This is a genomic window from Nonomuraea sp. NPDC050691 (assembly GCF_040654455.1).
GTDB lineage: Bacteria > Actinomycetota > Actinomycetes > Streptosporangiales > Streptosporangiaceae > Nonomuraea.
Window position 1 is genome coordinate 1 of record NZ_JBFAIA010000065.1, and the last position, 40573, is coordinate 40573.

Sequence of the window (40573 nt, forward strand, 5' to 3'; positions counted from 1 at the left end):
GGGCGCCCGCCGCCCTGGCCACCTCCTCCGCCTTCTCCTCGGCGCCCAGCGCGTCCACCACGCCCGCCAGCACCGAGGCCAGCACGCCGTACTCGCGCGGCGGCAGGCTCACCGACCGCTCACCCGAGGCGCGCCGGTACACCTTCGCCGGGCGGCCGCTGCCCGGCCCGCGCCGCTCCTGCTGCCGGAAGCCGCTCTCCAGCAGCCCCGCCTCGACCAGCCTGTCGAGATGGTGGCCGGCGAGGGTCCTCGACACCCCGGCCGCCTCGGCGGCCTCGGCCCGGCCCACGTCGCCGCCGCTGCCCGCCACGGCCTCGTACAGGCTGCGCCGCACGGGGTCGTGCAGCAGGGAGAGGGCCTCCAGATGGTCTTCGCGCACAGCCGGAGTCTAGGCGTGCCGGCGCCCTCCCCGGACGCCGGCACGACCGGCCCGGGAAGGGCGCGAGGACGAGATCAGGGCCTCAGTAGGCGGACAGGACGTCCACGACGAACACGAGGGTGCTGTTGGCCGGGATGTTCTGCTGCTCCTGCGCGCCGTAGCCGAGGTCCGGCGGGATGCTCATCACCACGCGGCTGCCGACCGGCACGCCCACGAGCCCCTTCTGCCAGCCCTGGATCACGCCCGACAGCGGGAACGACGCCGGCTGGCCCTTGGTCCAGCTGGAGTCGAACTCCTTGTCGGTGCCCCAGATCTTGCCGGTGTAGTGGACGGTCAGCGTGTTGGCCGCCTGCACCTTCTGCCCGGTGCCCTGGATCAGGGTCTTGACGACGAGCTCCTTCGGCGCCTTCTCCCCCGTCTTCGTGGTCAGCGTCGGGGCCTTGTCACCGCCGGGGCTGACGACCTTGACACCCTTGATGCTCTCGCCGGTCTCCTTGCCGGAGGCGGCCTTGAGCGGCTCCGGCGGGGCGCCGACCACGTCGATGACGAACACCTTGGTCGGCTGGGCGGCCTGCGTCGCCTGAGCCTGCTGCTGGGTGGAGTCGGAGGCCATCACGGCCAGCAGCCGGCCGCCGTGCTTGACCTTCGAGAAGCCGTCGCGCAGCACCTGCGGGAGCTGCTCGTTGACCGGGATGGTCTCCGGCTGCTTGGTGTCGTAGGAGGAGCCCTGGAAGGCGTTCTGCTTGCCGTCCCAGTTGTAGACGGTGAGGTTGACGATCACCTGGCCGCCGCTCTTGACCGCCGGGCCGCTGCCCGGCGAGATCACCTGGTACGACGACTTGGTGGCGGGCGCCCCCGTGATCGTCACGGTGGGCTTGGCGCCCACGTTCCCGGTGACCTTCACACCCGCCGCTCCGCCTCCGGCCCCTGGGGAGCCGGAGGCGGAGGTGGTGGCGGTGTCGGAGCCGCACGCGGCGGCGAAGAAGATCAGTGGCACGGCGGCCAGGACGGCCAAGGCGCGGCGCATGGACTTCCCTCGGTGGGAGACTGCAGGTTCGCGTCACCCTATCCGACCGCCGGGTAGGGCCGAGGTAAACCGACGGGTAAAGCGCCGGCTACATCCCCGCGATCAGCTTGTCCACGCGCTCGTCCACGCTGCGGAACGGGTCCTTGCACAGCACCGTGCGCTGCGCCTGGTCGTTCAGCTTGAGGTGGACCCAGTCGACGGTGAAGTCGCGCCGCTTCTCCTGCGCCTTGCGGATGAACTCACCGCGCAGCCGCGCCCTGGTCGTCTGCGGCGGGACCGACTTGGCCTCGAAGATCTTGAGGTCGGACGCCACCCGCTCCACCGAGCCGCGCTTCTGCAGCAGGTAGTACAGGCCGCGCTTGCGGTGCACGTCGTGGTAGGCCAGGTCGAGCTGCGCCACCCTCGGCGAGGACAGCGGCAGGTCGTACTTCTTGCGGTAGCGCTCGATGAGCTGGTACTTCGTCACCCAGTCGATCTCGCGGGCCACCAGGTCGAGGTTGCCGGTCTCGACCGCGGTCAGCGTGCGCTCCCACAGCTCCAGCACCCGCTGGGCGATCGCGTCGCCGCCGCGCCGGTCGACGAAGTCCTTGGCCTTCGACAGGTACTCCTGCTGGATCTCCAGGCTCGAAGCCTCGCGGCCGTTGGCCAGGCGCACCCTGCGCCGGCCGGTCATGTCGTGCGAGACCTCGCGGATGGCCCGGATCGGGTTCTCCAGCGACAGGTCGCGCATCACGGTGCCGGCCTCGATCATGCGCAGCACCAGGTCGGTGGCGCCGACCTTGAGCAGCATGGTCGTCTCGCTCATGTTCGAGTCGCCGACGATCACGTGCAGGCGCCGGAACCGCTCGGCGTCGGCGTGCGGCTCGTCGCGCGTGTTGATGATCGGCCGGCTGCGGGTGGTGGCGCTCGAGACGCCCTCCCAGATGTGCTCGGCCCGCTGCGAGACGCAGTAGACCGCGCCGCGCGGCGTCTGCAGCACCTTGCCGGCCCCGCAGATGATCTGCCGGGTCACGAGGAACGGGATGAGCACGTCGGCCAGCCGGCCGAACTCGCCGTGCCTGCCGACCAGGTAGTTCTCATGGCAGCCGTACGAGTTGCCGGCCGAGTCGGTGTTGTTCTTGAACAGGTAGATGTCGCCCGCGATGCCCTCTTCGCGCAGCCGCTTCTCGGCGTCGACGAGGAGGCCCTCGAGGATCCGCTCGCCGGCCTTGTCGTGGGTGACGAGTTCGATGACGTTGTCACACTCGGGTGTTGCGTACTCAGGATGGCTGCCCACGTCGAGGTACAGGCGTGCGCCGTTGCGGAGGAAGACGTTGCTCGATCGGCCCCAGGACACGACCCGCCGGAACAGGTAGCGCGCGACCTCGTCGGGCGACAGCCTGCGCTGTCCCCGGAACGTGCAGGTCACGCCGTACTCGTTCTCCAGCCCGAAGATGCGACGATCCATCACCTCACACTATGCCCACGGATCGGCCAGCGGGAGGGATCTTCGGCGTGTTTTGCCGCCCCGCGCCCTCCGGGCGTCGCGCCCGTCCGGTTCGTCCCCCTGATCCGGTACCGGACGTGGCTCCCCATGAGGGCGCGGCGCCCTTCCCGGCCCCGCGGGCACGGCACCCGGCCCGGACACGCCACGCGGGCGCCCCCGCGCCCCACCTGGGTCTGTCCGTGCCGGTCGCCGCTCCGCCGCCCTCCCCCGACGGCTTCGGAGCAGCGATCTCAGGGGGTGTAGATCTCCTGAACCTTGACGATCTCACCCTTGTAGACGGTGATCAGGGACGGCTGGCCCTGCTTCTTGTGCCGCTTGAGCAGCACCGAACGGTCGCAGCGCTTGGCGCCGAGCCCGGTGGAGCGGCTGACCGTCATCTGCGACATGGTGGCCTTGCAGCCGAAGGCCGACAGGAACACGACGTCCTTGGCGACGGGCGAGGCGTAGGCCATCACGTCGCCCTCGGGCGGGCCGACGAAGTAGCCCTCGGTATGGGTGTCCTTCTTCCACTTGATCGGCTCGTACTCGGCGACGGCGCCGCGGATCAGGGTGATCTGACCGCGCAGGATGCCGTCGTGCCGGGAGTGGATCCCCTTGGTGAAGTCGTGCTTCGGGTCCGGCTGGAAGGAGGTTCCGAAGATCTTCGGCGCCTTGAAGGCAGGGATGGGCCGCGCCGGGGCCGCGGCACCGCCGGAGGCGCCCGTGGAGGCCGCCGTGGACGCCCAGGAGGCCGCGCCGGAGGTCAGGACCAGGGCGGCGGAGGCGCCTACCGCGAGCAGTGCTCGTAAAGAAGTCTTCACGGACAGGTGAGACCCCTCGCCCCAGGCTGGAGTTCACTCCAGCAAAAGTGACATAGGTCACATCTGTGACGAGGGGTCTCGGAGAGCGCGTCAGACCAGCTCGTACACCACGTTGACGATCACGGAGATCGACGACTGACCGGGACTGACGAACGCCGCGTCAGCCCCCGCCAGAGAGAAGCGCGGCGTCGAGTCGGACTGCTCGTCGATCTTCACCACCCGGCCCACGTGCCGGCCGGCCAGGGCGGCGAGCTGGCGGGCCTTGCTCAGCGCGTCGCGGTACGCCGCCGCCCGCGCCCGCGCGAGCAGCGCCTCGGCCTTGGAGACCTCGAACGAGATGCCGTTGATCTGCACCTCGTCCCCCACGGCCGCGACGGCGTCGATGACCGCGTCGGCCCGCGACATGTCGCGCAGGATCACCTCCACGCCCTGCGCCGCCCGGTAGCCGACGACCTGAGGGCCGTCCTTGTACTCGGCGCCGAGGGTGAGGTTCTCGGTCCGCATGTCGTTCACGGAGATCCCGGCGCCCTGGACCGCGGCGGCGAGCCTGGCCCGGGCGGCCTTCGCGGCACTGAACGCGGAGGAGGCCCGGTCGCGGCGCACCTCCACACCCACGCTGAGGCGCATCACGTCGGGCGGCGCCTGGACGGAGCCGTGCCCGACGACCGAGAGCTGCGCCGGCTCGCCCGGCCACGCCGTGGACGGCGTGGACGGCGTGGCCGACGCCCCGCCGGCAGCCGAGGGACGGACGGACACGCGAAGCGTCGGATGAGCGGACGACCGGAAGGTGCCCCGACCGGACGAACGCGGCCACGGGCGGTCGGTGGATCGCGAGGCCGGCCGGACGGCCGAGGAATGCGCCGGACGGATGAACGTCGAGTGCCCGGGGCGGGTGGACGTCGAGTGTGCCGGATGGGTGGAGGCACGAAGCGTGGAGCGCTCGGCGCCGCGCGCGTCCCCCCGGCGGACGACGCGCCACGACACGGCGTCGGACAGATGCCCGGCCCCGCGATGGCCCGCCGCGCCCGCGGTCTCGGAGTGGCTGAGCGAGGGAGACTCGGGCCGGGGCCCGGCGGAGGCGAGCGCGGGACCACCCTGCGCTCCCAGGAGGACGAGGGTGGCCGAGGCCACGACGACACTCAGTTTGATCATGAGCTCATGGCAGCACCCGGCACCCGGGCCGCCGCCCCGCCGACACCCGGCCCGCCCGACATTTGACCGAACCCGAAGATCGCGGCGACGGCATGGGCGCCCCCCTTTACCAACACCCCGCCCGCTCCGGCCAAGCGGCACGCGCCGCCCGCTCTACCCACATGCCCGCGCCGGCGCCGCGCCCGCTGCCCTCAGAGCCACCCCAGCACGTGCCCACTCCGCCACCGCACGCCGCGCTCACCCCGGAACGCCGCGGCGGCCGTGGTCTCGCCCGGTCACGCCGGTAGGACCACGGCCGCCACACGGACCGACGCCGCGGCCCCGCGGAGACGAGCGGCCCACCGTGCGGCGTCAGGACGACGCGCGGCGGGCCGCCGAGAGGACGGCCCCGCTACAGGGGCGAGGAGCCGTCGTCGATGTCGCCGTCCGGCCCGGTGGGTGGCGGCGTAGCAGCCGGCGGGGTCGCCTGACCTGAGGCACCCGAGGTTCCCGAAGCGGCCGAGCCGCCCGAAGCACCCGAGGTGCCCGAGTCACCCGAGGCGTCGTCGCCAGGAGCGGCGCCCGGCTCCTCAGCCGTCTCCTGAGGTGTCGCCCCGCCCGCGGACGCCTGCGACAGCAGCCGCTCCAGGCGCGCACCCGTCAACCGGAGGAACTTGCGGTGCTCCCGCTTACGGTCCAGCACCGCCACCTCCAGCTGGGCCACCGGCGTGCGCTCGCCGCCCGGCTCGGTCAGCGCCGTCAGCGCCACCTCCAGCGCGTCGGCCAGCGGCATGGCCTCGCGGTAACGCTCCTTCAGCCGCGTGGCCACCGCCTCCGCCTGCCCGCCCATCGCGGCGAAGCCGTGCTCGTCGAACACCGACCCGTCGAAGGTCAGCCGGTAGATGGCGTCGCCGTCGGGGGTGTCGCCCACCTCGGCGACCACGACCTCCACCTCGAGCGACTTGATCGACTCGGTGAAGATGCGGCCCAGGTTGGAGGCGTACAGGTTGGCCAGGCCGCGGCCGGTCACGTCGGAGCGGTCGTAGGTGTAGCCGTTGATGTCGGCGTAGCGGATGCCGCCGAGCCGCAGCTCCTCGAACTCGTTGTAACGACCCACCGCGGCGAACCCGATGCGGTCGTAGATCTCGCTGATCTTGTGCAGCGCCCGCGACGGGTTGGGCGCCACGAACAGGATGCCGTCCTCGTACTGGAGCACGACGACGCTGCGGCCCCGCGCGATGCCCTTGCGCGCGTAATCCGCCTTGTCCCGCATGATCTGCTCAGGGGACGCATATCCGAAAGGCATGGACACCGTGATGGTCCTTTCTAGCGCAGCGGGGCGATGGGGCCGTCAGGCGAGATCAGGCGAGCCTCGAGCATCTGCTCGACGTAGCCCGACACCTGCTCATCCGTCAGCCGGCGGAAGCCGTCGGCGTCGATCACCGACACGATCGGCCAGATCTTGCGCGTCACGTCCGGCCCGCCGGTCGCCGAGTCGTCGTCGGCCGCGTCGTACAGCGCCTGGATCAACGTCATCACCATGTCGTCGGCCGAGGCCCCGTCACGGTAGAGCTTCTTCAGCGAACCGCGCGCGAAGATGGAACCGGACCCGATCGCGTCGAACCGCTCACGCTCGTACGGGCCGCCCGCCACGTCATAGCTGAAGATCCGCCCCTCGTCGCGGTCGGGATCGTAGGCCGCGAACAGCGGCACCACCACGAGACCCTGCATCGCCATGCCGAGGTTGCCGCGGATCATCGTGGCCAGACGGTTGGCCTTGCCCGCCACGGAGAGCGTGCGGCCCTCCATCTTCTCGTAGTGCTCCAGCTCCACCCGGTAGAGCCGGGCCATCTCGATGCCGGTGCTGGCCGTGCCGGCGATCCCCATGCAGGAGTAGTCGTCGGCCCGGAACACCTTTTCCACGTCACGCTGCGAAATGATGTTGCCGGACGTCGCCCGCCGGTCGCCCGCCATCACCACACCGCCGGCGAAGGTCGCCGCGACGATCGTGGTCGCGTGGGGAACCTGGTCACCGATCGGGGTGGCGAGGACCTTGTCACGCTGCGGCAGCAACTCGGGTGCGTACCCCGCGACGAACTCCGTGAACGAGGAACTCCCGGTGTTGTGGAAAAGCTGGTTCACCAAGCCGGCGGGCAGATCCCTGTGCGATGCCACGCGACTCCCTCCCAAAGGTCAGTGTTCCTAGAGCGACACTACTCATGTTGTGTTGCTGTCTGCACTTCCCACGATCAGCTCACGGCGAACCGGGCACCAGATCGTTTCTTTACGCTCACGAGGTCCCGCCACCATCCACTGGCGCCCCCGGCGTCCCGTCACCCCGCCCGCGCCCCGACGCGGAGGATCCCCCGGCCGTCCCGGCCACGCCGAGCAGGCGATACTGGCACCATGACGGGGTCGCAGGAGTCCGGGCGGGACTGGGTCCTGCACGTCGACCTCGACCAGTTCATCGCGGCCGTCGAGCTCCTGCGCCATCCCGAGCTGCGCGGCAGGCCCCTCGTCGTGGGCGGCTCGGGCGACCCCACCCGGCCGCGCACCGTGGCCGCCACCGCCACCTACGAGGCCCGCGCGTACGGGATCCGTTCCGGCATGCCGCTGCGCACCGCCCTGAGGCTCTGCCCGGACGCGGTCTTCCTGCCCAGCGACAAACCCGCCTACGAGGCGGCCTCCGAGCGGGTCATGGCGACGCTGCGCGGCTTCCCCGTCCGGGTCGAGGTCTGGGGCTGGGACGAGGCGTTCGTCGGGGCCCGCACCGACGACCCGGAAGCGCTCGCCGCCGACCTGCAGCGGGCCGTCCGGGCCGCCACCGGCCTGTCCTGCTCCGTCGGCATCGGCGACAACAAGCACCAGGCCAAGCTGGCCTCCGCCTTCGCCAAGCCCGCCGGCGTCCACCGCCTCACCACCGGCACCTGGGCCCAGGTGATGCACGAACGACCCACGGACGCCCTATGGGGCATCGGGGCCAAGACAGCCCGCAAGCTCGCCGGCCTGGGCCTGCGCACGGTCGCCGATCTCGCCGCCGCCGACCCCGCCGAACTGGCCCGCCACTTCGGCCCGGTCAACGGCCCCTGGTTGCACTACCTCGCCCTCGGCAGAGGCGAGTCCGAGGTGGTCACCACCCCGTGGGTGCCGCGCGGCCACAGCCGCGAGACCACCTTCCCCCGCGACCTCACCGACACCTCCGACATCGCCGATCATGTCGCCGCCCTGGCCCGGCAGGTCGCCTCCGACGCCGCCGAGGCCGGCCGCGCCGTCGTCCGTGTCTCCGTCAAGGTGAGGTTCGCCCCGTTCCTCACCCGCACACGCCAGTCAAGGCTCGCGGCGCCCACCACGGACCCCGCCGAACTGATCCGCGTCGCCCTCGCGGTCCTCGGCCGCTTCGACCTCGCCCGCCCCGTACGCCTGCTCGGCGTCGCCGTCGAGTACGCCCCACCAGGCGACGAAGCGACCGCCTACACCCTGACCGCCATCGAATAGAACGCCGAGCGCGCCTGCTCATCAGCCCGCTCCAGCCGCGCGAACTCCTCCGCCGCCAACGCCTCCTCGACATACTCCTCAGCCGAGGCGGCCGCCTCCACATACGCCAGCGCCCGCAGAACCACCCCAGCGTCGTCGCGGAACTGCCCGATCCCCGTGTTGCACGGCGCACACAACGCGAACCCGACGTCACCCGTACGATGACAGTGATCGACATGCTCCGGCGCCCGGCTCCAGCACACGACGCACAGCCCGAACTGGTCCGCGACCATCCTCTCCACGTCCTCGTGCCGCATCCCGTAACGCCGTGACAGATGGTAGGTCCGCGTCCGGGCCGCCTCGTCAGCGCGCGACGCCTGCGGCGGGACCACGAACTCGGGCCAGAACCCCTCCCCCGTCAGGTAATAGGCGGCCAGCTCCAGCAGCATGGTGTTGTCGTCGAAGTGGCCGAGCCCGTTGTTGCAGTTGAAGCAGAGCACGCCCCGCACCCGGCCGGTGCGGTGGCAATGGTCGACGAACGTGCCCGGGACGACGCGGCAGATGGCGCACAGGCCGCCCTGCTCGGCCAGCATGCGGCCGAAGTCGTCCTCGGTGATGCCGTAACGGTACTTGAGCTTGTAGTTCCGGTCGCTGCCGTGATTCTTGATCTTGTTTTCCCGCATGACGCGGGTGTGGCAGGGCTTGCAGTATGCGGTCAGCCCGTCCTTGCTGGAACGGTTGCGGCCGAAAGCGGCGCGCTCCTTGATGTCATCGCATCGCGGGCAGTACTTGCGGCCGGGGGGCGGCTCCACCCGCTCACGCACGGTCTTGCCCTGCTCGGCCCTGCGCTTGCGGTAGCTCTGGGTGGAGCGGACACGGAAGCAGGACTTGCAGTACCGCGCCCGGCCGTCGGCCAGGCGCTTGTTGCGCCCGAACTCGGAGAGCGCCTTGGCCTCCCCACAGTCCGGGCACCGCTTCAAGCCCTCATCGCTTTCCATTACCTTGTCCTATTTTGCCTGTCCGTTTTGCCCTACTGTCCGCCCTTTTGCACATAGCTGCGCACGAATTCCTCTGCGTTCTCTTCGAGAACTTCGTCGATCTCGTCCAGGATTGCGTCGACGTCGTCCGTCAGCTTCTCCTGGCGCTCCTGGACGTCGGGTGCCGCCGACGCCTCGGTCTCCTCGACCTCGCTGTCACGCCGACCGGCCTGCTTCTGGCCTCCGGTGTCCTTGCTCGCCATGTTCGTACCTCCACTCGGGGGACTGCCTCCTGAGGCTTATCTTCCCCGAACCGGACGACATTTCGCGCCGATCGGCAGGCGATCTTGCCGGTTTGTCTAGATAGCTGTACTATCCAATGTGGTCAAGCTGTTCTGCCAGGAGGTTCCCGTGTCCCCCGCTTCCCTCACCATGGCCGGTGTGCTGCTCATCACCGTGCCGACGATCGCCTTCGGCGGCGTCACCCTGCTCAAGTTCCTCATGCGGGGCGTCCCGGGCTACATCGACAACCCCGTGCGGCGCGGCCTGTGGCGCGCGGGGCACGCCCACGCGGGCGTGCTCGTGCTGTTCAGCCTGGTGGCCATGCTCTACGTGGACCAGACCGGCCTCCCGGAGGGCCTGAAGTGGCTGGCGCGCGTGCTCATCGTGGCCGCGCCCATCCTCATGCCCCTGGGCTTCTTCCTGTCGGTCATCCGGCCGTCCGACACGAGGCCGAGCCGCCTGATCGGGCTCACCGTGGCGGGCGGGGCCTGCCTGGCCGTGGGCGCGCTGACGCTCGGCGTGGGGCTGCTGGTCTGAGCGAGCGCCTTTACCTTGTAGATCAGGACAAGCTCACAACAGAACGGCGTCCCGGAGGGGTTCCGGGGCGCCGTTCGCGTACGCGGAGAGGTCAGTCGCCGCCGGTGAGGGCCGCGACGAGGTCGGCGGCGGTGCGGCAGCGGTCGAACAGCTCGCCCACGTGGGCCTTGGTGCCGCGCAGCGGCTCCAAGGTGGGAACCCGCTGCAGGGACTCGCGGCCGGGGATGTCGAAGATGACGGAGTCCCAGGAGGCGGCGGCGACCGACTCGCTGTACTGGCGCAGGCAGCGCCCGCGGAAGTACGCGCGGGTGTCGGTCGGCGGGCTCTCCACGGCCCGCTGGACCTCGTCCTCGGTGACGAGGCGCTGGATGCGCCCGCGGGCGACGAGGCGGTTGTACAGGCCGCGGTCGGGCCGGATGTCGGAGTACTGGAGGTCCACGAGCTGGAGCCTGGAGTGGGACCAGGGCAGGTTGTCGCGGGTGCGGTAGCCCTCCAGCAGTTCGAGCTTGGCGACCCAGTCGAGCTCGCGCGACAGTTGCATGGGGTCCTCGGCCAGGCGGGTCAGCACCGACTCCCAGCGGTCGAGGATGTCCTTGTTCATCTCCTCCTGGGCGGTGCCGCGCTCCTCCACGTACTTGCGCGCCTGGTCGAGGTACTCCATCTGCAACTGGACCGCGGTCAGGCGGCGGCCGTCGCGCATGGGGATCTCGTAGCGGCAGGTGGGGTCGTGGGAGACGGCCCGCAGCGCCTGCACCGGATTGTCCACGGCGAGGTCGCGGGTGATGAAGCCGTCCTCGATCATGGCGAGCACGAGTGCCGTGGTGCCGAGCTTCAGGTAGGTGGAGATCTCCGACATGTTGGCGTCGCCGATGATGACGTGCAGCCGCCGGTACTTCTCGGGGTCGGCGTGGGGTTCGTCGCGGGTGTTGATGATGGGCCGCTTGAGCGTGGTCTCCAGGCCGACCTCGACCTCGAAGAAGTCGGCGCGCTGGCTGATCTGGAAGCCCTCGCCGCGCGAGTCCTGGCCGATGCCGACCTTGCCCGCGCCGACGACCACCTGCCGGCTGACGAAGAACGGGGTCAGGTGGCGGACGATGTCGGCGAACGGGGTGGCGCGCCGCATGAGGTAGTTCTCGTGGCAGCCGTAGGAGGCGCCCTTGGCGTCGGTGTTGTTCTTGTAGAGCTGGATGGGCGCGTTGGAGGGGATGGCGGAGGCTCGTTGCGCCGCGTCGTACATGACGCGCTCGCCGGCCTTGTCCCAGATGACGGCGGCGCGGGGGTTGGTGCACTCCGGGGTGGAGTACTCGGGGTGGGCGTGGTCGACGTACAGGCGGGCGCCGTTGGTGAGGATGACGTTGGCCAGGCCGAGGTCCTCGTCGGTGAGCTGGCTGGGGTCGGCGACCTCGCGGGCGAGGTCGAAGCCGCGGGCGTCGCGGAGGGGGTTCTCCTCCTCGAAGTCCCAGCGGGCCCTGCGCGCGCGTGCCGCCGAGGCAGCCAGGTAGGCGTTCACCACCTGCGAGGAGGTCACCATCGCGTTGGCGCCCGGCTGACCTGGTACGGAGATGCCGTACTCGGTCTCGATGCCCATCACCCGACGCACCGTCATGCAACACCCTCTGTTCGTCCGGATCTGCCTATCCGCCGTTTATATGCCCGAGCCTATGCCCTTCACAGTGCCCCAGGGTCACAGAGTTATGGCACCGACGCCTTTTCGACCTGTACGGCCGGGGCGGGGTGGGTCCGCGGGGAGCGGCGGGGCCTGAGGAGACGCTGGATCGGGCGTTCGGCAAAGGAGTAGACGAGATACGACAGGATGATCGCGGCCAGCGCGGTGACGGTCGCGGTGAGCCACGGCGGGAGGCTGCCGGTGAGGCGCGGGACGAGGGCGACGGCGACGACGGAGTGGAACAGGTACAGCGGGTAGGTGGTGGCGCCCAGGGCGGTGAGGAGCTTGGACGGCTTGAGCCGTAGGAGGCCGAGCGCGACGAGCGCCATCACGGTGAAGATCAGTGTGATCGTGACGATGACCGAGACGTCGGTGACGGGCATGTTCTTGAAGCCGGCGGCTTCGATGCGGCCGTGGACCCGTTCGAGGGCCGAGTGGAGGGACATGGCCCAGCCGGCGACGACGTAGAGCCAGGGTAACCAGGCGCTGCCGTGCTTGTGGATGAGGTACAGGGCCATGCCGGCGACGAAGTAGGGGGCGTAGCGCGGCATGACGATCTCGTTGAGCAGGTCGTTGCCGAGCAGTTCGGCGCCGAGCGCCGCGGCGAGCCAGACGCCGCCGAGGACGAGCACGCGGCCATAGGTCACGCCGATGATGACGAGGATCGCCATGATGAGGTAGAAGCGCAGTTCGGCCCAGAGTGACCAGTAGACGCCGGCGGCGTCGGTGACGCCGAACAGCCGCTGGAACATGGTCGCGTTGACGGCGTAGTCGCCGGGGGTGAGCTTCGGGTCGAGCGCCTTGGCCTCGGTGAGGCCGTACACGGCCGCGACGGCCGCCAGGCTCAGCCAGTACGCCGGGTAGAGGCGGACGAGCCTGGACCGGGCGAAGGCGCCCAGGGAGCGGCCCCACGCGCTCATGAGGATGACGAAGCCGCTGATGACGAAGAACAGCTCGACGCCGAGGATGCCGAGGCCGGCGAAAGGGGCGGCGGCGGGGAACAGCTCGGCGGGCCGGTCGCCCCACACGGAGGCGTAGGCGACGAGGTAGTGGAAGGCGAGCACGGCCAGGGCGGCGGCGAACCGCAGCACGTCGAGCTCCGCCAGCCTGCCGTCCCCGCGGGCGTGGCGCGGCCGGTTGTGGTGATGCACGCCCTTTGGACGTCACCACGATCACTTCGGTTCCCGCGCGTCACATCTTTCACACACTGCGTCCCGCTTCGTCCCGGTTTCGCGTCGGCGGGGCCGGCTTCGGGGGCTCCGGTTCGCGCCGGCGGGGTCGTCGTCGGGGGGACGCGAGAGGGCCGCGCGGGTGAACCGCGCGGCCCTCTTCGAGGTGACGAGGTCGCGACTACAGGTACTGGCCGGTGTTGGCGACGGTGTCGATGGAACGGCCGGCCTCGGCGCCCTGCTTTCCGGAGACCAGGGTGCGGATGTAGACGATCCGCTCGCCCTTCTTGCCGGAGATGCGGGCCCAGTCGTCGGGGTTGGTGGTGTTGGGCAGGTCCTCGTTCTCGGAGAACTCGTCCACGCAGGCCGTGAGCAGGTGCTGCACCCGCAGGCCCTTCTGGCCGCTCTCGAGGAACTGCTTGATGGCCATCTTCTTGCCCCGGTCGACGATGTTCTGGATCATCGCGCCGGAGTTGAAGTCCTTGAAGTAGAGGACTTCCTTGTCGCCGTTGGCGTAGGTCACCTCGAGGAAGCGGTTCTCCTCGCTCTCGGTGTACATGCGCTCGACGACGCTCTGGATCATGCCGTGGATGGTCGCCTCGCGGGAGCCGCTGTGCTCGGAGAGGTCCTCCGGGTGGAGCGGGAGGTCCGCGACGAGGTACTTGGAGAAGATGTCCTTGGCCGCCTCGGCGTCCGGCCGCTCGATCTTGATCTTGACGTCCAGGCGGCCGGGCCGCAGGATCGCCGGGTCGATCATGTCCTCGCGGTTGGAGGCGCCGATGACGATGACGTTCTCCAGTCCCTCGACGCCGTCGATCTCCGACAGCAGCTGCGGGACGATGGTGTTCTCGACGTCGGAGGACACGCCCGATCCGCGGGTGCGGAAGATCGAGTCCATCTCGTCGAAGAACACGATGACCGGGGTGCCCTCGGAGGCCTTCTCCCGGGCCCGCTGGAAGACCAGGCGGATGTGCCGCTCGGTCTCGCCGACGTACTTGTTGAGCAGCTCGGGGCCCTTGATGTTGAGGAAGAAGCTCTTGCCGGACTGGCCGGTCTTCTCCGCGACCTGCTTGGCCAGGGAGTTGGCGACCGCCTTGGCGATGAGCGTCTTGCCGCAGCCGGGAGGGCCGTAGAGCAGCACGCCCTTGGGCGGGCGCAGCTGGTGCTCGCGGAACAGGTCGGCGTGCAGGTAGGGCAGTTCGATGGCGTCGCGGATCTGCTCGATCTGCCGGGAAAGGCCGCCGATCTCCTCGTAGGAGATGTCGGGCACCTCCTCCAGCACGAGCTCCTCCACCTCGGACTTGGGAATGCGCTCGTAGACGTAGCCGGAGCGGGGCTCCAGCAGAAGGGAGTCGCCGGCTCTGATCGGCTGGCCCACCAGCGAGTCGGCCAGGCGGACCACGCGCTCCTCGTCGGCGTGCGAGATGACCAGGGCGCGCTTGCCCTCGTCGAGGAGCTCCTTGAGCATGACGATCTCGCCGACCTCTTCGTAGCCGAGGGCCTCGACCACGTTGAGGGCCTCGTTGAGCATGACCTCCTGGCCACGCCTCAGCGAGTCGACGTCGACGGCCGGGCTGACGTTCACCCGCAGCTTGCGGCCGCCGGTGAACACCTCGATCGTGCCGTCTTCCCGGGCCTCCAGGAAGGTGCCGAAGCCGGATGGCGGCTGCGCCAGCCGGTCGACCTCCTCCTTGAGGGCGACGATCTGGTCTCGGGCCTCCTTCAGCGTGGCGACCAGGCGCTCGTTCTGGCCGGTGACGGCCGCGAGGTTCGCCTGTGCCTCGTGAAGGCGCTCTTCGAGGACTCTGGCCTGACGGGGTGACTCGGCCAGCTTCCGCCTCAGCGCGGTGATCTCCTCTTGCAGGAAGGAGACCTGTGTTGAAAGATCAGCGACCTCCCGTTCGCGCTGCGCGGCTCGAGCCTCTGCATCATCGCGAGCTGCCACGCCCCGTCACCTCCTTCCCAGTCGAGGGCGACTACTTAGGACCTTACCTATCTCGGGCCCCTCCGTAACCTGGCCGGGCAGTGTTCGTAGAGTGACATTCAGTGTTCGGTGAATAATCCTCGATTGTGCGTTTAATCCTGCCAGCGCGGTAGCCCGGCGGCTTGTTCCCGTCTCACGCACCAAAGAAGCCTCGTGGCCGAATTGTCATAGTTCTTCGGTGGTTCCCTTCGGTCGTCGGCGACGTGGCGGGGGTGTGACGCCGTCCGCCATGCGGCGGGCGGTGACGAGGAAACCCGTGTGGCCGATCATCCGGTGATCGGGCCGTACGGCGAGTCCTTCGACATGCCAGTCGCGAACCAGGGTCTCCCACGCATGGGGCTCCGTGAAACTCCCGTGATCGCGGATAACCTCGACGGTCTTGGACATCTGCGTGGTCGTGGCCACGTAGCAGCAGATCACGCCTCCGGGCGTCAGCGCCTTGGCGGCGGCGTCGACGCACTCCCACGGCGCCAGCATGTCGAGGATGACGCGGTCGACGTCGACCTCGTCGATCGAGGCCACGAGGTCGCCGACGACCAGCCGCCAGTTGGCCAGCGGGCCGTCCTCCTCGGTGCCGAAGAACTTCTCCACGTTGCCGCGGGCGACGTCGGCGAAGTCCTGGCGGCGCTCGTACGAGGTGACGTGCCCCTCCGGGCCGACGGCCCGCAGCAGGAAGCAGGTCAGCGCGCCCGACCCGACGCCCGCCTCGATGACCCGGGCGCCCGGGAAGATGTCGGCCATGCCGACGATCATCGAGGCGTCCTTCGGGTAGATCACCGCGGCGCCGCGCGGCATCGCCAGGGTGTAGTCCTGCAGCAGGTGCCGGAACGCGAGGTACTGGGTGCCGCCGGAGGAGCGCACCACGGAGCCCTCCGGCTGCCCGATCAGGTCGCTGTGCGGGATGGCGCCCTTGTGCGTGTGGAAGACGCCGTCCTGCTTGAGCGTGAACGTGTGGCGCTTGTTCTTGGGGTCGGTGAGCTGCACCTGATCCCCCACCTGGAACGGCCCATGCCTGCGGAAACCCATGGCGGCAAGGTTATAGGGCTTTCGACCGGCCTCTGACGCGCGATATGTATGGGTGATGCTCCCTCGCGCCGTCCTGTCCACCGGATCCCTCGTCCTGCGCGCCCCTGAGGAGGCCGACGTGGAGGCGATGACCGCCACGGGCCGCGACCCGGTGACGGCGAGGTTCCTGCCCCTGCTGCCGTCGCCGTACACCGAGCAGGACGCCCGCGACCACGTGGCCAGGGCGGCGCGGAGGTGGGAGGAGGGCGGCGCCGAGTTCACCGTCGCCGAGAACGGCGCCTACGCCGGGGCGGTACGCGTGTCCGCGCCCGACCGGTGGGGCGCGGTCGAGATCGGCTACCTGGTCGCACCGTGGGCGCGGGGCAAGGGCGTGGCCACGGCGGCCGTGCGGGCGGTGACGCAGTGGCTGTTCGACCAGGGAGTGCACCGGGTCGAGCTGCAGGCGGGCGCGGAGAACGTCGCGTCGCTGCGGGTGGCGCTGAAGGCGGGCTTCCGGGAGGAGGGGCGGCGGCGCGACGCGCGGGAGACGCGCGACGGGCGGCTGACCGACCACGTGCTGTTCGGGCGGCTGGCGCTGGACTCGGGCGATGAGGCGCCGCCGTACCTGCCGCCGTTCGAGGGCGGCGAGCTGGGCGACGGCGTCGTACGGCTCGTGCCCATGGGGCTCGGCGACGCCGGGCACTTCCAGCGGATGATGGCCCAGCCCAGCGTGCGGGCCTACGCGGTGGGCCCGGCGGCCACGCTGGAGGAGATCGAGCGGCGCTGCCGCAACACCGGCTACTGGTGGGTGACGGGCCAGCGGATGGAGCTCGCGATCCGCGACGCGGAGTCGGGAGCGTTCGCGGGGCACGTGCAGCTCATGCAGGTGGTGCCGGTGCTGGGGCAGGCCATGGTGGGTTACTCGTTGCTGGAGGAGTACCGGGGCCGGGGCTTCATGACGCGGGCCGTACGGCTGCTGGTGGACTGGGCGTTCGCGCACACCCCGCTGCACCGGATCACGGCCGGGACGGACGTGGCCAACGAGGCGTCGCACGCGGTGCTGCGGCGGGCGGGGTTCGCGCGCGAGTGCCTGCACCACGAGCTGTTCCCCAAGGGGGACGGCACGCGGGCCGACGACATCCAGTGGGTGCGCCTGCGATCCGGCCAGGCGTGAGCGCCTTGACGCGAGTCCGGGCGCGGTGGCGCTCCGAACGCGCCCCCCGTGGGCGGGCGGCACGGCTGGCAAAAATCGGACTTTCCCGTTGAGGTCTGGTCAACGGGCGCGTCTCGGAGAATACTCCGGGTCACCGCACCCGTAGATGCGCGTGATGAGACCACGCGATCTCTTCCCCTCCGCGGAGGGAACCTCGATGCCTGGCAACCGCGCCCATGTCACCGTGCACGAACTCATCCGCTCGTTCGCCTGCCCGGACGCGGCGGCGCTGGCCGATCTGCTGGCCCGTGCCGCGGCCTCCCTCTCCGGCACGGGATACGCCGGACTCGTCCGGGTGGACCCGCTGCATCGGACGGCCCACGCCGTCCATGTCCACGCGCCGCCCGGCGATCCGCTGCGGGTGCGGCCGTGGCTGGCCGAGTCGGGGGTGCTCAGGCTCCTGGCCGCGTCCGACCGGCCGGTGCGCCTGCCGCGGGACGCGCCGGTGGACGAGCCGGGGTTCCTGGCGGCCCCGGTGCCGCTGGCGGCCCGTGAGCACCTGCGGCTGTGGGTGGCCGGGCGGGACTTCGGCGACCATGACGAGCACCTGCTGAGCCGGCTCGCCACCGCCGGGGGACGCGCCCTGGAGGCGGCCAGCGGCCTGGACGCGGCCGCTCGGCTGCTGCGCGGGGTGCACGCCTTCGGCGAGGGCCACCCGGCCGCCTCACGGTGACGGCCCACGTGACGAGGCCGCCCGCGCGCGGCTTCACGGGACGCTGCCTCACGGAGCCCGTCTCACGGAGCCCGTCTCACGGAGCCCATCTCACGGAGAGAGACGACGAGACCCGCGCGACCTCGGGTGGTCGCGCGGGCCCGGTGGCCGGATGCGCCCGGCCGGTTGCCGCCTCGCGCGCAGGCCGGCTGACGAGCTGTGCCCCGCCGGTGGGCGGCTCGCTCAGGTGCGGTGCGGTTCGAAGCGCATCGTGCGGGACACGCCCACCCGGACCGTGGTGCCCGGGGCGATCGTGACCGGCTCGTTGGGCGGGATGTCGTAGAAGTTGGGGTCGCCCGGCGGCTGGATCTGGGTGCCGTTGACCGAGCCGAGGTCGACCAGGTTGACGTCCCAGCCGTCGAGCGCCACCCGCAGGTGGCGGCGCGAGACCGAGCCGTCGGGGCTGGTGACCTTGGCGGGACGGGCCGAGCCGCCGGCCACCTCGGGGGCGCGCTCGGGGTCGCGGCCCAGGAGGTAGTCGGTCTCCAGCGGCAGCGTCGTGCCGTCGTCCAGGATGAGGACCCCGAGCGACGGGCGGGGCCCCTTGTACGGGACGAGGGTGCGCTGCACCAGGGCGATGCCGCAGACCGCGCAGTAGGGCGAGCGCGGGTCGTTGAAGTGGTCGTTCTTGCAGTCGACCCCGTAGACGAGCGGGCGGTCGCCGTGCTCGGGCTGCTCCTGGCCGCCGTGCTGGGCCGGCCCGGGCTGGCCGCCCTGGTCGTACGGGTCCGGATAGTCGCCCGAGGGCGGGCCGGAGGGCTGGGCGGGCTCGAAGTAGTCGGGCACCGCCGACAGGTGGGGGCCGGGCTGCGGCTCGGGCTGTCCCGGCTGGTCGTACGGCTCGCCGGCGCCGTTGGGCGTGTGGGCGGGCTCGTCGTAGCTGGGGTAGCCGCCGGGCTGCGGCTGCTCGTGCAGCGGCTGGAACGGTGAGGCGGGCGACTGCTCGGCGGGTGACGGCGGGAAGCCGAGGGACGCGCCGGTGCCCGCGGGCTCCGGCGAGGGGGCGGCCTGCGGCCCCGACGGCGGCCCGGGCTGGAAGCCGGGCCCCTGCGGCGCGGCGGCCGGCGGCTGGTCGCCCGACATCGGGTAGGGCGGCATGCTCACCGGGGCGCGCTCGGGAGCGGGCGGCTGGATGAGGTCGGGTTCCATGTGCAGCGCCGTGTTCGGCAGCTCGCTGGTGAGCTGCCGGGCCGGCGCGGGGGCGGCCCGCTCGCCGAGGCCGCCGAAGTCGCCGGCCAGGCCGCCGCCGTGGACGACGCCGCCGTCGAAGCCGACGGCCGGATGCGGGGTGCCGGCGCCGGGCAGGGTGAGCTCCACCCGCTCGACGGGGCCCGCGATGAGCCGGTCGGCCCAGGTCAGGGAGTCGCTGCCGGCCAGGCGGGTCTCGCCGTCGGCGGTGGTGATGACGGCCGCGGCCGATCCGCTGACGAGCACGGCGACGCCGCCGCCGCCGACGGGGCCGGCCACCGCGCAGGTGGCGGGGTCGCCGGTCATGTTGGCGGCGAGCACCTGGGCCGCGCGCCTGGCGAGGGCCCGGCCGTCGCCGCCGGAGGCGGCCGTCGAGCGCAACGCCTCCAGCAGGTCGTCCGCGGCGGCCTCCCCCGCGTCGCAGGCCAGCAGCAGCCCTCCGAGGTAGGCGACGAGACCGTCGCCGGGGAGCGGACGCACCACGCCGAAGCCCTGGTCGGTCATGAGTCCTCCTTCACGCCGACGGTGGTGCGCTGACGCTCAACGGTGCCCTCGCTGCGCTCGGTCACTCAACTCTCCTCCCCGGAAGCCGGCGAATTTACGGCACCCGCACTGCCGTGCTGGCCACCAGCCTTACGCGTCCCAGCGGCGGGGGGCGCCACGGCGAGGCGGTGCCGATCCGTCGGATCGTCGGGCCGCGGCGAACCCCTCCGGTCTGTGAGTTCGGCCAAACGGAACACTATCGGCCAGCCGTCGCATCCTCGAACCGCCGGGGGTGGGATCGGGCCGGCGCGCATCCGGCCTGATCACCAGTTACGACACTAGCCGGGGGCTGCCGGTTATTCGAGTGGGACAAATCAGACGCACCCCCAGAAGAGGCCGCCCGACCGGTCGAAGCCCACCAGAACCGGCCTTGAGCACCGCGGCGAACCACCTGGGACGAGCCGCTCCTCTTGGGAGGACGCCCGGGGGACGCCTGGAGACGCCGCCCGCCCCGGCCGGGCGGGGCCACGCCGGGGCGGCGGGGTACCCCCTGGGGCCCGCCGAACGGCCGGCCCTGGACCGCGGACCGCACCGCGCGGCCCCGGGGCCACAGACCGCGGACCCCGCCAGGCGAATTCCCAGGCCCCGGACGCGGACCCCGCCACGCGAACCCCCAGGCCTCAGACCGTGGACCCCGCCGCGCGGACATCCAGGGCGTAGCCGGAGTGGGGTCAGACGCCGGTGAAGACGCGGTTGACGTCGGACGTGGCGAGGACGCCGTAGATCTCGCCGCTCCGCTCGACCAGGAGGTACTCCCCCGCCGGGGTCTCGCGCATGGCGTCGATGAGCGGCTCGCCGGTCAGGTCGGCGGCGAGGATCATGGACGGCTCCAGCGACTTGGCCAGGGAGGCGACGTTCACCCAGGGGCGGCGGTGCTCCGGGGTGGCCTGCACGGCGGTCTCGTTGACGATCGCGACGGGCCGGCCGTCGTGGTCGACGACGACGAGCGCGCCGGCCCGCCGCTCGCCGGCCTGGCGCAGCGCCTCGGCCAGCGGCATGTCGCCGCTGACGGGGATCGCGCGCCGCGCCAGGGAACGGGCGTTGACCTGCGGGATGCGGGCGCGGATGCGGGCCACGCGCAGCGACTGCGAGGCGCCCATCCAGATGAAGGAGGCCAGCACCAGCGGCCAGATCATGCCGCTGTAGTCCAGGTTCCGGCCGCTCGTGGCGGCCATGGCGAGCGACGCGACGACGAGCAGCACGGCCAGGATCCGGCCGCCCCAGGCGGCGGCGACGGTGCCGGTGCCGGGCTTGCGGGTGAGCTTCCACACGCCGGCGCGCAGCATCCGGCCGCCGTCGAGCGGCAGCCCCGGCAGCAGGTTGAAGACGCCGACGATGAGGTTGGAGACCCAGAGCTGCCAGATCAGCTGCTGGGGGATGCCTCCGCCGGTGACGAGGTACACGTCGGCGAGCAGGCCGGCGCCGCCGAGCGCCAGCGACAGCGCGGGCCCCGCCGCGGCGACCATGAACTCCTTGCCCGGCGTGGGCGGTTCCTTCTCGATCTCGGACACGCCGCCGAGCAGGTAGAGGGTGATGCGGCGCACCGGCAGGCCGTACGCCTTGGCCAGGACGCTGTGGGCCAGCTCGTGCAGCAGCACCGACACGTACAGCAGGACAGCGAAGACGAAGGCGACGGCGTAGGCGGCGGGCGCGTCGAGTTCCGGCAGCTCGTCGCGTACGTTCTTGCCGTACATCCACGTGATGAACGCGGCGACGATGAACCAGGTCCACGAGACGTAGACCGGGATGCCGAACGGCTTTCCCATCCTCAGGCCCGAGAACTCCTGCTGGGGGCTCTGCTCGCTCACCGAACTCCTCGCCGTCCGTCATGGGTGTCGCTGCCTCGATGCTACGCGCCGGACGGGGTGATCCCGCTTTCCGCGTCTCGGTTCTGTCGGGGGCGTGACCTAGAGTGCGGTGCATGACGTTGACCGATCCGGTGATCATCGGAGCTCTCTCCCCGTCCCGGGCGGGCGACTTCATGACCTGTCCCCTTCTCTACCGCTTCCGCGTGGTCGACCAGTTGCCGGAGAAGCCGTCGCCGGCGGCCGTGCGCGGCACGGTGGTCCACGCGGTGCTGGAGCGTCTCTACGACCTGCCTGCCCCGGGGCGCTCGGTTCAGGCGGCCCTGGAGCTGCTGGAGCCCCAGTGGCGGCGGCTGCTCGACGAGGAGCCGCAGTACGCGGAGATGTTCGCCGGCGAGGCCGAGCAGGCCGAGTGGCTGGCGCAGGCGCGGGCCATGCTGGAGCGCTACTTCACGCTGGAGGACCCGACCCGCCTGGAGCCCGCCGAGCGGGAGCTGTACGTCGAGGCGGTGCTGGACGGCGGGCTGATGCTGCGCGGCTACGTCGACCGGCTCGACGTCGCGCCGAGCGGCGAGGTCCGCGTGGTCGACTACAAGACGGGCAGCGCGCCCGGGCCCGACTTCGAGGCGAAGGCGCTGTTCCAGATGAAGTTCTACGCTCTGGTGCTGTGGCGGCTGCGCGGCGAGGTGCCGAGGTTACTCCAGCTGGTCTACCTGGGCGGCAAGGGCGAGGTGCTGCGGTACGCGCCCGACGAGGCCGACCTGCTGGCCACCGAGCGCAAGGTGCGGGCGCTGTGGGAGGCGATCGAGCGGGCGCTGCGGTCGGGCGAGTGGCGGGCGCGGCGCAGCCGGCTGTGCGACTGGTGCGACCACCAGGCGTTGTGCCCGGAGTTCGGCGGCACGCCGCCGCCGGTGCCCGCGCGCGAGCCGGGCGACACCGTCCGCCGCAACCGCCGTGCCGCCACGGACGAGTTGTGATGTGATCTTCGGTTTCTCGCCGGCGTGCCTTCGTCGTCGGGTCCTCGGCTCGCGTCCTCACGCGCACCCGCCGACGCCGGCTCCACTGTCGCCGGTCTCCTGATGTCCTACGGCACAGCCGGCGTCACCCGCACGCGCCGGCGCCGGCCGGCCTCTGTCGCCGGTCTTCGCGCTGGTTGCCGGTCTTCGCGATGTCGTACGGCACGGCCGGCGTCACGCGCACGCGCCGACGCCGGCTCGCCTCTGTCATGGCCGGTCGTGAGGGCTCACGGGGTGCTCGCCGTGACGGCGCGCACTCGTGGCCGCCTACGTGGTCACCCCCTCAGCCCATGACACGTACCTGGCGCTAGCGTGAGGGCTCGGTGTCTCCGAGGGAGACGAGCAGGCGGCGCAGGAGGGCGGCGAGGTGTTCGCTGTCGGCGGGACCGAGGTCGCCCAGGAGCCGGCGCTCGTACGCCAGGTGCTGTTCGACCAGCGTGTTCACCAGGCGCAGGCCCTCGTCGGTCAGGGAGATGAGGACGCGACGCCGGTGGTCCGGGTCGACCGCGCGGTCGACCAGTCCCTTGTCCTCGAGCCGGTCGATGCGGTTGGTCAGAGCCGCCGAGCTGACCATGGCGGCGGCACTGAGCTCGCCGGCGTTGAGCACGTGGGGGGGGCCGGCGCGCAGCAGGGTGGCCAGCACGTCGAACTCCCACGGCTCGATGCCGTGGGCGGCGAAGTTCTCCTTGAGCGCGCGTTCCAGCAGGCGGGAGGAGCGGGACAGCCGGCCGATGACTTCCATGGGCGTGACATCCAGGTCAGGGCGGACCATCCGCCATTGGGCGACAATCGCGTCCACCCCGTCGCGAGGATCGGAGACGGTCATAGGCTCCTCCGGAGATGGTGTGACATCCCCTAGAGGCTAACACTTCGACATGGAAGTGTTTGACATAGCGGGGACCTATCCCTTAAGTTTTCGACATCGAAATTTTTGATGGAGGGCTGACATGAAGATCCTGGTTGTGGGCGCCACCGGTTACATCGGGGCCGTGGTCGCAGACCGCCTGGCCGAGGCAGGCCACGAAGTGGTGGAGCTGTCCCGTTCCGGCGACGGGTCGCAGCGGGGCCGCGTGCGGCGCGCCGGCGACCTGACCGACCCGTCCTCGTTGAGCGCCGCGGTGACGGCCGACATCGACGCGGTGGTCAACCTGGCGACACCCACGGGTGACGCCGAAGCGGACGCCGCCGCCGTGGCCGCGTTGACGGAGCCGCTCCGGGGCACCGGGCGGGCGTTCGTCTACACGAGCGGCGTGTGGGTCCTCGGCGCCACCGGCCCCGAGCCCGCCGGCGAGGACACCCCGACGAACCCCATTCCGATCGTCGGCTACCGGCCGGCCATCGAGCGCCAGGTGATCGACGCCGCCGCTCAGGGGGTGCGGTCCGTGGTGATCCGACCGGGCATCGTCCACGGGCGCGGCGGCGGGATCCCGGCGCTCCTTGTGGACCTGGCGCGCAAGCACGGAGCCCCGCGGTACGTCGGGGAGGACGCGGTGCGCTGGCCCATGGTGCACGTCGACGATCTGGCCGATCTCTTCGTAGTGGCCCTTGAGCGGGCACCCGCCGGGACGCTGTGGCACGGGGTCACGGAGCCCGCGGTGTCCGTGCCCGACCTCGCCGCCGCGGCCGGCGACGCCGCCGGAGTCCCCGGGCGACCGCAGGCCTGGCCGCTGGACGAGGCGCGCGAGGCGCTCGGTGAGGCGTTCGCCGACGCCCTGGCCCTCGACCAGAGCGTCAGCGGCGATGCGGCGCGGCGGGAGCTGGGCTGGCAGCCCCGGCACGAGGACGCCGTGGCCGAGCTTCGCGCCGGCTCCGCCAACTGATCTCGCACGACGACGAAAAGCGAAGGAAAGACGATGAGCATCCAGGTTTTCGGCACCCCCGACGAGCAGGACGACGTCCAGGCGATCATCCGGCTCGTCGCCGAGATCGAGCACGCTCAGCAGAACGAGCTGCCCGAGGCGTTCATGAGCGCGTTCCGCACCCAGGACCCCGTGTGGACCACCGCTCACGGCAAGCGGCTGTCGGGCTGGGATGAGATCAGCGCGTTCACGCACAAGGTGCTGCCCGGCGCGATGAAGGACTCGACGGCCGTGTACGAGGTCGAGCGCATCCTGTTCGTCCGCCCGGACGTGGCCGCCGTGAACGCCCGGCAGCGGCCGGTGACGCACGACGGGCAGCCCGTCGACGACGTGCCCGAGGGCAGGCCGTTCTACGTGCTGGCCAAGGAGGGCGGCCAGTGGAGGATCGCCGCCGCGCAGAACACCCGGGTCGTGTCCTGAGCCCGGGCCACCACACTCGAGTCGCCGGCGGACGCGTCCCGCCGGCGACCGCCTCCCGAAGGTCTCCAGCCTGCTGGGGTTCGGTCATGACCCCGCTCGAGGCTCACCTTGTGCAGGACGTCCGGTTCCTCCCGTAGGAGGAGGTCGGCGGGGGTGGCACGGGCTTACAGTGGCAGGCACCCCGCCGGTGGAGGCGGGGCGGAGCAGTGACGGCACGCGGGGAGGCTTGAACGTGTCCCAGGGGTTCACACCCCGCCTCCATCCCCCGACGCATCCCGCCCTCCTGCCTCCGGGGCCTCCCGCCCTGTTGTCCCTTCGGCCGGGACGCGTCACTCCCGTCACCGCGACGGCGGGCTCCATCGACACCCCGGTGGGACGCCCCTTCGACGCCTCGGCCGGCCGCAGCGGAAGACTGCCATGAGGATGTGGGGCCGGGCGGGGCGGCCGCGCCGGCTGCTGGTGCGCGACGCCTTCCTCGCCGTGCTCGTGGCCGTCGTCTCGCTGACGCTGCTCACCTTCTGGGGTCCCGGGGCGCGCGGCGTGCCGGCGGAGGGGCTGCGGGAGCCGGACGCGCTGGGCGTCGTGCTGGTGCTGCTGGCGGGCGTGCCCGTCGCGGTGCGCAGGCGGTGGCCGCTGACCGGCCTGTGCGCGGCTCTGGTGCCCGAGACGGCGCTGGAGGGCCTGGGGTACGGCACGGGCCTGACGGGGGCGGCCGGGCTGGTGATGCTGTACTCGGTGGCCGCCTACCGGGGTCTGGCGGTGGCGCTGGGCGGCCTGGCCCTGTCTCTGGTGCTGTACGCGGCGTCCGCGGCGGCGGGGGCCGGCGCGCCGGTGGCCTGGAGCGACCACCTCGTGGTGGTCGTGGCCCTGGTGGCCGTGTGGGGCGTGGGCCGGAGCCTGCGGCTGCGCCGCGCGTACATGGAGGAGCTGAAGGACCGGGCGGCGCGCCTGGAGCGGGCCCGCTCGGCCGACCGGCGGGCGGCCCGGGCCGAGGAGCGTTCCCGCATCGCACGCGAGCTGCACGACGTGGTGGCCCACCACGTGAGCGTGATGACCGTCCAGGCGTCGGCGGCGCGCCGGGTGCTGGCCTCGGACCCCGAGGTGGCGAGCGAGGCGCTGACGGCGATCGAGGAGACGGGCCGGTTGGCGCTGACCGAGATGCGGAACATCGTCGGGGTGCTGCGGGCGGGCGCGCGGGCCGAGCTGGGGCCGCAGCCGGGCACGAGTGACCTGCCGGCGCTGGTGGACCAGATGCGGGAGGCGGGGCTGGCGACCGGGCTCACGGTGGAGGGCGCGCCGGGGCCGATCCCGGCGGGCGTGGACCTGGCGGCGTACCGGCTGGTTCAGGAGGGGCTGACGAACGCGCTGCGGCACGCGGGCCCGGGCGCGGCGGCCCGGGTGACGGTGCGGTACGAGCCGCACGAGCTGGACGTCCGCGTCGAGGACGACGGACGCGGTCCCGGCGGCGGGCTCGACGCCCCTGACGGCGACCCTCATGAGGGCGGCGCCTACGAGAGCGGTGGCGATGGAGGCGGGATCCGGAGGGGCAGGGGCCATGGATTGGTGGGGATTCGCGAGCGTGTCGCACTCTATGGTGGAATTCTCAGCATCGGCCCGAGGCCGGGGGGCGGTTTCGAGGTGCGGGCGAGGTTCCCGTTGAAGGACGGACAATGACGATCAGGGTGCTGCTGGTGGACGACCAGCCGCTGCTGCGCACGGGGTTCCGCCTGATCCTCGAGGCCGAGCCGGACATCACGGTCGTGGGGCAGGCCGGCGACGGCAAGGACGCCCAGGAGCAGACCCGGGCCCTGCTGCCCGACGTGGTGCTCATGGACATCCGCATGCCGGGGGTCGACGGGATCGAGGCGACCCGCCGGATCGTGCGGGAGGCGGCGCCGGGGGCGCACGTGCCGAAGGTGCTGGTGCTGACGACCTTCGACCTCGACGAGTACATCGTGGAGGCGCTGCGGTCGGGGGCGTCCGGCTTCCTGCTGAAGGACGTGCCGCCGGACGAGCTGGTGCAGGCGATCCGGGTGGTGGCGGCGGGCGACGCGATCGTGGCGCCCAGCGTGACCCGGCGCCTGCTGGACCGGTTCGCGACGCGGCTGCCGGCGGCCTACGAGCAGCCCGCCCCGGCGCGGCTGGACCGGCTGACCGAGCGGGAGCTGGAGGTGCTGCGGCTGATCGCCAAGGGCATGTCCAACGCCGAGATCGCGGCCAAGCTCGTGGTGAGCGAGACGACGGTCAAGACGCACGTCGGCAACGTGCTGACGAAGCTGGGCCTGCGCGACCGGGTGCAGGCCGTGGTGCTGGCGTACGAGACGGGGCTGATCACGCCCGGAGCGCTCTCCTAGCCGCCTGCCTGCCGGCGGCACGCACACGACCGCCCGCCCCCGGGTCTTCCCGGGAGGCGGGCGGGTGGTGTCAGGCCTTGACCGGCTCGTCCTTGCCGGGCGTGGGCGCGTCCGGGGCGTTCTCCGGGAAGTGGCAGGCGACCTGGTGGCCGCCGGCCAGCTCCGCCAGCGGCGGCTCGACCTTCTTGCAGATCTCCTGCGCCTTCCAGCAGCGGGTGTGGAAGCGGCAGGCGGGCGGCGGGTTGAGCGGGCTCGGCACGTCGCCGGTGAGGCGGATGCGCTCGCGCCCGGCGCGGCCCCGCGGGTCGGGCACGGGGACGGCCGACATCAGGGCGTTGGTGTACGGGTGCATGGGCGCGGCGTACAGGCTCTTGCGGTCGGCGATCTCGACGATCTTGCCCAGGTACATGACGGCGACGCGGTCGCTGATGTGGCGCACCACGGACAGGTCGTGGGCGATCACCACGTACGTGAGGTCGAGCTCGTTCTGCAGGTCCTCCAGCAGGTTGACGACCTGGGCCTGGATGGACACGTCGAGCGCCGAGACCGGCTCGTCGGCGATGATCAGCTTGGGCTTGAGCGCGAGCGTGCGGGCGATGCCGATGCGCTGCCGCTGTCCGCCGGAGAACTCGTGCGGGTAGCGGTTGTAGTGCTCGGGGTTGAGGCCGACGAGTTCGAGGATGTCCTGGACGGCCTTCTTGACGCCGTTCTCGGTCTTGACGCCCTGGATGCGGAACGGGGCGCCGACGATGGCGCCGACCGTGTGGCGGGGGTTCAGCGACGAGTACGGGTCCTGGAAGATCATCTGCATGTCGCGCCGGAGCGGCCGGAGCCGGCCCTGGCCCATGTGCGTGATGTCGCGGCCCTCGAACACGACCTGGCCGGCCGTGGGCTCCAGCAGCCGGGTGACCAGGCGGCCCGTGGTGGACTTGCCGCAGCCGGACTCCCCCACCAGGCCGAGCGTCTCGCCCTTGTAGACGTCGAAGCTGATGCCGTCGACGGCCTTGACGGCGCCGACCTGGCGCTTGAGCAGGCCCTTGGTGACGGGGAAGTGCTTCTCCATGTCGCGGACGGACAGGAGCGGCTCGCCCTGCCGGGCGGGCTCGGTCACGGTCTGGGCCGCGGGCTGGGTCTGTGGCTCGCTCACTGGGTCTCCAGCACTGGCTTGATCTCGTTCTCCCACAGGGCGCGCCGCTCGGCCGGGCTCATGTGGCAGCGCACGAGGTGGCCGCCCTCGGTCTCGGTGAGCGCGGGCACCTCGGTGTCGGCCTTGCCGCCGGTGCGCTCCGCGTACGGGCAGCGCGGGTGGAAGGCGCAGCCGGGCGGGACGTTGATGAGCGACGGCGGGCTGCCCTTGATCGGGAGGAGCCGCTCGGTGGGCTCGCGGTCGAGGCGGGGCATGGACCCCAGGAGACCCCAGGTGTAGGGGTGCTCGGGACGGTAGAAGATGTCGTCGGCCGAGCCGTACTCGATGCACTTGCCGCCGTACATGACGAGGATGTCGTCGGACAGCTCGGCGACCACGCCCAGGTCGTGGGTGATGATGATGAGCGCGGAGTCGAACTCGCGCTGCAGGTCGCGCATGAGGTCGAGGATCTGGGCCTGCACGGTGACGTCGAGCGCGGTGGTCGGCTCGTCGGCGATGAGCAGCTCGGGGTCGCACGAGAGCGCCATGGCGATCATGGCGCGCTGGCGCATGCCGCCGGAGAACTCGTGCGGGTAGGAGTCGACGCGGCGGCTCGGCTCGGGGATGCCGACGCGGCCCAGCATGTCGACGGCGTGCTTCCTGGCCACGGCCTTGGAGACGTCGTGGTGGATGCGGTACGCCTCGATGATCTGGTCGCCGACCGTGTAGTACGGGTGCATGGCCGACAGCGGATCCTGGAAGATCATCGCCATCTTCTTGCCGCGCAGGCCGCGTACGTGCTCCTGCGAGGCGCTGACGAGTTCCTCGCCGTCGAGCCAGATCTCGCCGGAGATCCGGGCCGAGCCGCCCTTGTGCAGGCCGAGGATGCCGAGGCTGGTGACGCTCTTGCCGGAGCCGGACTCGCCGACGATGCCGAGGGTCTTGCCGCGTTCGAGGCGGAAGGTCAGCCCGTCGACGGACTTGACGAGACCGTCGTCCGTCGGGAAGTGGATCTTCAGGTCTTTGACGTCGAGGAAGCTCTGGGGGCTCACGACAGCCTCACTCTCGGGTCGACGACCGCGTAGAGGAGGTCGACGATCAGGTTGGCCAGGATGACGAACAGCGCGGCCAGGAGGGTGACCCCCATGACCTTGGGCAGGTCCTGGTTGGTGATGGCGTCGATGGCGTACTTGCCGAGGCCGTTGAGCGAGTAGGCGCTCTCGGTGAGGACGGCGCCGCCGATGAGCAGGCCGAAGTCCAGACCGAAGATCGTGATGATCGGGGTGAGCGCGGCGCGCAGGCCGTGCTTGGTGATGACCTTGCGCTCGACCAGGCCCTTGGCGCGGGCCGTGCGGATGTAGTCCTCGTTCATCGTCTCCAGCATGCCCGCCCGGGTGAGCCGGGCGTACCCGGCGGCGAACAGGAAGGCCAGCGTGATCCACGGCAGCAGCAGGCCGTAGGCCCACAGCACCGGCGAGTCGTTGAACGTGACGTAGTAGCCGCCCTGCGCCGCCCAGGCGAACGGGTTGCCGTAGGAGAAGAACTGCAGCGACAGCAGCGCCGTGAAGAAGATGGGCAGCGAGACGCCCGCCAGGGCGATGACCATGGCCGCCCGGTCGAACAGGGTGCCTCTTCGCAGCGCCGACAGCACGCCGATCCCGACGCCGAGCAGCACCCAGATGACGGCCGCGCCGATGGCGAGCGACAGCGTGATCGGGAGCCGGTCCATCAGGTCGGGGAAGACGGGCTGGCGGGTGATGAACGAGTAGCCGAGGCAGGGGGCCGGGCACTGCTCGACACCGGCGCCGTAGTCGTAGTCGGCTCCGGCGACGATGCCCTTGACGTACCTGCCGTACTGCACGATCAGGGGATCGTTGAACCCGAGGCGCTCGGCGGCCAGCTTGGCGGTCTCCTCCGTGGCGGTGCGGCCGACGTAGCGGCTGGCCATGCTCTCGGGAGTCGCGCCGGCCAGGCGCGGCACGAGGAAGAAGATCGCGAAGGTGGCCATGCTCACGATCGCGAGCATGAGCACCGCGCCGATCAGGCGCCTGATGATGTATGTGAACACAGTGCCCGGCCCGGTGGCCGCCCGGAGGTTCGCTCCGGGCGGCCACCTGCGGCCTTCACCTGCCTTACTACTCGGTATCCGGCACGGACGTGACTACTGGATGCCCATGGCCACGTAGTCGTACATCTGCTGACCGTCGTTGATCAGGACGTTGGTGAGACCCTTGCCCCGGACGAGCAGCGACTTGGCCACGATGCCGGGCAGGATGACCGACTCCTCCATGACGCGCTTGTCGATGGCGGCGTAGATCGCCTCACGCTTGGCCGTGTCGGCCTCCTGGAGCACCTGGTCGAACATCTTGTCGACCTCGGGGATGCGGACCGAGAGGTTGGACGAGCCGCCGCCCTCGCGGATGACGCGGCTGTCGGTCATCTGCTGGAGGAAGCCGTAGCCGTCGGGCCAGTCGGAGCCCCAGCCGTTGATGGCCAGGCCCAGGTTCTCCTTCACCACGAACGACGGCTTGCCGGCGTAGAGGGAGAAGTAGTCCTTCAGCGGGTACGGCTTGAGCGTCACGTTGATGCCGACGCGGGCCAGCGACTCCTTGAGGCCCTCAGCCGTCTTCTTCTCCTTGTCACGCTCGGCGCGGTAGGAGATGTTCGTCTCGAAGCCGTTCGGGTGACCGCACTTGGCCAGGTGCTCCTTGGCCTTGGCCAGGTCGCCCTTGCCCTCGGGGCTCGGGTACAGGTCGATCTTCTGCGAGCCCGGGATGCCCGGGGGCAGCAGGTGGGTGGCGATCTCGCCGCCGGTGGTGCCGCCGTAGGCCGCGACGTAGCCGGTCTTGTCCGCCGCGTACTGGATGGCGATGCGGCAGTCCTTGTTGTCGAACGGCTTGACCGTCGGGTTGATCGAGGTGTACCAGAGCCGCTGGATCGTCGGGTTGTCCGTACGGGCCTTCAGCGCCGGGTCCGGCAGGATCTTGCTGAGCGCCGCCGGCTGGACGCCGGTGCCCTCGATGGCGACGTGCAGGTCGCCGGAGATCACCCGGTTGTCGATGTCGTCGGCGTTGACGTTGGTCGACACCTCGTAGCGCTCGGGCAGGGCCGGCCGGTTCGGGTCGGTCGCCGGGTCCCACTGGTTGTTGCGGACCAGGGTGAAGCCCTTGCCGATCTCGTTCTTCTCGAACTTGTACGGGCCCGAGGAGATCACGTGCTCCTGGTACTTGGTGCCCGTGTCCTTGGCCTGCGGCACCGGCATGGTGACCGACATCTGCGTCAGGTAGTCGAAGCCGCTGAAGGGCTGCTTCAGGTGGAAGACCACGGTCTTGTCGTCCGGGGTCTCGACGGCCGAGCTGAAGTCGGCGCCCTTCGACTTGTACGGGCCCTTGTAGTCCTTCGGCCAGTCGAGCAGGTCGTTGAGGTACGTCGGGCCGTTCGGGAAGGTCTCGCGGTCGAAGGAGCGGGCCACGCCGTAGGCCACGTCCTTGGACGTGATCGGGGTGCCGTCCTCGTACTTGAGACCGTCGCGCAGGGTGTAGGTCCAGGTCTTGAAGTCAGCGCTCGGCTTGCCCAGCTCCTTGGCCAGGTCCGGCACCGGCTTGGCGCCCTCGGCGCCCGGCTTGCCGGGGAACATCGTCAGCGCCCGGCCGTACAGGCGGATGAAGTTCCACGAGTAGCCGTAGTAGGTGTCGGCCGGGTCCAGCGAGTCCCAGTCGCCGGAGTTGGCCATCTTGATGGTGCCGCCCTTCTTGGTGGAAGGGTTGAACACCCCCGTCAGCGCGGCGTCGGCCTTGTCGGCGGCGGCGGGCTGGCCTGGCTCACCGGACGACTGAGGCGTGGTGCTGGTGCCTCCGCAGGCCGCCAGGCCCATGGCGAGCGCCACGGTGACCGCGGACACCCCCAGTGCGGGCTTTCTTCTCATCTCTTACAACACCCCTTGTGTTTAGGAGCCAGGGAAACAGCGGTTGGTCGTCAGCGGGCTCATCGGCTGCCGCGCGGGTCGAGTGCGTCGCGCAGCCCGTCGCCGAAGAGGTTGAAGGCCAGCACGGTGATGAAGATGGCCAGGCCGGGGAAGATCGCGTAGTGCGGGACGGTGTAGATGCGCGCCGCCTCGGCGAGCATCCCGCCCCAGGTCGGCGTCGGGGGCCGCACGCCCACGCCGAGGAACGACAGCGCCGCCTCGAACAGGATGTTCGTGGGGATCAGCAGCGTCGAGTAGATGAGGATGGGCGCCATCAGGTTCGGCAGCAGCTCGCGGAAGATGATGTACGGGCCGCGCGCGCCGAGGCTGCGGGAGGCGTCGATGAACTCGCGCTCGCGCAGCGACAGCGTCTGGCCGCGGATGATGCGCCCGATGTACGGCCAGTTGAAGAAGCCGATGATGAAGATCAGCAGCGAGACGCGCAGCGTGTCACCGGTGAGACCGAACGCCCGGTCGGGCACCACGCCGGCCAGCGCGATGGCGAACACCAGCAGCGGGAAGGCGAGGAAGACGTCCATGGCCCGGCTGATCAGGCTGTCGACCCAGCCGCCGAAGTAACCGGCGACGACGCCGAGGACGGTGCCGATGCCCACCGACAGCAGGGTCGCGAGGAAGGCGATGAGCAGCGAGATGCGGGCGCCGTACAGGATGCGGCTGAAGATGTCGCGTCCCCAGACGGGGTCGACGCCGAACGGGTACTCCCAGCTGATCCCGCCGAACCTGTCCTTGGGGATCTGGGTCGTCTGGTCGATCATGTCGCGGTGGAACTCCAGCGGCGGGTGACCGAACCACGCCACGAGCACCGGCGCGAAGACCGCGACCAGGATGAGGAAGACGATGACGCCCGCCCCGGTCATGGCGACCTTGTCGCGCTTGAGGCGCATCCAGGCGATCTGACCGAGCGAGCGCCCCTGGATGGCCTTGCGGTCCGCGCCCGCCACGACCGCTTCGGGCGCGGCCTGTGCGGCGGATTCGGGCACGTCGAGCGGTGCGGTCATGCGCCCTCCCGACGTCGCGCCTGGTGGCGCGCCGAGAATCGCGTGGCCGAGGAACTGCGCATGCGGTTCATGCCCCCTGGGTTGCAGACGACGACGTCCGAGCCGGACACCGTCCGGTCTGGTGGCATCCGTGACATGAGACCGCACGTCGCGGCCCCAGGGTGCAGAATCTATGCCTTGAGCTGCGCTGACCAGCCCCCCGCGGGCCTATGTGGCTCAACTGTGATTGACGCGAAACTCATTCGTATCGATCTTGAATGGATTGTCAGAGAGCCATCGCGATTCTGTCGCGGATCTGTGACACAAGCCTAGTCACTTGATGCCGCGGCGCCGAAGGATGTCCTCGATGTCGGAGAAGTCGTCGTCGCTCTTGCGCTTCGCGGGGGCCTCGACCGCAGGCTTGCCCGCCTGCGCGGGCCGTCCTCCGGCGACCGGCGGGGCCTCCGCCGGGCCTGTGGCGGCGTCCTGGCGGCCCTTGCGGCCCTTGCGCGACTCACCGTCCCGGGACAGCGCCCGGCCGCGCAGCACCCCGGAGGCCACGAACAGGACCACCGACACCCCCGCCACCGCGACGCCGGCCCACACGAGCGGGTTGAACACCAGGCTCGTGACGAACCCGACGACCGTCGCGCCGATCGTCCACAGCGCCTGCAGCGCCCCGGTCAGGTAGGCGGCCAGGGGCAGCAGCGCCCACGCCGCCATCCGCATGCCCGCCGCGACCCCCCTGCGGCGGAAGGCCAGGAAGCTGAGCACCAGCCCCGTCAGGGTGACACCGGCGCACAGCGCCAGCCACGGGATCTGTCCGAACATGCGCCGCCCCTCGTCTCGACTACGTCTCCATCCTGGCACGCGGACGCGCTCCGGCCGCTCCTCCGCGAGGACCACTTCTCCCTTAGGGGGACGATCTGGGCATATCAGGGATTCACGGGGGTTCTGAGGGGCACCTCCCGGCTCTCTGGGACCGATCAGGGACGACGGCCCGCGACCGCCGATGCCCTCGGATCGGACCGGGCCGAGAACGCCCGACCGCCGGCGACCTCGGGTCAGGCGGGGACGAGGGCGCGCAGGTCGGCGATCGTGACCTCGGTCAGTGAGGAGACCACCAGGCGGCCCGGGGCGGGCTCGACCGGAAGGACGCTCGGCACCGCGACCACCGCGCAGCCGGCCGCCGTGGCGGCCGCGACGCCCGTGGGAGAGTCCTCCAGCACCACGCACCGCACCGGCTGCGCCCCGAGCAGGCGCGCGGCCGTCAGGTACGGCTCCGGGTCGGGCTTGGTGCGCGTCACGTCGTCGGCCGTGACGACGGCGTCGAAGCGGTCGCGGCCGACGGCCTTGAGCACCGCGTCCGCGATGTCCTTGAGCGACGAGGTGACCAGCGCCACCGGGACACCCTCCGCGCGCAGCCCGTCGAGCAGCTCGGCCGCGCCCGGCATGACGTGCACGCCCTCGGCCAGCGCGCCGACCATGCCGTCGACCATCCATCGCCACACGGTCCCGGGCGGTACGTCCGCGCCCGAGACCTCCAGCATGTAGGCGACCGTGCGCTCCATGGAGCCGCCCAGGAGATGCGCCTGGTGCTCGGCGGACCAGGCGGCGCCGAGCCGGGCCATCACGACGGTCTCGATCTCCAGCCACACCTTCTCGGTGTCGACGAGGAGGCCGTCCATGTCGAACAAGGCGGCTTGCATGCGTCTCCGATCGGTCACTGACGGGTGCCGGGCGCCCCGGCGGGCGAGTCCGGCACGGGTTCGTGCCGCGGTTCCGGGCCCGGGTCCGTGGTTCCGGGTCCGTGTCCGCGGTTCCGGGTCACGGTTCGGTGCCGCGGGGTCCGGCTCATGGGCCGGCGCAGAGGCCGCCTCATGGGGCCAGGCCACGCATCCGGGCCGGACATCCGACCGTACCCGGCCCCGGACGATGGACGTCCGCCGGGGTCGCCCGTGCGGGCGGGGCCCCCGCACGGTCGAAAGCCCCACGACGGCGGACACGCCCCGGACGGGCCGCGGCCGGCGCAGGCCCGTGGGGGCGGACGCCGGCGTACGGGGGTCAGACGTTGAAGTACTTGGCCTCCGGGTGGTGGGCGACCAGGGCGGAGGTGGCCTGCTCGGGGTGGAGCTGGAACTCCTCCGACAGGCTGACCCCGATGCGCTCCGGCGACAGCAGCTCGAACAGCTGCACCTGGTCCTCCAGGTTGGGGCAGGCCGGGTAGCCGAACGAGTAGCGGCAGCCCTGGATGTTGACCTTGAGCATGTCGTCCAGCGACTCGTCGCCGCCGATGCCCAGCTCGGCCCGGACCCGGGCGTGCCAGTACTCGGCCAGCGCCTCGGTGAGCTGGACCGACAGGCCGTGCAGCTCCAGGTAGTCGCGGTAGGCGTCCTTGGCGAACAGCTCGGCCGTGGCCTCGGAGATCTTGCCGCCCATCGTGGCCACCTGGAACGCCACCACGTCCACCTCGCCCGACTCGCGCGAGCGGTAGAAGTCGGACAGGCACAGGTGGCGGTCGCGGCGCTGGCGCGGGAACGTGAAGCGGGTGCGCTCGTCGCCCGCGTCGTCCAGGATGATCAGCGAGTCGCCGTCGCTGACGCACGGGAAGTACCCGTAGACGACGGCGGCCTCCAGCAGGCCCTCGGTCTGCATGCGGTCGAGCCACATGCGCAGCCGCGGCCGGCCCTCGGTCTCGACCAGCTCGTCGTAGCCGGGGCCGTCGCCGCCGCGGGTCGGCTTGAGCCCCCACTGGCCGAGGAACAGCGCCCGCTCGTCGAGGAAGGCGGCGTACTCGGTCAGCGAGATGCCCTTGACGATGCGGTCGCCGAGGAACGGCGCCTTCGGCACGGGGTTGTCGGCGGCCACGTCGGAGCGGGCGGGCAGCTCCTCGACGGGGGTGCGCTGGAGCACCGCGCCGGTCTTGACGCGGCGCTCGCGCAGCGGCGGCAGCGTCGCGCCGGCCACGCCGCGCTTGACGGCCATGAACGAGTCCATGAGCCGCAGACCCTCGAACGCATCGCGGGCGTAGCGCACCTCGCCCTCGAACAGCTCGGCGAGGTCCTGCTCGACGTAGGCCCGGGTGAGCGCGGCGCCGCCCAGCAGCACCGGGTACTTGTCGGACAGGCCCCTGGAGTTCATCTCCTCCAGGTTCTCCTTCATGATGACCGTCGACTTCACCAGCAGGCCGGACATGCCGATGACGTCGGCCTTGTTGTCGTCGGCGGCCTCCAGGATCGCCGAGACCGGCTGCTTGATGCCGAGGTTGACGACCTGGTAGCCGTTGTTGGACAGGATGATGTCGACGAGGTTCTTGCCGATGTCGTGGACGTCGCCCTTGACGGTGGCCAGCACGATGCGGCCCTTCGTCTCGCCCTCCACCCGGTCCATGTGCGGCTCAAGGTAGGCGACGGCCGTCTTCATCACCTCGGCCGACTGGAGCACGAACGGCAGCTGCATCTGGCCGGAGCCGAACAGCTCGCCGACCGTCTTCATGCCGTCGAGCAGCACCTCGTTGATGATCTCCAGGGCGGGCCGCTGCTCCATGCCGGCGTCGAGGTCGGCCTCGAGGCCCTTGCGCTCGCCGTCGATGACGCGCCGCTTGAGCCGCTCCCACAGCGGCAGCGCGGCCAGTTCCTCGGCCTTGCCGGCCCGCATGGCGGCGGCGTCGACGCCCTCGAACAGCTCCATGAACCGCTGCAGCGGGTCGTAGCCGTCGCGGCGCCGGTCGTAGACCATGTCGAGGGCGACCTGGCGCTGCTCGTCGGGGATGCGGGCCATCGGCAGGATCTTGGAGGCGTGGACGATGGCCGAGTCGAGGCCGGCGTTGACGCACTCGTTGAGGAACACCGAGTTGAGCACCATGCGCGCGGCCGGGTTGAGGCCGAAGGAGATGTTGGACAGGCCCAGCGTGGTCTGCACGCCCGGGTAGCGCCGCTTGAGCTCGCGGATGGCCTCGATGGTCTCCAGGCCGTCGCGGCGGGTCTCCTCCTGGCCGGTGGCGATGGGGAAGGTCAGGCAGTCGACGATGATGTCCTCGACCCGCATGCCCCAGTTGCCGGTCAGGTCCTCGATGAGGCGGACGGCGACGCGGATCTTGTGCTCGGCGGTGCGGGCCTGCCCCTCCTCGTCGATGGTGAGGGCGACCACGGCCGCGCCGTGCTCGCGGACCAGCCGCATGATCTTCTGGAAGCGGGAGTCGGGGCCGGCGCCGTCCTCGTAGTTGACGGAGTTGACGGCGGCGCGCCCGCCGAGCATCTCGAGGCCGGCCTGGAGCACCGCGGGCTCGGTGGAGTCGAGCATGATCGGCAGCGTGGAGGCGGTGGCGAAGCGGAAGGCCAGCTCCCGCATGTCGCCGACGCCGTCGCGGCCGACGTAGTCGACGCACAGGTCGAGCATGTGGGCGCCGTCGCGGGCCTGGTCGCGCGCCGTCTCGACGCAGTCGTCCCAGCGGCCTTCCAGCATGGCCTCGCGGAACGCCTTGGAGCCGTTGGTGTTGCACCGCTCGCCGATCGCGAGGTAGGAGGTGTCCTGCCGGAACGGGACGGTCTGGTACAGCGAGGACGCGCCCGGCTCGGGGCGCGGGCGGCGGGCCGCGGTCTCGCGCCCGCGGACCCGCTCGACGACCTGGCGCAGGTGCTCGGGCGTGGTGCCGCAGCAGCCGCCGACCATCGACAGGCCGTAGTCGCGGGCGAAGGAGTCGTGGGCGTCGGCGAGCTCCTCGGCGCTCAGCGGGTAGTAGGCGCCGTCGGAGGTCAGCACCGGCAGGCCCGCGTTGGGCATGCAGGACAGCTTGAGCCGGGAGTGGCGGGCGAGGTAGCGCAGGTGCTCGCTCATCTCGGCGGGGCCGGTGGCGCAGTTGAGCCCGATCACGTCGACGCCGAGCGGCTCGATCGCGGTGAGCGCGGCGCCGATCTCGGAGCCGAGCAGCATCGCGCCGTTGGTCTCGATCGTCACCTGGGCGATGATCGGCACGTCGCGGCCGGCGGCCTCGGCGGCCCGCTTGGCGCCGACGACGGCGGCCTTGACCTGGAGGAGGTCCTGGCAGGTCTCGATGATGATCGCGTCGGCGCCGCCCGCGATCAGGCCGGCGGCGTTGTCGCGGTAGGCGTCGCGCAGGCGGGCGTACGGCAGGTGGCCGAGGGTCGGCAGCTTGGTGCCGGGGCCCATCGAGCCGAGCACGAAGCGCGGCCGGTCGGGGGTGGACCAGTGGTCGGCCCGCTCGCGGGCGATGCGGGCGCCCGCCTCGGAGTACTCGAAGACCCGGTCGGAGATGTCGTACTCGCCGAGGGCGGCGAGGTTGGCGCCGAAGGTGTTGGTCTCGACGCAGTCGACGCCGACGGCGAAGTAGGCGTCGTGGACGCCGGCGACGATGTCGGGCCGGGTCACGTTGAGCACCTCGTTGCAGCCCTCGTGGCCCTGGAAGTCGTCGAGGGTCGGGTCCTGCGCCTGCAGCATCGTCCCCATGGCGCCGTCGGCGACGATCACTCGCTGGGACAGGGCTTCACGGAAGGAGGACGAGGAGCGGCTCATGGCGCTCAGCTTATCGGCTGCGCTGGAGCCCGACTCGAACGGACACGGATTTTGGATCATCAGAAGATCGCGGGGCGCCCCTCCTGTCATAGCCGTCGCGCGATACCACGCCCGCGGAGGGTGCGCGACCGCCCCGCGTCTGGTAAAGGTGATCATCATCGGCACTCGGTGACATGAGCGGCTCCTCACCGCATAGGCTTAGCGGGACGGAGGAGAGAGGAGGCGACACATGATCGAGCTCGAAGGGCTCCCCGAGCTCGTCGACCCGGTGCTCATCGCCGCGTTCGAGGGGTGGAACGACGCGGGCGAGGCTTCCAGTGGTGTGATCGCCCACCTCGAGTCCGCGTGGAAGGCCGAGCCGCTCATCGCGCTCGACCCCGACGACTACTACGACTTCCAGGTCACCCGGCCGGTCGTGGAGATGGGCGACGGGCTGACCCGGTCGATCGTGTGGCCGACCACCCGGCTCTTCCACGCCCGCCCGCCGGGCCTGGAGCGCGACGTGGTGCTGCTGCGCGGCATCGAGCCCAACATGCGCTGGCGCTCGTTCTGCGCCGACATCATCGAGGTGTGCCGCGAGCTGGGCGTGGAGCTGGCCGTCATGCTCGGCGCGCTGCTCAACGACTCGCCGCACACCCGTCCGGTGCCGATCCTGGGCGGCGCGACCGACGAGGAGCTGGCCCGCTCGACCAACCTGGAGCTGAGCCGCTACGAGGGCCCCACCGGCATCGTGGGGGTGCTCCAGCACGCCTTCGGCGAGGCCGGGATGAAGGCCGTGTCGCTGTGGGCGTCGGTGCCCCACTACGTCGCCCAGCCGCCCAACCCGAAGGCGACGCTGGCGCTGCTGCGCCGCCTGGAGGACGTCCTCGACATCCCGATGCCGCTCGGCGACCTCGACGAGGAGGCCCGCGCGTGGGAGCGCGGCGTCGACGAGCTGGCCTCCCAGGACAGCGAGGTGGCCGAGTACGTCAAGGAGCTGGAGGACCGCAAGGACGCGGCGGAGCTCCCCGAGGCGAGCGGCGACGCGATCGCGGCGGAGTTCGAGCGGTATCTCCGGCATCGCGACACCGATACTGACAGCTAACTTCCAGCATTTCGGCCGCGCTTCCGGCGCGGCTTTCGGGTCATAATCGGGCCGTACGACGGCCAGGGCGAGCCGGTTGCACTCCGGCCCGGGCCTGGCCGAGGCTGAGCCAGGAGAGTCGGGCGTGCGCCGGTCACAGGGGCGTCACGCCGCCCCGATCCACGTGACCGCCCACGTAAGGCCCCCCATGGTGACATCTCACGTAGACCCGCACCAGCGAAGCCAGGACGCCCGGCGACGTGTCCTGGAGATGGCGCTCTCCCTGCGCGACGGGCCGCCGGGCGGCTCGGTCGACCACTTCCTCGCCCTGCTGCAGTACCGCCTGCCGTGCTGGCTGAGCGTCCTGCACGACCTGGCGCACCGCGCCGGCCGCGACACGGTCATGGGCAACCTCGTGCCGGTGGCGCGGGCGGGCCTCGACCACCACCTGGAGGTGCAGGCGGCGGCGCTGCCCGCGTTCAGCTCGCCGAACGTGACGGTGCGCATCCGCGAGGCCCTGCGCGCCGCGGGGTTCGGGCCGGACGCGGAGGTGACGCCGCTGGCCGCGTACCTGGAGGAGGAGCGGCGGCTCGGCCGGGTGGCGGCCGGTGTGGACCCGGTGGCGAGCGCGCGGCTGCTGCTGGCGGGGTGCTTCCACCGGGCCTACATCGAGTTGTTCGCGGGGGCTGACATGGTGCCGCCGCGCGAGGTGAGCGCCGAGGAGATCGTCCGCGAGCTCCGCCTGGAGCCGCCTTCCTGACCGGCGTGTGGACGGCGAGCCGAGCTGGGGCGTCACGGCGTTGCAGGCCGTGGAGGAGATGGACGGGGGCCCGATCTGGGGCTACCGGATGTTCCCGATGCCG

The 40573-nt window shown here is 71.2% G+C and carries 35 protein-coding genes; 11 read left to right on the top strand and 24 right to left on the bottom strand.

Annotated features, from left to right (window positions below; genetic code table 11):
• The 7 genes from AB0H81_RS23070 to prcB form a co-directional block, all read right to left on the bottom strand.
• Positions 1-379 (bottom strand): helix-turn-helix domain-containing protein (locus tag AB0H81_RS23070; RefSeq protein ID WP_358377982.1); only part of this gene is annotated, 379 nt, incomplete at its 3' end.
• 82 nt (positions 380-461) lie between these two features.
• The gene (locus AB0H81_RS23075) at positions 462-1406 is read right to left on the bottom strand and encodes an FKBP-type peptidyl-prolyl cis-trans isomerase (RefSeq protein ID WP_358377985.1); all 945 of its coding nucleotides are present in this window, start codon (positions 1404-1406) and stop codon (positions 462-464) included.
• Positions 1407-1494: 88 nt separating this feature from the next.
• Positions 1495-2853 (bottom strand): Pup--protein ligase, encoded by a 1359-nt coding sequence (pafA, locus tag AB0H81_RS23080; protein WP_358377988.1) that lies wholly within the window; start codon positions 2851-2853, stop codon positions 1495-1497.
• A 269-nt stretch (positions 2854-3122) separates the two neighbouring features.
• Positions 3123-3692 (bottom strand): hypothetical protein, encoded by a 570-nt coding sequence (locus AB0H81_RS23085; RefSeq protein WP_358377991.1) that lies wholly within the window; start codon positions 3690-3692, stop codon positions 3123-3125.
• Positions 3693-3782: 90 nt separating this feature from the next.
• Positions 3783-4844, bottom strand: a complete 1062-nt coding sequence (locus tag AB0H81_RS23090; RefSeq protein ID WP_358377994.1) for an SIMPL domain-containing protein — start codon at positions 4842-4844, stop codon at positions 3783-3785.
• A gap of 391 nt (positions 4845-5235) precedes the next feature.
• On the bottom strand, positions 5236-6129 hold the full coding sequence (prcA, locus tag AB0H81_RS23095) for a proteasome subunit alpha (protein WP_358377997.1): 894 nt from the start codon (positions 6127-6129) through the stop codon (positions 5236-5238).
• Positions 6130-6149: 20 nt separating this feature from the next.
• On the bottom strand, positions 6150-6998 hold the full coding sequence (prcB, locus tag AB0H81_RS23100) for a proteasome subunit beta (RefSeq protein ID WP_358378000.1): 849 nt from the start codon (positions 6996-6998) through the stop codon (positions 6150-6152).
• 231 nt (positions 6999-7229) lie between these two features.
• Here prcB and AB0H81_RS23105 point away from each other — a divergent pair, with 231 nt between their 5' ends.
• Positions 7230-8318 (top strand): DNA polymerase IV, encoded by a 1089-nt coding sequence (locus tag AB0H81_RS23105; protein ID WP_358378003.1) that lies wholly within the window; start codon positions 7230-7232, stop codon positions 8316-8318.
• Here the strand turns inward: AB0H81_RS23105 and AB0H81_RS23110 are convergent.
• Positions 8294-9295, bottom strand: coding sequence for an endonuclease domain-containing protein (locus AB0H81_RS23110; protein WP_358378006.1), 1002 nt, complete (start codon positions 9293-9295; stop codon positions 8294-8296). The two genes, AB0H81_RS23105 and AB0H81_RS23110, sit on opposite strands and share 25 nt — an antisense overlap.
• Positions 9296-9327: 32 nt before the next feature.
• Positions 9328-9537, bottom strand: coding sequence for a ubiquitin-like protein Pup (locus AB0H81_RS23115; RefSeq protein ID WP_358378009.1), 210 nt, complete (start codon positions 9535-9537; stop codon positions 9328-9330).
• Between the two features lie 148 nt (positions 9538-9685).
• Between AB0H81_RS23115 and AB0H81_RS23120 the strand changes: the two genes are divergently transcribed.
• Positions 9686-10093, top strand: coding sequence for a hypothetical protein (locus AB0H81_RS23120; RefSeq protein ID WP_358378012.1), 408 nt, complete (start codon positions 9686-9688; stop codon positions 10091-10093).
• A 91-nt stretch (positions 10094-10184) separates the two neighbouring features.
• On the opposite strand, the gene dop is transcribed toward AB0H81_RS23120, so the two are convergent.
• The 4 genes from dop to AB0H81_RS23140 all read right to left on the bottom strand — a co-directional run bounded on the left by dop (position 10185) and on the right by AB0H81_RS23140 (position 15938).
• Positions 10185-11699 carry a depupylase/deamidase Dop gene (dop, locus tag AB0H81_RS23125; protein WP_358378014.1) on the bottom strand — a complete coding sequence of 505 codons (1515 nt, stop codon included), beginning with the start codon at positions 11697-11699 and terminating at the stop codon, positions 10185-10187.
• Between the two features lie 86 nt (positions 11700-11785).
• A complete protein-coding gene (locus AB0H81_RS23130; RefSeq protein WP_358378016.1) occupies positions 11786-12910 on the bottom strand; it encodes an acyltransferase in 1125 nt (374 codons plus the stop codon).
• 199 nt (positions 12911-13109) lie between these two features.
• A complete protein-coding gene (arc, locus tag AB0H81_RS23135; protein WP_358378019.1) occupies positions 13110-14873 on the bottom strand; it encodes a proteasome ATPase in 1764 nt (587 codons plus the stop codon).
• Between the two features lie 204 nt (positions 14874-15077).
• On the bottom strand, positions 15078-15938 hold the full coding sequence (locus AB0H81_RS23140; RefSeq protein ID WP_175589534.1) for a tRNA (adenine-N1)-methyltransferase: 861 nt from the start codon (positions 15936-15938) through the stop codon (positions 15078-15080).
• Between the two features lie 55 nt (positions 15939-15993).
• On the opposite strand from AB0H81_RS23140, the gene AB0H81_RS23145 reads away from it, so the two are divergent.
• Positions 15994-17091, top strand: a complete 1098-nt coding sequence (locus AB0H81_RS23145; RefSeq protein WP_358378023.1) for a GNAT family N-acetyltransferase — start codon at positions 15994-15996, stop codon at positions 17089-17091.
• A gap of 196 nt (positions 17092-17287) precedes the next feature.
• Entirely contained in the window at positions 17288-17803 is a 516-nt protein-coding gene (locus tag AB0H81_RS23150; RefSeq protein WP_358378026.1) for a hypothetical protein, read from the top strand.
• A gap of 222 nt (positions 17804-18025) precedes the next feature.
• Here the strand turns inward: AB0H81_RS23150 and AB0H81_RS23155 are convergent, their stop codons facing one another.
• On the bottom strand, positions 18026-19534 hold the full coding sequence (locus AB0H81_RS23155) for an FHA domain-containing protein (protein WP_358378029.1): 1509 nt from the start codon (positions 19532-19534) through the stop codon (positions 18026-18028).
• Between the two features lie 710 nt (positions 19535-20244).
• Positions 20245-21381 (bottom strand): site-2 protease family protein, encoded by a 1137-nt coding sequence (locus AB0H81_RS23160; protein ID WP_358378031.1) that lies wholly within the window; start codon positions 21379-21381, stop codon positions 20245-20247.
• 113 nt (positions 21382-21494) lie between these two features.
• Between AB0H81_RS23160 and AB0H81_RS23165 the strand changes: the two genes are divergently transcribed.
• Positions 21495-22355 carry a PD-(D/E)XK nuclease family protein gene (locus tag AB0H81_RS23165; protein WP_358378033.1) on the top strand — a complete coding sequence of 287 codons (861 nt, stop codon included), beginning with the start codon at positions 21495-21497 and terminating at the stop codon, positions 22353-22355.
• A gap of 346 nt (positions 22356-22701) precedes the next feature.
• Here the strand turns inward: AB0H81_RS23165 and AB0H81_RS23170 are convergent, their stop codons facing one another.
• Entirely contained in the window at positions 22702-23220 is a 519-nt protein-coding gene (locus AB0H81_RS23170) for a MarR family transcriptional regulator (protein ID WP_358378036.1), read from the bottom strand.
• A 121-nt stretch (positions 23221-23341) separates the two neighbouring features.
• Between AB0H81_RS23170 and AB0H81_RS23175 the strand changes: the two genes are divergently transcribed.
• From AB0H81_RS23175 to AB0H81_RS23190, 4 genes are all read left to right on the top strand, one after another.
• Positions 23342-24214 carry an NAD-dependent epimerase/dehydratase family protein gene (locus AB0H81_RS23175; protein ID WP_358378038.1) on the top strand — a complete coding sequence of 291 codons (873 nt, stop codon included), beginning with the start codon at positions 23342-23344 and terminating at the stop codon, positions 24212-24214.
• 33 nt (positions 24215-24247) lie between these two features.
• Complete coding sequence (locus AB0H81_RS23180; RefSeq protein WP_358378041.1) at positions 24248-24673, top strand: SgcJ/EcaC family oxidoreductase; 426 nt, start codon at positions 24248-24250, stop codon at positions 24671-24673.
• Between the two features lie 417 nt (positions 24674-25090).
• Entirely contained in the window at positions 25091-26347 is a 1257-nt protein-coding gene (locus AB0H81_RS23185) for a histidine kinase (protein ID WP_358378044.1), read from the top strand.
• Positions 26344-27027 (top strand): response regulator transcription factor, encoded by a 684-nt coding sequence (locus tag AB0H81_RS23190; RefSeq protein WP_358378047.1) that lies wholly within the window; start codon positions 26344-26346, stop codon positions 27025-27027. Before AB0H81_RS23185 ends, AB0H81_RS23190 begins: the two co-directional genes overlap by 4 nt.
• A 70-nt stretch (positions 27028-27097) precedes the next feature.
• Here AB0H81_RS23190 and AB0H81_RS23195 read toward each other — a convergent pair whose 3' ends face one another.
• The 8 genes from AB0H81_RS23195 to metH form a co-directional block, all read right to left on the bottom strand.
• Positions 27098-28090: a dipeptide ABC transporter ATP-binding protein gene (locus tag AB0H81_RS23195; RefSeq protein WP_358378076.1), complete on the bottom strand. Its 993-nt coding sequence runs from the start codon at positions 28088-28090 to the stop codon at positions 27098-27100.
• 80 nt (positions 28091-28170) lie between these two features.
• The gene (locus AB0H81_RS23200; RefSeq protein ID WP_358378050.1) at positions 28171-29205 is read right to left on the bottom strand and encodes an ABC transporter ATP-binding protein; all 1035 of its coding nucleotides are present in this window, start codon (positions 29203-29205) and stop codon (positions 28171-28173) included.
• The gene (locus AB0H81_RS23205) at positions 29202-30221 is read right to left on the bottom strand and encodes an ABC transporter permease (protein WP_358378052.1); all 1020 of its coding nucleotides are present in this window, start codon (positions 30219-30221) and stop codon (positions 29202-29204) included. The genes AB0H81_RS23200 and AB0H81_RS23205 overlap by 4 nt, the downstream gene beginning before the upstream one ends.
• Before the next feature lie 93 nt (positions 30222-30314).
• Positions 30315-32078, bottom strand: a complete 1764-nt coding sequence (locus AB0H81_RS23210) for an ABC transporter substrate-binding protein (protein WP_358378055.1) — start codon at positions 32076-32078, stop codon at positions 30315-30317.
• A gap of 59 nt (positions 32079-32137) precedes the next feature.
• Positions 32138-33136: an ABC transporter permease gene (locus tag AB0H81_RS23215; protein ID WP_358378058.1), complete on the bottom strand. Its 999-nt coding sequence runs from the start codon at positions 33134-33136 to the stop codon at positions 32138-32140.
• 312 nt (positions 33137-33448) lie between these two features.
• Positions 33449-33946, bottom strand: a complete 498-nt coding sequence (locus AB0H81_RS23220; RefSeq protein ID WP_358378061.1) for a cellulose synthase — start codon at positions 33944-33946, stop codon at positions 33449-33451.
• Positions 33947-34179: 233 nt separating this feature from the next.
• A complete protein-coding gene (locus AB0H81_RS23225) occupies positions 34180-34824 on the bottom strand; it encodes an HAD family phosphatase (protein ID WP_358378064.1) in 645 nt (214 codons plus the stop codon).
• 355 nt (positions 34825-35179) lie between these two features.
• On the bottom strand, positions 35180-38647 hold the full coding sequence (metH, locus tag AB0H81_RS23230) for a methionine synthase (protein WP_358378067.1): 3468 nt from the start codon (positions 38645-38647) through the stop codon (positions 35180-35182).
• 229 nt (positions 38648-38876) lie between these two features.
• Here metH and AB0H81_RS23235 point away from each other — a divergent pair, with 229 nt between their 5' ends.
• Together AB0H81_RS23235 and AB0H81_RS23240 are read left to right on the top strand one after the other, a co-directional pair.
• Positions 38877-39731: a PAC2 family protein gene (locus tag AB0H81_RS23235; protein WP_358378070.1), complete on the top strand. Its 855-nt coding sequence runs from the start codon at positions 38877-38879 to the stop codon at positions 39729-39731.
• A gap of 250 nt (positions 39732-39981) precedes the next feature.
• Positions 39982-40470, top strand: coding sequence for a hypothetical protein (locus AB0H81_RS23240; RefSeq protein ID WP_358378073.1), 489 nt, complete (start codon positions 39982-39984; stop codon positions 40468-40470).
• Positions 40471-40573 lie beyond the last annotated feature (103 nt).

Excerpts from the sequence above, each read along its gene's own strand:
- AB0H81_RS23075 (WP_358377985.1), bottom strand. The coding sequence starts at position 1,406 with ATGCGCCGCGCCTTGGCCGTCCTGGCCGCCGTGCCACTGATCTTCTTC.
- pafA (WP_358377988.1), bottom strand. The coding sequence starts at position 2,853 with ATGGATCGTCGCATCTTCGGGCTGGAGAACGAGTACGGCGTGACCTGC.
- AB0H81_RS23090 (WP_358377994.1), bottom strand. The coding sequence starts at position 4,844 with ATGATCAAACTGAGTGTCGTCGTGGCCTCGGCCACCCTCGTCCTCCTG.
- prcA (WP_358377997.1), bottom strand. The coding sequence starts at position 6,129 with ATGCCTTTCGGATATGCGTCCCCTGAGCAGATCATGCGGGACAAGGCG.
- AB0H81_RS23105 (WP_358378003.1), top strand. The coding sequence starts at position 7,230 with ATGACGGGGTCGCAGGAGTCCGGGCGGGACTGGGTCCTGCACGTCGAC.
- AB0H81_RS23110 (WP_358378006.1), bottom strand. The coding sequence starts at position 9,295 with ATGGAAAGCGATGAGGGCTTGAAGCGGTGCCCGGACTGTGGGGAGGCC.
- AB0H81_RS23115 (WP_358378009.1), bottom strand. The coding sequence starts at position 9,537 with ATGGCGAGCAAGGACACCGGAGGCCAGAAGCAGGCCGGTCGGCGTGAC.
- dop (WP_358378014.1), bottom strand. The coding sequence starts at position 11,699 with ATGACGGTGCGTCGGGTGATGGGCATCGAGACCGAGTACGGCATCTCC.
- AB0H81_RS23140 (WP_175589534.1), bottom strand. The coding sequence starts at position 15,938 with ATGGGTTTCCGCAGGCATGGGCCGTTCCAGGTGGGGGATCAGGTGCAG.
- AB0H81_RS23145 (WP_358378023.1), top strand. The coding sequence starts at position 15,994 with ATGCTCCCTCGCGCCGTCCTGTCCACCGGATCCCTCGTCCTGCGCGCC.
- AB0H81_RS23150 (WP_358378026.1), top strand. The coding sequence starts at position 17,288 with ATGCCTGGCAACCGCGCCCATGTCACCGTGCACGAACTCATCCGCTCG.
- AB0H81_RS23155 (WP_358378029.1), bottom strand. The coding sequence starts at position 19,534 with ATGACCGACCAGGGCTTCGGCGTGGTGCGTCCGCTCCCCGGCGACGGT.
- AB0H81_RS23165 (WP_358378033.1), top strand. The coding sequence starts at position 21,495 with ATGACGTTGACCGATCCGGTGATCATCGGAGCTCTCTCCCCGTCCCGG.
- AB0H81_RS23170 (WP_358378036.1), bottom strand. The coding sequence starts at position 23,220 with ATGACCGTCTCCGATCCTCGCGACGGGGTGGACGCGATTGTCGCCCAA.
- AB0H81_RS23175 (WP_358378038.1), top strand. The coding sequence starts at position 23,342 with ATGAAGATCCTGGTTGTGGGCGCCACCGGTTACATCGGGGCCGTGGTC.
- AB0H81_RS23180 (WP_358378041.1), top strand. The coding sequence starts at position 24,248 with ATGAGCATCCAGGTTTTCGGCACCCCCGACGAGCAGGACGACGTCCAG.
- AB0H81_RS23185 (WP_358378044.1), top strand. The coding sequence starts at position 25,091 with ATGAGGATGTGGGGCCGGGCGGGGCGGCCGCGCCGGCTGCTGGTGCGC.
- AB0H81_RS23190 (WP_358378047.1), top strand. The coding sequence starts at position 26,344 with ATGACGATCAGGGTGCTGCTGGTGGACGACCAGCCGCTGCTGCGCACG.
- AB0H81_RS23195 (WP_358378076.1), bottom strand. The coding sequence starts at position 28,090 with ATGGAGAAGCACTTCCCCGTCACCAAGGGCCTGCTCAAGCGCCAGGTC.
- AB0H81_RS23210 (WP_358378055.1), bottom strand. The coding sequence starts at position 32,078 with ATGAGAAGAAAGCCCGCACTGGGGGTGTCCGCGGTCACCGTGGCGCTC.
- AB0H81_RS23215 (WP_358378058.1), bottom strand. The coding sequence starts at position 33,136 with ATGACCGCACCGCTCGACGTGCCCGAATCCGCCGCACAGGCCGCGCCC.
- AB0H81_RS23220 (WP_358378061.1), bottom strand. The coding sequence starts at position 33,946 with ATGTTCGGACAGATCCCGTGGCTGGCGCTGTGCGCCGGTGTCACCCTG.
- AB0H81_RS23225 (WP_358378064.1), bottom strand. The coding sequence starts at position 34,824 with ATGCAAGCCGCCTTGTTCGACATGGACGGCCTCCTCGTCGACACCGAG.
- metH (WP_358378067.1), bottom strand. The coding sequence starts at position 38,647 with ATGAGCCGCTCCTCGTCCTCCTTCCGTGAAGCCCTGTCCCAGCGAGTG.
- AB0H81_RS23235 (WP_358378070.1), top strand. The coding sequence starts at position 38,877 with ATGATCGAGCTCGAAGGGCTCCCCGAGCTCGTCGACCCGGTGCTCATC.
- AB0H81_RS23240 (WP_358378073.1), top strand. The coding sequence starts at position 39,982 with ATGGCGCTCTCCCTGCGCGACGGGCCGCCGGGCGGCTCGGTCGACCAC.